Here is a 57,671-nt window from a genome sequence, read left to right on the forward strand (position 1 = left end):
AGGTGAAACAACTGTACGAAGGAATGCTCGCACTTGGCATGATGACACAAACAGAATACGACTTGGAGACAAGCAGTGTGATCGAGATGTATGAGACGAGAGGGCCTTCCTTCCAGCGGGATGAGGCGATTCGTAATGCGAGCCTGTCAGCGATGCAGCTCATGCTGATTGCGAAGGATATGGGATGGGATACCTGTCCGATGATCGGTTACGATGATGAGCAGCTGGTATCACTGCTAGATATCCCGGAGGACCTTATTCCCGTTATGATGATTACGCTCGGCAAAGCGGATGAGGAGAAAATAAGACCGCGGGGATATAGAAAGCCTGTGGATGAATTTGTGAGTATCTATTAGGTCTTATAGGTGGATATCTCCTATTAAAGGTTATCAACATGTAAAAGGTCTGACCACTGCATTGTACAGGGTCAGACCTTTGTCGTTGTCGTTAAAAATTCATATAAATAAATTCCGTGGATTCTCCAGAGAAGAAAATGATCCCCAGCACGACGGCGATAATTACAAGTGCACCCGCAATGGATATCAATCCATAAGCTGCGATTCGAGCTGCGCGGGGAATGAGATCCAAGATATTGGGCTCTGTCCGCACTTTACTGCGCTGTAATTCCATATGGCAACAGCCTTTCGTATAAGATTTCCCCGAAGATTCGACTTCCTTCATCTACCATGTGGGAAGAGTCGTGATAGAACTCATGTGGTATCAGGTTACTTCCTCCCGCATTGAATTCAATGAAGGGATAGCCGCGGGATTCAATGAGCTCCTGGTAGGCCCCCATAACCGTAAAATAGTCTGTCCAATTCAGCATGTTGTGCCGTGTAATCAGATCCTTGTCTAGTGGAGCCGTATAGAAGACAGCCTGCTTGCCATGCTTGTCCAGCAAATCGAGGGTCTTGTTCATTAGGGTCAGTCCGAAGCTGCTCTCTGCATGAAATGGCTTGCTCCATGTATATAGATTGGTAAAATGATTGACGATGCCCGCCTGCTGCTCTGCCGTAAGCTGCTCATAAGGTGTATACGGTGGTGTGTAAGGTGTTACGATGCCTTGTCTTTCATTCCGTTCCGCAGCTACCTCCCTGCGCAGCTTCTCAAGTGAAGTACGTGTAGATAGCAGGCGATAAGTTAAAACATCGCGGTCATGATACAGCGGCCAATGGCTTAATATTTCGGTTGTCATGAAATCGTGGACGGCGTTAGGTACGGACTCCTCGTTCTTGACAGGAGAATGACGCAGCCACGATTTCGGAATATTCTGATCCAGCTTGCTGAGCAATGAAGGGTATACCGTTACTTCTGGATCATTATCTGTCAGTGGAAGTATGCCGTAATTGATCTCATAGATTACATAATCCAGCTCATCGATGACAGAGGCGAGGATGGCATACGTTTCGGCCAGCCGAGCCCCCGTTAATCCGAGGTTCAGCACACGCTTGTCGTTCAGGTGAACCTGCATCACGCCGGAGGTCGTGTTACTGCTGTCTCTTACGGTGGTTCCGTACACGGTGGAAGCTCCGAACAGTCCGACCCATGGCTTATGGTCATCCGGCTGCGCCTGTAGATGCTCAATCCACAGCGGTGTATATACAATAGAATCATAAGCAGGCACCCTTAGCTCTTTTTCAGCGTAGGTTACGATCGCTTGCTCTGATTCTTCCACAGCATTGCCGGCCCATAAGGTTATGGCGCATAAACCAAGGACAGCGAGAGCCAGCATCGCCAGGGCCAGTTTTTTGATAGGAAGCTTGTTTAACATGATCTTACATCCTCACTCTCAGGAGCCAAGACCGAATAGTCTTAGCATTAAATCCATTCCATCCGATACGGGCAGCACGAAGAACACCCGGCTCAGGGTAACGCCAAAAAAAGTAATTCCAATGGCAAGCAGTGTCGTTCCGGGTTTAAGCCAGACCGGTACGGGCCTCATAAGGGGCTTAATTTCCTTAATAAAGAATCGATGAATACAGAGCATGATGCCATGAAACATCCCCCATACTACAAAGTGCCAGGCTGCTCCATGCCACATTCCGGACACGGTCATCGTGCACATCAGGTTTACATAAATCCGTGCTTTGGATACACGGCTTCCCCCGAGTGGAAAATAGACGTAACGAGTAAGCCAGGAGCCCAGCGAGATATGCCAGCGGTTCCAGAACTCGGCAATGCTGCGGGCCAGATAGGGATTGCGGAAATTCTCTGGTATAACGATGCCGAATAAACGTGCCGTCCCGATTGCAATATCAGAGTAGCCCGAGAAATCAAAATAGATAACAAAGGTGTAAGCGATCAGCGATACCCATAATGTCCATGTGTCCGCGCCGCTTATTCCTTCCGGCGAATAAACAGGCTGAGCAAGAATGTCAAGGGAGGCGGCGAGCACCAGCTTTTTGAATAATCCAATCCCGATACGCAGGACGCCGATTCGAACATTCTTCCATTGAAAAGCGGCGGTCAGCTGAGGGTAGAACTGCTGAAACTGCTTGATTGGACCAGCCACCATCGTCGGGAAGAAGAAGAGAAATGCCAGGAAGCCTACAGGCTTATGCTGCGGCAGATTTCCACGTTTCTTCTCAATGACATAATGAATCAGCTCAAAGGTAAAATAAGAAATCCCAAGAGGCAGTATGAGATCATCTACGGTAGGCAGCGAAGGTTCATTTATAAATCCAAATAAGCTGTTCACCATGCTGCCAAGCCGGCTGCCGTACTTAAAATACCCGAGTATAATGACGATTAGAAGAATGGCCGCAGGATAGATCCAGCGTTTACCATGTTTAATCGATCTATGAATCAACAGGAAGGCGATGATCGCCTCTGCGAGCAGCAGTAGGACAAAGGAGCCTGCATAATAGGAATAAAATGAAATCCCTGCCGCAATGAGAATAAGCGGTCTAATCCGATGAGGGCTGATATAGTACAGGACAACTGCTGCGAGTACGAATAGCCAATATAGCCAGTCTGTGTACATCATGTTTTTCTGTTTCCACCATTTCTGATTGAGCAAGCTCAAATTGATCATGAATTCGTTTATAAGTTTACTTGATAAAAATTCAAATTTAAGGCAGGAAGTACCAAATATAAATTTTACCCCAAAGAGGGATCAGGTGCCAACCTCATTATATGGAATAACAGGATGGTTAGAAGAAAAAACACCAGATAAAGGACGGTTTTCTGCAGAAAAAAAGCCCGCAGCGTGACTGCAAGCTTGGTAAAGCAAAAAACCTCCACCCTAAAACGGGGAGAGGCTTGCCGATGTTATATGTAGTCATAGCCGGATAGAGATCTGTCAGACATCAATAGAAATGCGGCTTCTTTTTGCGGCGAAACAGGACCGATACTCCAGCTACGATGAGAATCAGGGCAATGAAGGGCTGGACAACAGAGAATTGATTCAGCATGGAGCCAAGTGAGAATGCAATGAAGAAGATGAAGGACAAGGCGGTCAGAATGTTGATAGGGATCAGCAAATATTTATTTCGGCCGCCAAACCAATACAGCTCAAACAGCCCGGCTGCCACTGCAAGAATAAAGCCTGGCCACATCGTGATCCAGCTGTCGGTTACTATAGCAATTTGGCAGGTCAGTCCTGCGACGAGCAAGATCCCTCCAGGTACAAGCAGCCCGATGCCTCTTCCGATCAGCGAGAAATATAGCCAGTGAAAAAAGATGCCCAGCGGGATGATGAAAAAGGACGGCCAGAAATAGGCGAAGATGGAGCCGGTTCCGAGATGATTACCTGAGTTCAGCAGCAGGAACACACCGACGATAATGAGCAGGGGGGCAAACAAACTTGCTTTGTTTTTAATACTCAAGGCGAGACACTCCTTCCCTCTAAATTTTATCTAACCAGAATCTTATCATACTTGTTATAAGCTGTAATCGGTCTTGAGAAAGTGAATCATACTGGACCTGAGTCTAGTATAATCTGGCATGAGAAGAAGAGAGGGTGCTCCTCTTTATTTGTATTAAAAAAAGCAAGCTGCCGAGGGCAGCCTGCTTCCTTATTTATTCGCTTCACTCCGGCTGAAGCTGAGGTGCTGGTTTAACAAACTTCGTTAGCAAGAACCGTGAGATCGGTCCCACAATCAGCAGCTGTGCAGGGAGTGCAACGATAATATTTAGTCCGACTGTTTTGAGGTAGGCTGTGAAAATAGAACCTTCGATTCCTACCATCATGGATTTCAGAATCATGCCATAGACAGACATGATGAGCACCATCATCGGGACCATACACACGGCAATGGACAGAATGATGTTCATGGGCTTCGATTTATCATAAGGCAGAGATAATGCCAATTTACGCGCCTTGGGTTCCACGACAGACTCTGCGAGAAACGCGACAATAAAGGTTATGACAAATTGAATGGCAAACGTCTGGATATGAAATGTGGAGAATCCGACTAAAGCTGTGTTATACAGTGACATGATCAGGACCATTCCAAAACACATAAACAGTCCAAAGATCATTCCTTCTTTTTTATTACTAGGCAATTCCATACATCCTTCCTTTTTTAGAACAACATAAAGGTTATGATATATGATACGCAGCTTGCTTCATAAGTGACAATTTTGTGTCTTTTTTTAGAAGGATTAGTGCTAGCTCAGCTGATGGGAGGGAATTAGGCTTAAGTAGACATAGGAATAGACTTGAGAGTATGCTGATGTGTGTTTTAAACTGCAAACCCATATTAATACATGTGTATATATCCAAACCAGTAGTTAAAAGGAGGCTTGTATATGAGATCACAAACTGCTGCGCATATTAAATTTCCATCGGGATTCTGGTCCGGACTTAAATCGTTAGGAATTGCTCCTCTGGATGTAGCTCGCAGAGCAGGACTGCCGCTTACGGTCATCACTGAGCCAAAAGTCACCACTAGCGAGTACTTTGCAATATGGCAGGCTTATTCAGATCTAGCAGGGGATACTGCCGAAAGTATCATTGGACTTGCCCAAGCCTTCGAAACCGCACAATATCCGCCGTCTGTGCTGGCGACATACCATGCCCGCAATTATCGAGATGCTCTATATCGCATGGCAAGGTACAAACAAATGTGTCCTCCTGAGGGCTTGCGTATTACCGAGGCAGGCGAGGACTGCATTGTCGAGCTGCAGTGGCAGCATACGGACGCGCCTGGTCCATCGGTATTGGTTGGCATTACGCTAGCCTACCTTCTGGAGCTGGGGCGCCGGGGAACAGGGCGTGAATTGACAGCACGCTGCGTTGAATTTGTACAGCCCATGGGTAATGTGCAGACATTGGAAGCTTATTTCGGATGTCCTGTCCGGGTAGGTAGAGACAGAAACCGGATTACGCTGTGGCAACGGGACTTGGATCTTCCTTTTACATCATATAACGAAGAGCTGCTCGATATCCTGACCCCGGTGATGGATCGAACGCTGGATGAGGAACTGCTGCACCGCCGCTCCCTTACTGACACCGTAAAGTGGATGATGAAACGGAGCCTTATGGGAGGCAGGCCCGACATGCAGACGGTGGCGAAGGAGCTCCATATGAGCGACCGAACACTTCAGCGGAGGCTTACTGACGAAGGTACGAGTTATAAGGTGCTATTAACGCAAACGAGACATGAGCAGGCAATCGAATATTTGGCCGATCCCTCGCTCGAGATCAAAGAAGTGGCGTTCTTGGTTGGATACGAGGACCAGAATTCATTTTATCGCGCTTTCCGTCAATGGGAAGGGGACACCCCTTCTCATTGGCGCTCCGAATATTTAAATGGCGGGAAGAAGATATTTATTGGCGTGTAATGCAAGAAGCTTGACGCCATGAGCTAGATGCATGACTAACTTCATAAGGTAATATAATCCCTATCGCATAGATGGATTTGCGAGTCTATGTCACCACAATTTTAGGGGAAATGCATTATGGATATGGGATTACACAACAAGACGGCTTTGATCACGGGTTCAACGAAAGGTATAGGGAAGGCCATTGCTATTGAACTTGCTAGAGAAGGCGTGAATGTACTTATTAATGGAAGAAATTACGAAGAGGTAGAACTAACCGTTAACGAAATTCGGTCGCAATTTCCAACGACTTCTCCTCAAAATGCGGCTGCCGATATGGTAGATATGAAACAAAGAGAGACTCTGTTTGAGAAATATCCACATGTGGATATTTTGGTTAACAATATGGGGATCTATGAAATTATGCAATATGAGGACGTGGATGACGCAACTTGGGAAAAATATTTCCGTACAAATGTACTTGCAGCCAACGGCCTGTCTAAATTTTATTTACCTCAAATGCTGAAAAATAATTTTGGACGCATGATCTTTATTGCGAGTGAGGAGGCCGTGATGCCTTCAGGTCAGATGCCGCAGTATTGCATGACCAAATCGATGCTGCTGTCCTTATCGAAAAGTCTGTCCAAATTAACGATAGGCACTGAAGTAACAGTCAATACGATTATGCCGGGACCAACACTCTCCGAAAATGTGCAGCAGATCATCGAGGGGATTTATGCTGACGATAAGATGTCTTTTTCGGAAAAGGAGAGACAATTTATGGCGTCAAATCTGCCCCAATCGGAGATTCAGCGATTTATCAGACCGCTGGAAATTGGCAGACTAGCTGCATTTATATGCAGTCCTTATGCCTCTGCATTTAAAGGCTCGCCGATCCGTATGGATGGGGGTATGGTGCCGACTATTTATTAATGTAATGCCCACGATCATCGATTTCAGTGAATGAAACGACCTAACATTAAAGGAATAATAAAGCAGGGGGCAGCCACGGACTCTATCTTTCGTCCATGGCTGCCTACTGCTTGAATTTTGGAGTTAATCCGTATGAAGAGGTCTGGTGTTCAGATAGATGCTGAGGTCTGGACTTGAGCCCTCTGTAATGACATCGGCCAATACTCTGGATAAGACGGCATTATATAGTATGGCTGTGTCCCCATAGCCCATTACCATATAAGAGTGCGGATACGCTTCATACCGGCCAATCATGGGAAGACCGTCATGCGTTTTGCTCAAGAAGCCGCCAAGCCAATATTCAGGCTCTGCCGGGATATCTGGAAACAGCTTGTGGAAGGCTTCCATCAATTTGTCCCGGCTCCGCATGATTTTGGTATCTCTGGCCTCAGGGATGGTGGTATCTTTGTCCATTCCACCAATGATGACGCGATTGTCCGGTGTTGTCCGCATATAGACATAAGGACGTGCGGTTTCCCAGATTAATGTGCGCTTATACCAGCTGGAGAGGTCAGGAACTGGCTTGGTGATTACAGCGTAGGAGCTGATCATATCGGCATTCTTCTCCGATTGGAAATCACGGTTCTCATTCCCTGCAGCGATAATGACATGCTGGGCCTTGATCTGGTGCCGGCGAGGAGCAGCCGTATAAAAGACAGCTTCCTTCATATCCTTTCTTCTTCCTGTAATTTCTGTTTCACCGTAAATGGAGCCGCCGAGAGACTTCACCCTCTCCAATAATCCATACACGAATTTGAGCGGGTTCAGCTCTGCCTCGTTGTAGCTGTACAGGGCAGCCGGTTTATCGAAAGGATACACAGCTCTGATCTGCTCCCTATTCCACAACTCGACTGGAAGTCCAAGCCTGCTCAGGAAGTCATACTCCTTATGAATGGAAGGAATGTCTTCTGTAGAGGAAGCGTAATACAGGCTGTCTCTGCGAACAAACTGTGCATGAATCGGCAGCTTCATACAAATGTCTTCAAGCTCATTCAGCGCCTCCCAGCACAGGTGTACATGCCGCGAGATGATGTGTTCACCATAGTGGTTGGCCAGTGTCACGAAGCTCTTCTCACCTGATAGCTGGATAACAGCGGTATTGGCACTTGTGCTGCCTTCTCCGATCCTGCGTTTGTCTACGACAGCAACCTTTAACCCCCGCTCAGCAAGATGATAGGCACACAGAGATCCTGATATTCCCGCCCCGATCACTAGAACGTCACACTGAATGTCCTCTGCTAAAGACGGATAAACAGGAGGATTGCGGACCGTGGTTGGCCAGTATAATTTGCCGCTCTGCAGATCCATGATGCATGTCTCCCTTTGATGTTGACTAATGATATATTGGACTGTAAAAAGCACTGACTTAGTTGGCGGCTAACGGTCTGTTCTGCAGATAGATATCGAGGTCAGGGCTTGATCCTGTAACGATTTGGTCAGAGACAATTTTGGCTAAGACCCCATTGTATACGGTCCCGTTATCTCCATAGGCCATAATGACATAACTGTGTGGATAACCTTCGTATTGACCGATGATGGGCAGCCCATCATGCGTGCCTCCGTAGAACGCTCCGAGAAAATATTCAGGTTCTGCATTAATGTCAGGGAACAGCTTGTTAAATTCCTGAATCAGCTTGTCTTTGCTTGCCATGATTTTGGAGTCCCTTGTTGCCGCATAGGTCGTGTCTTTATCCATACCTCCGATAATAATCCGATTGTCCGCAGTTGTACGCATATATACATAGGGACGCGCGGTTTCCCAGATCAAGGAACGTTTATACCAGCTGGTGAAATCGTCAATCGGCTTGGTTATGACAGCATATGAGCTGGTCAGAGTGGCATTTTTCTCCGTCTTGAAATCCTTATCCTCATATCCGGCAGCGATAATGACGTGCCTTGCACGAATTTTGCGGCGTTCCTTGGTATAGAAGACAGCGTAATCCTGCTCAAAACGTTTGCCTACAATTTCTGTCTCTTCATAGATGCGTCCTCCCTGAGATTTGACGTTCTCCAGAAGCCCGTAAACGAACTTTAAAGGGTTCATCTCGGCATCATTATGATAATAGAGCGCAGCGTCCTTTTGAAAAGGGTAGAGTCCAGAAATATGCTTCTCATTCCACAGATCAACTTGAAACCCGTACTTTTGAAGGAGGGCATGTTCTTCCGCTAAGGCAGGGACATCCTCCTTGAAGCTTGCATAATACAGACTGTCTCGTCTTATAAACTCTGAATCGAATGGCAGCTGAGCGCACACCCGCTCAATATCGTTAATGGACGCCTCACACAGCTTGAGATGGCGTGCGGCGATCTCTTCACCGAAGGAGTTGCTCAGTGATACGAAGCTCTTCACGCCTGCATACTGTATCAGTGCCGTATTGGTGCTGGTACTGCCTGCACCTGCTTTTCTTTTATCAACCACGACCACAGATAGATCGTGTCCAGCTAGAATATTGGCACACTGTGCGCCTGAGCTGCCTGCACCAATAATAAGTACATCACAGGATATATCCTCTTCCAGCCTGGAATAAGAAGGAGGGCGAACAACAGTTGTAGGCCAATATAATTTACCGCTTTGCAAATCCATACCTAATCTCTCCCTTGCTATCATGAATTGATTCATGAAGTGGATTCATATAGTATGGATTTTTTGCCGGGCCTCAATGCAAGTTAATTGAAGCTTACGGCTGTTCGATTTGAATATCTCCGGAAGTGGTGCGCACTTTAATCAGCTCTGTTCCGGTTCTTGGTGATTCGGGAGCATGGATGCTTCCAGATACGGCCTGAACATCATAGAATCCGGCAAAATCAGGTGCTGCTATAACCTCCACATCGCCGGATACAGCCCGGATATCTAAGTTGCCGATCACCGATTGACTGACTTCCACATTCCCGGACTGTACTTCAATGCTGGCATCTCCGTGCAGATCGTCAATTTCAATATCCCCGGAAGTGGACTTGACCTCCAGCTGACCCTGTATTGCCGCCGCCTCTATACTACCGGACTGGAGCTTTACTGCAATTTGACTTGAACTGAAGTCCTCAAGCTCAATATCTCCAGAGATCATCTCGAAGCTTGCACTGTCCTTGGCCATGACATTCTTCATATCCAGATTGCCTGACGAGAGACTTACGGCCAGCTGACTGGCTTGAACATCTTCGAGCTTGAAATCGCCTGAGGTTGAAGAAATAGCAACATGCCTTGCCTTAACTCCGGTAATATCGTTACTGCTTGATATATTGTCAACAATAAGCTCATCTAGCGTTTTGTCGGAGGGCATCCGAACCTCGATATGATTGTCTGAGAAATCCAGATTAAAGGATAGGAATTGAAAGGAATCCTCCGCTGTCGTATCCACTGTAAGCGTGCTGCCCTCCGGCGCGGTCTGTTCAATTCGATCTATGGCATCTTGATGCCATTTGCCTGTGAACAATACGGTAATTTGATCCTCCTCAGTCGGTACAAACTTAATATTCGTACTGCTATCGGTCCGCATTACAAGTGAATGGATGCCTGCTTCCGGAAATGCGAGCTCTTTCTCGTATGCAATCCGGTCATCTCCAAATTCAAAACCGAATATGGACATGCCGACAACGCCGACAGCAATGCAGGCTATGCCAAATCTCAACCAGTTCTTCATTATTGGTTCCTTCCTTTCACCACTTTGACATTCCAGCTTACATAACTCCGTGTGAGCATTCCGAGCTTCTTGGCGGCCCACAGCGAGAAAATGCCGAGCAGGATACCTATGCCAAGCATGGCGATACTAACGGACGCTTCAGCCCAGATCACACGCTTCTCCTGGAACATAAAGTCGGCCAGGGCAAGGAATGGAGCCAGAACGCCAGCGGCTGATGTTACGGCAATAGCCAGCCACACGGACCATATGGTTGCAAAGATCGGCAGGGCAAAGATAAGATTCAGAAAGAACATGCCGATGGCAGAGAAAAAGCTGCCGAAAGCGCGGTGGCTTGATCTCGATTCTGTCATATAAGGCATACTCGCTGTGAATGGCACATCTGCATTGTTAGATGTACCATAGGCGTTATTGTAATTGAACCTAGGTGAAGCGGCCTCCCGTGCTGGGGGAGCATACCGATCACCGAGGGCTTCCAGCGCCAGCTCTCTTGGATGACCCAGCTCTCTAGAAATATCTTCTTCCGTCTTGCCTTCAGCCAAGCCCATTTCAAAATGCTGCTCGTAATCACTTAACAGCTCCATCCGTTCACCTTTGTCAAGCAGTCTAAGCTCGCGTTCCAGAGCCGTCATAAACATACGTCTGTTCATTCGCTATATCCTTCCTTCAGTAGATTGGTAACACTGGACACAAATACATTCCATTCAAGCTCCAAATTCAGCATATAGGCAAGTCCAGAATCCGTTAAACTATAATACTTACGCGGAGGCCCCTCGTTAGATTCACGCAGATAGGTAGTACAGTATCCATCTGCGACTAATCGGCGAAGCAGGGGATACAAGGCGCCTTCTGCAATCTCAATATGCCTGGATACGGCTTGAGCCAGCTCATATCCATAACGGTCTTTACGGTGAATCAGTACAAGAACGCACAGCTCTAATGCGCCTTTTTTAAATTGGATATTCACATTCAACCAGATTCGGGTCTCCTTTCTGTGGCCATCATTTTAAAAATAATTACTAAATTTAGATTAGTACTGTTTATTATATAGTAGTGAACAGGTAAATATTAACACTCAGTACTGAATAATGCAAGGTAGTGAAATTTATGAAGCGGCTCATCCGTTTGAAACTCTCCCCTACGGGTAAGGAAAGCAGAGAAGGAGAGGATCGTACATGAATCACAACCATCAAGAGGCGAAGGAGCCCAGCTCACATAAACAGGAGCATTCCCAGAAGAAGCATGCTAAGAAAAGAAGGATAGGTCTCCATTTCTATCGTAGAAGATCACCCCGATCTAGAAAAAGACTTCAGATTCGCAATCGTTATGAAATCGCGCATATGATTAGCGAAATTGCCACATCACTCTTGTTTCTTGCCGGCAGCTTCTGCTTGTTCTATCCGGAAGTTAAGCTGATCGGTACCTGTCTATTTATACTGGGAAGTATTCAAATGCTGGTCCGGGCATTAATTCGAATGTCATATATGCTTAAACTTAAAAAATGGGACTACATTGATGAAAATAGAGATCAGGAGCAGAACCACATCATGCACTAAAACTTCCGTCGAAGGTGGGATCATGTGTGGCACAAAAGAAAGACCGCCTGCAGCTGACTGGACAAGCAGCTGCAGGCGGTCTATTTACTTTCGGTTGATTACTACTGGGCTTGCTTACGCGGCGGCTTCGAGCGCAGATACAAGTCGAGGTGAGGACTGCTGCCCTTCGTTATCATGTCGGTGACAATGCGGGACAGGGTCATATTGTATACCGTCCCATTGTCTCCATAAGCCATGATGTGATAGCAGTTCGGGTACTCATCACTTCGGCCAATCATCGGAAGACCGTCAAGCGTTCCGGCAAAGAAGGCACCAAGCACGTAATCCGGTTCGGTCTTGATTTCAGGAAACATCTCGGACAGATTCTTCATCAGTTGATCTCGTCCGGACTCAATGTGCGCATCCCTGCTCACGGATCGATGCGTCTCCTGGTCCATGCCGCCGACAATAATTCGATCATCCGGTGTTGTTCTCATATACATGTATGGACGAGCCGTTTCCCATAGAAGCGTTCGCTTGTACCAGCTGCTTAGATCAGCAACAGGCTTCGTAATGACAACGTACGAGCTGGTAATTGTGGCATTGGCGTTAGGCGTCAGCTCCATCTGCTCGTAACCGGCTGCCATGATGACATACTTGGTGCGAATCTGGTGTCCGCTCTTGGTATAGAAGACGGCCTCATCTGAACTGAACTTCTTGCCGGTAATTTCGGTTCCTCCGTAAACTTTGCCGCCCATCCCTCTGACTTCTTCAAACAAACCGTAAATATATTTCAGCGGATTCATTTCCGCATCGTTTCTGTAATACAAGGCGCCGGATTTACGGAAGGGGTATTTCGCTGCAATCTGGTTCTCATCCCATAAGTACACATCGAATCCGTGCTTTTTCAGTAGAGCATGCTCCTGCTTAAGTGCAGGTACATCAGCTTCCGATGAGGCGTAGTACAGGCTGTCTCTGCGAACGAAATCAGCTGCATCCGGCAGCTGACTGCAGGCTTGCTCAATGTCGTCAATGGCTTGTCTGCAGAGCTTCAGATGAGCCGAAGCCTTCTCTTCACCAAAATCTGCTGCCAGCTCTGTAAGCATCTTGTCACCGGCATACTGAATGAGTGCCGTATTGGTGCTTGAGCTTCCGCCTCCAATCGTTCGTTTATCAACCACGACGACATGAAGGCCTTGCCTCGCAAGCTGATACGCACTCTGGGCGCCTGAACTGCCCCCGCCGATAATGAGCGCATCGCACTGAATATCTTCGGTGAGCGGGGGATAGATGGGAGGACTGCTCACTGTAGCAGGCCAATAGAGTTTGCCAGTTTGTAAATCCATATGAAATGCCTCCTAATCATAAGCTGAAAAAGTTCATGCTATCTATCGATATTATGAACTTAAGCTTTTTTCACTTAAGTTCATGCTATCTATCGATATTATGAACTTAAGCTTTTTTCACTTAAGTTCATGCTATCTATTGATATTATGAACTTAAGCTTTTTTCACTTAAGTTCATGCTATCTATCGATATTATGAACTTAAGCCTTTTCACTTAAGTTCATGCTATCTATCTACCATGATTTCGCTTATTAGAAACAAGGCAATCCAGAAATTTTAAACAAGCCGCTAGGCTTGATGTGCATCAAGCTTAGGTAAAGGCTCTACTGCAGGTCCTTCAAGGACGGAACCGTCATAAGTAAACCGCGAGCCATGGCAAGGGCAGTCCCACGAGCATTCGCCCGAGTTCCATTCCACCTCACAGCCCAGATGGGTACAGGTCGTATCGACAAGATGCAGTGTTCCGGATTCGTCCTTATAGGCTCCCGCGCGCTTGCCGTCATGTCGTACAACAGCACCTTCACCAGGCTGAATATCCTCAATCTTCTTGTGAACGAGACCCAGCTTGCCCGAGATGAGATGCTTGGCTACATCCAGATTATCCTTTAATGCATTCTTGATCGAAGGATCTGCCTTGAACCGGCCGGGATCAACCAATTCTGTATAAGGATTGTGGCGGCCGACGATGAGATCCGTCAGAAGTCTGCCGGCAACGGTGCTCGTCGTCATCCCCCATTTCCGGAAGCCGGTGGCAACCAGCACCCTTTCGTAAGCTCCGCCAATTGGCCCGATGAACGGCATCTTGTCAATGGTGACTAGATCCTGTGCAGACCACCGGAAATGGACCTTCTTCACACCAAAATGCTGTCCGGCAAACCGAACCAGCTCCTCAAAATGCTGGTGCGTGCTGATTCCCTGACCCGTCTTATGATTCTCTCCGCCAATAACGAGGAGCTTCTTGCCATTGTACAGTGCAGAGCGGACAGAGCGCTCCGGCTTGTCGTAGCTTACATACATGCCGCCCTCAAACTCCGTTTCCGGCTCCACAGCAATGGCGTAGGAGCGCTCTGCATGCATACGGGCAAAGTACATACGTGGATCATGGAACGGAAAATGACTTGCCACGACCACATGCTCGCTTGTAATGTGATGGCCGCCTCTTTCCAGCATGACGGTCACCTTGTTATCCTCCTCTTTGAGGTCAGCAGCCGTCGTTTTTTCATAGATCTTAACGCCGAGGTGGATCAGCTCTTCAACCAGCTTCTTGAGATAAGAGAGTGGATGGAACTGTGCCTGATTCGGCACACTGATCCCCGCTACAGCCGGTACCGGAATCGGCAGCTTATCATGCCACACACCGGGAATAGCCAGCTGCTGATAGGCATCGAATTCGTCCTTCAGCTTCTTTAGATCATTCTCCGATTGAATATAGACATACGCATCCTCTTCCGTCAGCTGACAGTCGATTTCTTTTTCGGTAATGACACTTCGAATAAAACGCAGTGCTTCCTCGTTAGCCTCATAATACAGTCTGGCCTGTTCATGGCCGAAGTGTTGAATGAGCTCGTGATAGATCAGGCTGTGCTGGGAAGTAATCTTCGCGGTCGTATGACCTGTCGTTCCATCCAGGATTGAGCCTGCCTCAATAAGGACAACTTTATAGCCTTCCTTGGCGAGAAGATATGCGGTAGTAATCCCCGTCATACCGGCACCAATAACTGTTACTTCTGTGTTCAGGTTCTCAGACAATCGTTCAAATGAAGGCAGAGAGACGGTTCCACGCCATAACGATTCCCGGCTCTTCGGCAGCTCTGCTGCAGTAAATTCCTGATTCATGTCATTCATATATTCAAATCCTCCTATTCAAGTACGGGCCTAATATGTTCCGATTTCTCAATTATTACCACCCGGCACCTGATAGAAACGCGCGTTAGCCAGAAACATTGCGCTTGGAAGCAAATTTAGGTGACCTCTAGGTATTCTCGAAGGAGCCATTCCATCGCTTTTTGCGTTTTTGTCTATTGCATTTGCGAAATGGTCAGTTCCGTTGAACAAAATAAACACTCCATTTGATGATTTGTACATATCGCGCTCTAGCTTTCATCCATTAATCTGTCACTACAGCAATTCAATTCAATCAAAGTGGGGGTTGGGTACATGAAACGTTGGTTTGCTTCTACGCTTGTGATGGCGCTGATGTCATCCTTATTGATCGGCTGTACTGGAAATGGAGGAAGTGCGGAGGAACCCAATGAAGGAGATCAAGAAGCTCCGGTGGTCACGGAAGAGACGACATATCCAATCGAAACCGATGTGACGTTATCCTATTGGGGCGAGCTTCCAGGGAACCTCATAGGAGTCAAGGCTACACACGATGAAGTTCCTTTTTTTCAGGAGTGGCAAAAGGCAACCGGAGTTCCGCTGTCCTATACCGCGCCTCCATCCGGACAGGCTCAAGAGGCACTCAATGTCATGCTTGCCTCCGGGGATCTGCCAGACATGATTGAGTATAATTTCCTCGGATTTCCGGGGGGTCCAGAGAAGGCGATCAAAGACGGTTACATTATTGAGCTGAATGAGCTTATTGACAAGTACGCACCCAATTTGAAGAAGTACCTCTCGGAGCATCCGGAGATTGACAAGATGGTGAAGACGGATAGCGGCAGTTATTATGCTTTTCCGTTCATTAGAGAGGACGAGTACCTGCGTGTATTCCAAGGGCCCATCATACGTAAGGATTGGCTCGATGAGCTGGGCCTTCCCATTCCAGAGACGATTGACGAATGGACAACGACGCTGCGTGCTTTCAAAGAAGAGAAGGGGGCCGCTGCTCCATTCTCCGTCGTCAGTAAACCGAGATTCTTTAATGATTCAGGAAATGGTGCATTTCTAGGTGCATTTGGTGTCACGCGAGGCTTCTATCAGGTGGATGGACAGGTGAAATTTGGACCGGCGGAGCCGGGATTCAAGGAGTACCTTCGCTTATTCAACAGCTGGTATACGGAGGGATTGATCGACAAGAACGTCGCTACGACAGATTTGAAAGCGATTGACAGCAATATGGCCTCCGGTGAGACGGGAGCCACGGTCGGTAATACAGGCGGAGGCATCGGGAAGTGGCAGCCGCTCGTTGAAGCGAATGATCCGGACGCTGTGCTTGCTGCTGCCCCCTATCCCGTCCTAAACAAGGGCGAGGTGCCGATGTTTGGACAGCGAAATCAGGCATATTCGTCGGAAGGAACGGTTGCTGTTACTTCAACGTCTGAGAATCCAGAGCTGGCTGTGAAGATGCTCGACTATGGATACAGTGAAGAGGGGCATATGTTCTTCAATTTCGGCAAGGAAGGTGTCAGCTACAATCTGACGGAAGACGGATACCCGCAGTTTACGGAATTGCTGCTCAAGAACCCGGACAATCTGGCACCGGCTCAAGCCATCTCCATGTACGCACGAAGCAGCTACAACGGGCCTTTTGTCCAGGATAGACGCTATATAGAGCAGTATCTTGCACTTGAGACACAGCGTGAAGCGATAGAAATCTGGAGTAAAACAGATGCAGAGAAGTACAGTCTGCCGCCGATTACGCCGAACCCGGAGGAGAGCTCCGAGTACGCCACAATTATGAATGATATCAATACACTTGTGGACGAGATGACGATCAAGATCATTCTCGGAACCGACCCTGTAGATGAGTTCGAGAGCTATGTAGCGAAGATGAAGCAGCTGAACCTGGATCGGGCGATCGAGATTCAAATGGCCGCACTGGAGCGCTACAACAACCGTTAACCAAATAGATCAATAAACTCTCAAAAAGAATGAGGTGACTAAACCGCCCCATGAACCATTCCCGATCTTTCAAAAGCCGGTTTATCCGGGATTTCATGTTGAATAAATACCTTTATCTCATGATGCTTCCGGTCGTCGCGTACTATCTCATTTTTCATTACACGCCGATGTACGGTGCAGTCATTGCTTTCAAAGACTATACACCCATTAAAGGCATTCTCGGCAGCGATTGGGTCGGTCTGAAGCATTTTATTGATTTTTTTGACAGCTACTATTTTTGGCGGATTCTAAAGAACACGCTGCTGATCAGCCTGTACTCCTTGTTGTTTGAATTTCCGATGCCCATATTGCTTGCTCTGCTCATAAATGAGGTTCGTCAGCGGCGGTTCAAGCGGGTCGTACAGACAATTACGTACATGCCTTATTTTATTTCACTGGTCGTGATCTGCGGAATTATTACGGATTTTACAAATGCGGATGGTCTGATCAATCGATTATTCATGTGGCTTGGCTATGATGGGCAGGCCATGCTCCAGAAGCCCGAGCTGTTCAGGCCGATCTACATTCTGTCCGAAATATGGCAGCGGATCGGCTGGGAATCCATCATCTACATTGCGGCACTTACAAGCATTGACCAAGAGCAGTATGAAGCTGCACGCATTGACGGAGCGAACCGTTTGAAGCAGATGTTCTACATTACCCTGCCCGGCCTTCTGCCTACGATCACGATTATGCTCATCCTCCGGATGGGAAATCTTCTAAATGTCGGCTTCGAAAAAATTATCCTGCTATACAATCCGGTGACCTATGAGACAGCCGATGTCATCTCCTCCTTCGTCTATCGGAAGGGGCTTCTGGAATTCGGATGGAGCTACAGCTCAGCAGTGGGCTTGTTCAACTCCGTCATCAATCTGATTCTGCTAGTGACAGCCAACTACATCAGCCGAAGAGTCAGTAATAACAGCCTATGGTGAGGTGAAGCGATATGAAAAAGGAAACTGGCTGGTTTGACCGGATCTTTGATCTCATCAATTATACATTCCTGCTGCTGCTGGTTACGGCAACACTGTATCCCTTGCTCTATGTACTATTTGCTTCCTTCAGCGATGCGGCGAAGCTGCTTCAGAATGACGGAATTCTGTGGCGGCCGCTAGGCTTTAATCTGGATGCTTATCGAAGTGTGCTTGCTAACCCGGGGATTGGGCTCGGGTTTCGGAATACACTGTTCATCGTCGTAGTGGGGGTTAGCGTGAATTTGCTGATGACCTCGCTGGGGGCGTATGTGCTGTCACGCAAAAATGTGATGTGGAACAAAGTGTTTATGTTCCTGATCGTGTTTACGATGTTTTTCAGCGGCGGGCTGATTCCCCTCTATCTTGTGGTCAAGGGCGTCGGACTGCTCGATTCGCTCTGGTCTACCATTATTCCTTTCAGCATCAGCACGTTTAACTTAATCATTATGCGTACGGCATTTATGGGCATACCGGACAGTCTTGAGGAATCGGCCAAAATTGATGGTGCCAACCACTTTACCATTTTGTTCCGTATTATCATTCCGCTGTCCATGCCGGTCATTGCCGTTATGATTCTGTATTATGCCGTAGACAAGTGGAACGGCTGGTTCTACGCATCGGTGTTCATTAAGAGCCGGGAGCTGTTCCCGCTCCAGCTGGTGCTGAGGGAGATCCTGATTGCCAACTCCACAGACAGCATGTCCACCGGCGCCTCAGCCGGAGACCGTTTTCAGATTGGGGAAACGATTAAATATGCCACAATTATCGTCGCAACAGTACCGATTCTGTGCGTGTACCCGTTTGTGCAGCGCTTTTTCGTCAAAGGCGTCATGGTAGGTTCGCTTAAAGGCTAGTATAAAATTCAGCGGATGGAGGGATTGTTCATGGTGCAATTGCAAACAGCTGCAAATCAGGCGGTATGGGAACAAATCTGTAGAAAGGTCGATGCGGTGCTTCCCAGGATGGCTGGCAAATGTCCTCATGTGGCGAAGAGTGACGGCATCTACGATGATACGAGACTGGATTGGTGGACGTCCGGCTTCTGGCCGGGTATTCTGTGGATTATGCATGATATGACGGGTGAGCAGCGGTACAAGGATGCCGCCTGGAGCTGGGATGAACGAATAGAGCAGCTGTTCCTGACGGAAAACCGTTATGATCATGATGTGGGCTTTCAGTTTCTACCGACAGCGGTCATCAAGCACAAGATTACAGGCGACAAGGATGGAGCAAGGCGGGGGTTGTTTGCAGCCAATTTCCTCGCTGGAAGGTTCAATCTGAAGGGGAATTTTATTAGAGCTTGGAAAGCGGATAAGACAGGATGGTCGATCGTCGATACTGCCATGAACCTCTCTCTGTTGTTCTGGGCTGCGAAGGAGAGCGGCGATCCAAGATTCATGCATGTGGCCAGAGCACATGCGGATACGGTCGTGAGACAATTTATCCGGGAGGACGGCTCTACTTATCACATCGTCCGGTTTGACCCGGAGACAGGAGAGCGGGCAGATGCAATCGGCGGCCAAGGGGCAGCTCCGGAGTCGGCCTGGAGCCGGGGAGCAGCATGGGCGCTGTACGGGATGACGAATGCGTATACTCATACAGGTGATGAGACGTATCTTCGCGCTGCACAGCGTGTCGCCCATTTCTTCATCGCTCATCTGCCGGAGGATGGGGTTCCTTACTGGGACTTCAGAGCGGATGAAGAGGAAGGTGGTATTCCGAGGGACAGTTCGGCAGGGGCCTGTGCGGCTTCGGGTCTCATCGATCTGGCGGGACATCTTGGAGACACCCAGGGGAGAGGATATCGTGCAGCTGCTGAACATATCCTCGGTTCTCTATATCAATCTTACGGAACATGGGACAACACCACTCATGAAGGAATGCTTCTGCAGGGGACGGGAAACCGTCCTGCGGATGAGAATGTCAACGTGTCGCTCATCTATGGAGATTACTTCTTCGTTGAGGCGACCGCCAAGCTGAATGGCTGGAAGCATCGGATATTCTAGCATTACTGGATATACAGCACAATATAGCGCAACACCCGAATGACAGTATTGCTGCTGCCCTTCGGGCTGTTTGCGTTCTTTTTTCATCATGACTCCAAGGGATTGTACGTTTTGCTCATGATATTGTACTTATTGTATATTCCGTCCCTGCCCTTGTTTCGTTATAATGTAATCCACAGTCAGTGGAACTTCACAAAAAAACGAATAATAGGGTGATGGACTATTGAGGAACATTCAACATTTGTGGCAAAAGCGTGAGAGCATCATTGTCACCTGGCTTGTTTCTTACACGGCAGTCCTTTTTATACCGATCATCATTAGTCTTGTCATTTACTTTCAGGCAAGCGATACACTGAAGGGCGAGATTGACCGGGCGAATGATTCGCTTCTGAAGCAAGTCAGATATACGATCGATAACCAGATTGATCTGATGAAGCGTCTGAGTATGGAGATGACCTGGAATTCGAACCTGCAGACACTGATGTACTCCAATATTTCTCCTGAGGAATCTTCCTATACTTCCTATCAATTAGTTCAGCAGTTCAAGCTGTACAAGACATCTTATGCCTCAATCGACGAGTTCTATATTGTCCGGGACAGCGATCATTCTGTCCTCCGTTCCGGGAATGTCCGGGATATGGAAACGGCGTTTAGAACGCTGCATGATACAGGGACTCTCACCTATGAGCAATGGAAAGATACCGTTCAGCTTCCCGGCCCAAACCGGTTCACGGTACTGCCCCATTTAAATAATACGGAGCTGCCGTCATCCATTGCCTACATAACACATCTGCCTAAGGGCTTGAATGGGAGAGATACCGGAAGCGTGGTCGTTATGGCCGATATGACCCGGTTTCAGAAGCCGCTGGAGAGCATTGCCGGCTTCAATGAAGGTCTGCTGCTCATTCTGAATGACAATAATGAGGTGCTTATGTCCACCCGTCCGGATGCACCGGAGCTTGCTCCATTCCTGAAGGGGCAGCGGGTAGAGCTATCCGCAACAGCAGAGGGGGAATCAGAAATATTCTACATTCCATCGGCCGTATCGGACCTAAAATATGCGCTCATCATCCCAAGCCGGATCTATTGGGAAAAAGCCGAGTATGTCCGCAGCTTCACGTATATCAGCATCGCGGTGAGCATCATCAGTGCGATACTCATCACCTGGTTTTTTATGAGAAGGAATTATTCGCCGATTCAGCAGCTGGTGCGTGCATTGACAGATCATACTGGAACGATGGAGCTCCAGGAGGGCAATGAGCTGCGTTTTATTCAGGAGGCAGTCTTGCAAACGAGAACGAAGCATGATGAGATCAGCATGCAGCTGCACAAGCATGAACAGGTGCTCAGGTCCAACTTGATCAATCGTCTGTTGAAGGGCAGACCCGATACACTTGTCCCGTATGAGGATGCCTTTCGTTCCTTTCACATGCCGCTGCAATCGCAGGATTTTGCTGTTATTTTGTTTGATGTAGAAAATGAAGAGAATTTGTATGAGAAGCTGCCGGGTATTGATATCAACGAACGAAGAAAGCTCATCCAGCTGATTGTTTCCAATGTGGTAGAGGAGCTGGTGCATACGCATCAGCATGTTGGATACGTAGCCGAGGTAGATGATATGATGGTGTGCCTCGTAAATTTGAAAGCGGATTCTTGTGAGGCGGCGGCTGATCTCCATGCCATTGCGTCAGAAGCGAAGCAGTTCCTTCATCGGTATGAGATGGAAATAACCGTCTCCATCAGTGGGAAGCACAGCTCATGGATTGGAATAGCTACAGCCTATCAAGAGGCTGTGGATGCGATGGAATATAAGATGGTCCTTGGCAAGAGCGGAATCATTCAGCATGAGAATATCCGGGTAGAAGGTGCCCTGGAAGATCAATACGGCTACTATTATCCGCTTCAGGTCGAGCAGCAGCTGATTAATCTGATCAAAGCCGGGGAATTAGATCAGGCAACCGATTATATGAGAGAAATAACGGACCGCAACTTTAACAAGCCGGTCATGTCCTTAACGATTGCCCGGTGTCTGATGTATAACCTTGCAGCTACCATGATGAAGGCGATTAACGAGGTGGATCAGAGCATCGTGGAGCGCAATCCACGCTTCATTGAACACATTACCGATTGTGATACCCTTCAGGAAATGCGTGAAGCGCTGGAGTCATTGTTAAAGGAGGTTTGCTCTTATGCTGCAGCCAAGCGAGCACACGGCATTACGCAGGAGAGAGAAGACAGCCTGGTGCGTTTAACGGCACAGGTTACGAGCTACATCGAAGAGAATTACCAGGATATGAATTTGAATGTTAATTCAATTGGAGAGCATTTTGAGCTCAAGGGGAGCTATCTGTCCAAGCTGTTTAGAACACATACAGGAGAAGGCCTGCTTGACTGCATTCACAAATATCGGATCGAGCAGGCCAAGCAGATGATGACTGCCAAGCAGGATTCAATCAATGAAATCTCCAAGCATGTAGGATATAACGATGCCGCAACATTTATCAGGGTGTTCAAAAAATATGAAGGGATTACACCTGGCAAATATAAAGAGCTCTATTAGAAAGGAGGCCTATGAATGGGATGCCGGCTCCTACGATATCAGAGAGGGTGGATCGCTGCTCTGGCTGTTTTAACCATGCTCATGCTGTCGGCTTGTATGAATAAAGGGGGAAACGAATCTTCTCTATTGAGTGTGGCCGAATTTCAGCATACGGATTCGGATGATGTACTGGAAGACGAGGCCGATCTAACTTATTGGGCAGGTCTAAGCAATAACGCGGCAAGTATCAAATCCAATCTGGAGGATATTCCTTTCTTTCAAGAGTGGAAGCGGAGAACAGGGGTGAATCTTACATTTATTAATCCGCCCCTCAATCAAGGTAAAGAGGCGTTTAATGTGATGATCACATCCGGCAATTTGCCGGATATGATCGAGTATGAATGGATGAATTATCCCGGAGGACCAGAGAAGGCGATTCATGACGGCATTATCCTCCCATTAAATGAGCTCATCGAGGAGCATGGACCCCATTTCAAACAGTTTCTAGAAGACCACCCTGAAATCGATCGTCAAATCAAGACGGCAGATGGAAGCTATTACGTCTTTCCGTTCATTCAGGCAGAGGATAAGCTGCGTACCTATCAGGGTCCTATTATAAGAAAGGATTGGCTGGATGAGCTTAAGCTGCCTGTCCCGAAGACCATTGAGGAGTGGCATACCGTACTAACCGCCTTCAAAGAGCAAAAAGGAGTACCTGCTCCGCTTACGATTCTTGGTAATTCAAACCCTTTATCCGGAATTGAGGGCGGGGGCTTCGTGGGAGCCTACGGAATAAGAAAAGGCTTCTATATGGAGGACGGAGTCGTCAAATTCGGTCCGATGGAGCCGGAATACAAGGAGTTCCTGGCTTTGTTTCGATCGTGGTACGCAGAAGGTCTCATTGACCAGCATTTTGCAACAACCGATACCGAAACCCAGGATATGAACATGACGATGGAGAGGAGCGGAGCAGCGATATGGAATGCAGGAGCGGGCATTGGGACATGGCTTCCGAAGATCAGAGAAGTGAATCCTTCCGCAGAACTCATCGCCGCTCCTTACCCCGTCCTACATGAAGGGATGCGCCCCAAGTTCGGGCAGCTGGCTCCTGAGGTGGGCATCAGCGGCGGTGTAGCACTTTCAGGGAGCATTCAGAATGCGGAGGCTGCGATCCGAATGCTGGATTACGGATATGGAGAAGAAGGACATCTGCTGTTTAATTTTGGAATTGAAGGCTTGAGCTATGAGATGATCGATGGATATCCGACATACACGGATCTCATCCTGAACAATAAGGATAAGCTCTCTCCGTCACAGGCGCTCGCGATGTACACCCGTGCCAGCTATTTTGGCCCGTTCGTGCAGGACATTCGTTATTTGGAGCAGTATTACACATTGCCTGAACAGAAGGAGGCGATTCAGATCTGGGCGGATACGGATGCTTCACTTCACCTTCTGCCTGCACTTCCAAAGTCGGAGATAGAGAATGCGGAATTGTCCGCCATTATGCAGGAGGTCAACAAGCATGTCGACGAAGTGTCTCTCAAGATGATTATGGGCATTGAGCCTCTCTCCGAGTTTGAGAGCTATATACAGCAGCTGAAATCCATGAATATGGAGCAGGCCATTGCTATTCAGCAGCAAGCGCTTGACCGGTACAATAGCAAAGTCCGTATGCCTTAATGAAGAGGCTGTCCCCAAAGTACATTTTGGAACAACTTCAATAACTAAATAGGATAGTAATTTTAAGAACCAAGGAGCTAAGGGATATGTTCTCGCTTAGCTTCTTGGTTTTTGGCGTCTACCGCTGCTTTCTTGAGCAGACGAGAGGAGGGGAGCGGATGGAAAAACGGGAACTAAAGGGCATGCACTTCCATCGCCGTTACGTGTAATGCAAATTTTTGTATGACGCGAATTAACCGGGCAGAAAGGTGATCTAGAAATAGACGGGGCATCATACGGTTGAGGACATTGGAATTTGTTTGGGGCAGGCAAGCAATCAAAAAGGCCATAGGGGATAAAAAAAGGAATAAATCGTAAATCGTTATGTTAGTTCTGATGCGTTGAAAAAAGCAATTAGGATAACAGGTGATGCTATTCCATCTACGAAGGGTACGTTATCAATATGAAATAAGACGCATGGGGTAACAAATATGGAGAACTTGTTGTTTATCCATAGAATGAACATTTAACGAAACGAAGACAACTCCTAACATATGGTATATTGGTTATGCTTAGGGCAGTAAGTATTTGGTTACGTTCTGGCAGAAAAGTGTCATATTAAAAGGAGAACTTATGAAAAATTTTATTATATTTGGAGCAAGTAAAGGATTGGGTGAGGCATTCGTCAAAGGATTGCCAGAAAAAGGTGATCGTGTTTGGGTGGTTTCTAGAACGCACCCTAACAGTTTATATCTTGAAGATGGTGTCCAGAAATATTGGATTGAGGCGGATTTAGCCGATTCTGATGCAAGCAATCGGATTGCGAATACATTAAATGACGTTAGGATAGACGTATTAATATATAATGTAGGGATATGGGAGAGCAAAGGTTTCAGAGATGACTATGATTTTGAGAAAGATGATCCAGCGGAGATCGTCAACATCATTAATATAAATGTTACTTCCGCTATTACCTGCATACAGAAGCTTTTACCGAATCTTAAAAAGTCAGATAACGCAAAAATTTTCTTAATTGGTTCTACAGCAGGTTTGGAACATAATGATTTCACGCAGGTTTCATTTGCAGCTTCTAAGTTCGGTTTGCGTGGTATTGGAAATTCGATAAGGGAGCATGTAAAGAAGTATGGGATTGGTGTGACTTGTATAAATCCTGGTGAAATTGCAACCCAAATTCCATTGGAAGATGGAGTTGAGAAAGTCTTGTCAGCACATGGCGGCACACAGATTCCTCTTCAAGATATGGTTTCTTTAGTTAAATGCGTAATGAACCTTTCCAAAGCCTCTTGTGTAAAAGAAATAAACATTCCAGCAATGTTGGATACAAATGCGTAGTCGATTTGATTGAGCACGAGAGTGCAATAAAAGCGAGCTTCTTAGAAGAGGGTGTCCCAAAAGTCATCATAGATGACTGAGGGGCACCCTCTTTCATTTTGTCAAACAAAAAGAAACCACTCTTTGGTAAAATGGAAGTGCGACCAACCATAAACCAAAAGGAGACGGTTTCTTTGTACATTCAATATAGCATGGATCAACTCTGTTTACCAATGGATTTGGAAGAAGACATTCCCGCAAATCACCTCGTTCGTGTAGTGAACGCTGCTGTTAATCAGCTTGACGACACTATCTTTGACGCAGCTTATCCTGGAGGCGGACGAGACAGCTACCATCCTAAAATGCTGACGAAAATCATCATTTACGCCTACACACAGCGCATTTACTCCTCTCGCCAGATCGCCAAAGCTGTCCGTGAAAACATTATGTTCATGTGGATCGCGGGTCGTCAGCGCCCGGATTTCCGTACCATTAACCGGTTTCGATCAGAACGAATGAAAAGCGTATTGGAAACGGTGTTTACCGCCGTTCTTCAGTTTCTGGCTGAGGAGAATTACATACAGCTCGAGCATTACTTTGTAGACGGTACTAAGATCGAAGCGAACGCCAATCGATATACGTTTGTTTGGGGAAAGGCTGTGGTGAAGCATAAAGCCAAGCTTCAGGAGAAAGTCCAGACGCTGTTTGCGTCCATTGAGGAGGCTGAGAAGCAAGAAGAAGGAGTTCGCGAAGGCCGGGATCTTCTTGAGCTGGGCGAGTCCTCAGACATCACTAGTGAAAAGTTGGAGCATGCCGTCAAGCAATTGGAAGAGCGACTGCAGGAGAAACCAAAAGACAAGCCGCTAAAGAAGGCGGTACGCACGCTCCGCAAGGATTTACTTCCTCGACTTCAAAAGTACGAAACCCAAGAAGCGATTTTAGGTACGAGAAACAGCTATAGTAAAACGGACCATGACGCCACATTTATGCGAATGAAAGAAGACCACATGCGAAACGGTCAGCTTAAGCCGGGATACAACGTGCAAATCGGTACCGAAAGTCAGTTTATTGTCGGTTACAGTCTGCACCAACGTCCGACCGATACGCGTTGTCTAATCCCTCATCTTGAAAAAGTAAAAACACAGTTAGGAATGCTTCCGGGAACCGTCATCGCTGATGCGGGCTATGGCGGTGAAGAAAACTATGACTACCTGGAACAAAATGAAGTCGAAGCTATTGTCAAATACAGTACGTATCATCGCGAAAAGAGCAAGGTATGGCAAAAAGATATCAGCAAGATCGACAACTGGACCTACCACAGCGAACAAGATACATGGATATGCACGGTGGGCAAATGCTCCACCTTCGGAGAGTGAGTAAGGAGAAAACAGAAAGTGGGTATGAAATCGAATACCGACATTACCGTAGCGTCAGTTGTGGGAATTGTCCGCTCAAGCCGCAGTGTACAAAATCCCAAGGTGATCGCGAGATCAAGGTTAGCATGAAGTATTTGCGGCTGAAGAGCCAGGCGAGACAAAAGCTCCGCAGTGAAGAAGGTTATGCCCTGGCCGTAAGGCGCATGATCGAGCCGGAACCTGTTTTTGGCGATATAAAGAGTAACCGAAGCTTCAAAAGATTCCTGCTTCGAGGCTTAGCAAAAGTAAGTCTTGAGGTCGGGTGGCTTTCGCTTGCTCACAATCTGCTTAAGAAAGCAGCCATAGACGCCAAAAAACAAGGAGCTAAGCGAAAATAGACCGCTTAGCTCCTTGTTTATTACGAATATCATCCTATTTTGTTGGTGAGGGTGTTCCAAAGTTTACTTTTGGGACATACCCCCTCTTTTTGTTAACCAAATGGTGACTCGTGATGTTACTTTTTGCTTTTTATTGGACGATATATTATTCATTGGTGCGTATGACAAATGAAAGAGGGAGTTTCATGGAATACACTGAACATTCGGTTGACCAATTGCTGGTTCTATTCTCATATCTGATCGCTGTAGTCTCATCCTACAACGTATTAACTTTGGCGGGAGCCCTTAGCACTTCGAAGGGGGCAAACCGAGCCTGGCTTGTGTACGGAGCCGTTGTCTTGGGACTGGGTGTGTGGTCTATGCATTTTGTCGGCACGATGGCCGGTTCTACTCACCTGACCGTTACGTATGATTTAACACTTATTTTGGCTTCTGTTGTGGTCGGGATCGGAGCTTCCTTTGTCACCTTGTACCTTGTAGCATATGGATCATTGACCAGAACGCGATTATATCTGGGAGCGAGCATCATTGCAGCAGGGATCTCCTCTATGCATTACTTGGGGATGGAGGCCATGGCTGTAGACCACTATTACAACTGGATTTTTGTTGTCTTATCTGTTCTCGTTGCTTTTCTGGCATCGGTTGCTGCATTGTGGTTCTCGTTTTATTTTGTCAAGAATACAAAGTACTCGAAGAGCTGGTACTTGAAAAAACTCGGTGGTGCACTCTTCATGGGGGCTGCAATTTCCGGGATGCACTATATCGGCATGCTGGGAACCGAGTACGATATGAATCATATTCATTTGAACCGGTCCGGGGTTCAGCTGGATCAAACATGGCTTGGTTATCTTATTGCCGGCGGAGCCTTACTTACACTGGGTCTCTCTATGATCGGGCTATATGTGTCACGAAGATTTTCTAATCAGGAGAAGGAGAGGCGAGAGCAGGAACGATGGTATAAGTCCCTATATGATAACAATCAGGATGGGGTAATCTCGGTCAATTTGAGTCATTACATCATCGGATTTAATCCTGCTGTCGAGCGAATCACGGGGGTAAGAGAAGAAGAGCTGAAGAACCGGCATATTGAAGAGATTCTTCCGATTTTTGACCCAAGTGAGCGGGAGAGAGTCCGGGAAATGTATAAGAAATCTGTAGCAGGAGAGAAGCTCAGCTATGAATCGGTCATCTATAACCGGGCGGGCACCCGTGTTGATCTTAACATGGTGCATGTACCCATCATTATTGAGGGGAAGGTTACAGGCCATTACATTATCGTCAGGGATGTTACCTTTGAGAAGCAAGTGAAGGAAAGAAATCAATTTTTAGCTTTTCACGATGATCTGACCGGATTGCCTAATCGACGATTGATTAATAATGTGCTTGCGGATCTCATTGACAGGGAGAATAGTGAGACACAGCCGTTTGTGCTCATGGTGATGGATCTGGATCGGTTTAAGATTATCAATGATTCACTGGGGCACTTGTACGGGGATCTCCTTCTGAAGGAGATGAGCAAGAGGATTGTCCATCATACCATGGACAAGAGTGTGGTGGTAGGACGCATCGGCGGAGACGAGTTCTCCATATTATTGCTCGACTATAACGAGGAGTCAGATGCTTCGGAGCTGGCTGAACGGTTAATGGCGGTAATCAGTGAGCCTTATGATATGAAGGGGAATAACTATTACGTCTCTACCAGCATCGGAATTACGGTGTTTCCCAGCCATGGGAAGGACGCGATCCAGCTTATGAAGAATGCCGATACGGCGATGTACGAGGTGAAGAAGAATGGCAAGAACGGCTACCAATTCTTCTCCTGTGAGCTGAACGCCCAGGTGGAGCAGCGGGTCGAGCTGGAAGCTGACTTGCGCAGAGCATTGGAGCGCGGCGAGTTCTTACTGCATTATCAGCCTCAAATAAGGGCTGATGACGAATCCATTATCGGGGTTGAAGCCTTGGTAAGGTGGAATCATCCGACAAAGGGCATACTGCCTCCCGGCATGTTCGTACCTGTGGCAGAGGATACCGGATTAATCATGGAGCTGGAGTCAAGGGTATTGTACGAAGCATGCCGCCAAATGCAGTCATGGCATGAATCAGGGGCGCCGCTGATTTCAGTAGCCGTCAACCTGTCATCTCATCAGTTCTATCATTCGAGCCTGACACAGCAAATCAAGGATGTTATTGAGCAGACTGGGCTTGAGGCCAAGTACTTGGAGCTCGAAATTACCGAAAGTCTGATGATGAATCCGGAGGTGTCCAGCACCGTGCTCAAGGAGCTGGCGAATCTGGGCATCAGAATAAGTCTGGATGACTTTGGAACCGGATACAGCTCGCTAAGCTACTTAAAAAAACTGCCCATCAACAAGCTCAAGATCGATCGTTCCTTTATTCAGGATATTGCTCACAATGATAGTGATAAAGCGATTGTTGCCAGCATCATTGACATGGCGCATCATTTGAATTTGAATGTCATTGCGGAAGGGATTGAAACGAAGGATCAGCTGGAGATTCTCAGCCAGCATAATTGCAGAGAGGTTCAAGGCTATTACTTCAGCCGTCCTCTGCCTGCAAGTGAGCTGGAAAGAGTGTACCTTCATCCGTGATCATTCAATTCGGATTTCTCAATCCGAATTTTGCATAGATCCTTATCCTTATAAATGGTGTTAAAGGAAATTTTGAAAATTTTTGTAACCTCTTCCCCTGTTCGTACGTTTAAAATTAAGCATAAACAAGAGGCCTGATCTGCAAGGCAAGAGAAGACTCAAGATGGGGGAAAGATGACAACATGCATGTACCGGTAATTTATGAGCACTGGTCTGAGTCGGATAAGAAAGTGATTGAACCGCTCACTCAGCTTCATGTGTCTCAAGAAGAGCTGTTTGTCCGCAAGCTGGTGAATGCAACGATCATTCGCGGCGAGTTGTATGAGCATACGGCTAACGAATCTGAAGATGGACATCGACATTTCATCTACGCGAAGAAATTCAATCCGGACGAATACAGTTATGGCAAAGCACTGTATGAAGCCGCATTCGATGCTTATCAAGTATCGTCAGGCAGTATCGCTTGTGAATATGTATTGTGGAAGGGGCGTTCCTTCCAGTCGTTCGAGCTGAATATCCCTCTGTCCTCGACAATGGATATTGCACGGCTCCTGCTGGATCATTATCTAGTTCACCGTGATGAAACCTATGAGAGTGTGTACACCGTATTTGACACCGATCGGTCCAAGGTTGTGCTGTATTTGAAGCGAGGTGAATTCTAAGATGAACGGACAGACAGAAGACATTAGGCTTAGAACGAATAAGCCCGATGCAGCTCAGAAGCCCAAAGCCCCTAAGAAAATTAACGCGCAGAAGATGGTGACCTTCTCTCTTCTCCTCACCCTTCCTGTAGCGCTGGCAGGCTGCGGTAATCAATCGGATGACTGCTACGATTATAATAATGATGGATATTGTGATGATAACAGCGGGTCGAGCGGCGGCGGAGCTTATTACTATGGAGGCAGCAGCGGATCAAGCTCATCTTCAGGCAAATCCTCTGCTACCTATAAATCAAGTTCGAGTTCCAGCTCCAAGGGCTTTGGCAGCGGCGGATTTTTCAGCTCTGGGGGATAGATCACATGAATCGAATTTTGCCATTTGATAAGCCGCATGATGAAATTTTTGCAGGGGAAAGAGCTGAACAGATTCCCTACCATCGGATGTACGGCAAACAGTATTGTCTCCCTGCTGCAGTACGTTATTCAGAAAAAGAAATCGAGCAGCTGATGTATGCCTCGGAGATGATCGACAGCATCTATCTGAGCACACTGCGTTTTGCCCAGCGATATTTGCCGGATGCCTTTCTTTCGCAGCAGCTGGGTGTTCCTGCAAGCCTTATTCCTGCAGCGCGAATGGAGGTCCCGGGACACGGGGTATCCAGGCAGGATTTTATTCTGGAGCCTGGCGGGCGGATCAAGTGTATAGAGAATAATACGGATACTCCAACTGGAATTCCTGAAGCCTCCTATCTGGCACGGGAGCTGATCGAGTGTCATACTTCCGGTCTGCAGGCCACTTCGGTGAAGATGAGGCTGCATATTGCTCAGGCTTTTCGCCTGCTGCTTGAGTATTATGAATCGATTGGACTTGGCGGCCGCGTTGTATTCACCTGCTATGAATGGCATGTGGAGGATCGGCGCAACACCGAGTACCTGATGGAGATCGTTCAAGAAATGGGGTATGAAGCCTGCTATGTTCCCCTATCTGAACTGGAAATCGTCCGAGGTGAGGGGCTGTATTCCAAGGGTGAGCGCATATCGGTGCTATATCGGCTGTATCCATTAGAGTATCTGGTCAATGACGAAGGTGAGGATACAGAGGACAGAATTGGAGAATGGATGCTTGAGCTGGTAAAAGAGGGGAAGCTAGGTCTTATTAATCCGGCTCAAAGCATACTCACCCAGAGCAAAGGCTTCATGGCTCTAATCTGGTCACTATATGAACGGCACGAAGAGGCAAGCGAACTGCTGGGTGAACCGCTGTATACGGATGAGCAGCTAGAGGCCATACAGCAGTATCTGCTGCCAACCTATTACAGTCCCGCACTGTTTATTCAACAAGGTCAGGCTTATGTTGCCAAAGGATATTGGGGAAGAGAGGGCAAGGGGACTTCCCTGTTTGATGAGGCAGGCCAATTGACGGAGGCGGAATGGGGACAGAGCGAGGAAGACAGCCGTGAGGACATTCAGAACTATTACGGGAATCAGCCGCTTATCTATCAGCTGCGCTGTCAGATGGAGGATGTGCAGGTACATACGGAAGAGGGCCCTTTTTCCGGATATTTATTGACTGGAGTTTATGTTATTGGCGGCCAGTATTCAGGGCTGCTTCCACGCGTAGGCGGCAGAATTACAGGGGATATGGCTTATTATTGTCCGGCTGCATTTCCTATATATTTGAAGGAGGAACAATAGAAAATGGAGAATTTCGGAGTTGATTTGCTGAATGTGGCCATCGGGATTGTCCTGATCCTGGTTATCCTATTCGTCGGATATACCCTGTTCAGCAAGGTTACCCGGTTTGACGACGGGAAGGAAATTAGAGGCGGGAATGAAGCGGCCGGGGTATACATGGGCAGCAAGCTGCTGGGTCTGTGTATTATTGTGGCTATGGTCTCCTTCAGCTCGCATTCATGGGTAGATATGCTTGTCTGGTCTGTAGTGGGTATTGCTGTACTTATTCTTGTATATCTTATATTTGATTTTATAACGCCGAAGTTCAAAGTGTGTGAAGAGATTGAGAAAGGCAATATGGCAGTGGCTCAATTGCTTCGCTCCATTATTATCGGAGTATCGCTGGTCATAGGAACGTTTTTGTTATAAAAGATGCATAATCCGTTATCCGGTACGCTTGGAGTACCGGATTTTTTGTTATTTATTTATGCTTATAGGAATTGTCGCGTTCCTTTTCATTTTAAGGCCGAAGGTTTATATTAAAAAGGAAACAAATACATATTTTTCAAGGGAGGAATGGCACGCATGAAGTACCGGAGATTAGGTGGCAGCGGTGTGAAGGTCAGCGAGATCAGTCTTGGAAGCTGGCTCACGTATGGAGGATACGTTGAGCAGGAGAATGCGGTTCGTTCCATTGAAACTGCATATGATGCGGGGATCAACTTCTTTGATACAGCCAATGTATATGAACGCGGAGCAGCAGAAGAGCTGCTGGGCAAGACACTGAAGAATTACGCAAGGGAATCCTATGTGCTGGCTACCAAGGTATTCGGCAAGATGGGCGAGGGTCCGAATGATCAAGGCCTTTCACGGAAGCACATTATGGAGCAGTGCGAAGCAAGCCTTAGAAGGCTCGGCACCGATTATGTAGATATCTATTATTGCCACCGGTTCCATCCCGAAACGCCACTGCTTGAGACACTGAGAGCGCTGGACGATCTGGTTCGTCAAGGCAAAGTGCTGTATGTCGGAGTCAGCCAGTGGACAGCAGCTCAGATGGAGGCCGCGCTGGGTCTTGCAGACCGGTATTTGCTTGATCGGATCGTCGTGAACCAGCCGATCTATAATATGTTTGAGCGGTATATTGAGGATGAGATTATTCCGCTTGGCGAGCAGAAGGGGATCGGACAAGTCGTCTATTCTCCGCTGGCACAAGGGCTGCTGACAGGTAAATATAACGATACAGGCAGCATTCCAGAGGACAGCCGTGCTGCAAGGCTTGGATGGGATGACAAGAAAATGAGCCCTGAGCGAATTGAGAAGGTTCGGCAGTTAATTGACATTACCGGCGAGCTGGATATTAAGGTGGGTCAGCTGGCCCTTGCCTGGATTCTGCGTCAGCCGAATGTATCCAGTGCACTCGTGGGTGCAAGCCGTCCGGAGCAGGTCAAAGAAAATATCGGGGCCTCTGGAATCGAATTAGAGGCGGAAGTACTGGAACGGATTGAAGGAATTCTCTCCGGATCGTAAATAAGAGGTTAGTATAAATCAATAAATAAACACAGCGAATATAAGCACAAGCTTCCTGAATATGCAGGAAGCTTTTTTGTCGTTTTATAAATCCATACATAAAGTAAATACTGGATGGTAAGAATCAGTATATACGTTTTTTGGAAGTGAGGGGAGCAGCTTGAAACGTCATCGTCGCAGTGAATACTTAAAAAAGCTCAAGCCAAAATCGTCCAGTGACCAACCTGCACAAGATACGAGCGAGGACCCAGTCCAAAATACGGAGCAAAGTACCGCTCAGTATATAAATAGCGATTACAGCCAAGATCAAGCTCCTGAGTCATCGGATCAGCAGCAGCCGGAAGTGGCTTCTGCAGGAAGTGAATATGCCTCAAACGGCAGTGACCAATCAGACAAGAATTCTGACAGCTCTAATAGCGAGGCTTCTTCTGGATCACCCGTGTCTCAATCTTCACAAGCACCTCAGGCTAAGCTTGATGAGCTCAGCGGGAATCTTCAGCAGATGCTGGATGGTATTCTAATCCAAAATGGGAACAGTAGTGATATTACAATTAGAAAGCTGGAAATAGGAACGAGCCCCAGTATTTCTATTGCTATCGTATACATCAGCAGTTTGGTAAAGGAAGACACAATTAACGACTTTATTATTCGTTCCTTGCTGAATTCTGAATTCAAGCTGGATAAAATCACAGACGGTAAAGACAGCAAGAGCATTCTGAAGGAAGGACTGACGAAGAAAGTATTCAGTCTGGGTACCGTAGAGTACTGCAAAGACTGGGAAGATATGATGGACAAGCTGCTGCTCGGGAACACGCTCGTATTGACCGAGGACAGCACAGATGTGCTTCATATCGTTACAGCCGGCGGAGAATTCCGGGCGATTACAGAATCGCAGACGGAGTCTGTCGTCCGTGGACCCAAGGAAGGGTTCGTTGAAACACTGTCCATTAATGTCTCCCTTCTGCGGAGAAGAATTCATAGTCCGGATTTGCGAGTGACGTATCAAACGATCGGCTATAAGTCCAACACACGTGTGGCCGTTCTTTATATGGACGGGATTGCAGATGAAGATGTCGTGGCCGAGGTCTTTCGGAGACTGGATGAAATTCAAATTGACGGGGTCTTTGACTCGACCAATATAGAAGAGCTTATTCAGGATAAGGCAATAACCCCGTTCCCGACCGTATACAGCACAGAGCGGCCCGACACGACCGCAGTCCGTTTGCTTGAAGGAAGGGTCGTCCTTGTTGTGGATGGGAGCCCATTTGTCCTGATCGTACCTACCGTGTTTATACATTTTTTTCATAGTGCAGCAGATTATTCGGATCGGAACGATATTGCGACACTGCTTCGTCTGCTCAGAATCATCAGCTTTATCATTTTGCTGCTGGGACCGTCCTTATATATCGCCATGACGACCTTCCATTATCAGCTGATTCCAAGTGCACTGTTGTACAGTCTTATAGCACAGCGAGAAGCGATTCCCTTCCCCTCCTTCGTGGAGGCGATTATTCTGGAGACGATATTCGAGCTTCTGAGAGAAGCGGGGGTTCGAATGCCGCGCGTGGTAGGTCAGGCAGCAAATATCGTCGGCGGTCTTGTACTGGGACAAGCGGCAGTAGAAGCCGGTATTGTGAGTCCCCTGCTCACGATTGTTATCGCCATTACTGGCATCGCGAGCTTTGCGATTCCAACCTATACCATGGCGATCGCAGGACGTATATTTCGGTTCGGGTTTATCGTACTTGCTGCGACGTTTGGCTTGTACGGCATCATGCTGGGGCTGATCGCGCTGCTCGCTCACATGAATAGTCTGAGATCCTTTGGTGTTCCGTACATGACCCCGTTCAGTCCCTTCGTATTGAAGCAGCAGAAGGACGCGGTTCTCAGACTTCCCGTTTCCTTGATGAAGCAGAGACCAGGCAGCCGGAGCGGTGAGTATAACGTCGTAACCGAGGATGGGCCTGTTACCGCGGATAAAACGGATGATAAGAATGAAAGTGCAAGACAAAACAAACAGAAAGGATCTTGATATGAAGCGGAAGCTGCTGCTTATCACTGTACTAACCTTGGTGTCCATGATCCTCACGAGCTGCTGGGATGCCGTAGAGCTGAAGGATCGCTTGATTCTTTCCGGCTTTGCAATGGACCGTGGCAATGCTAAGGGAGTATACGAATTCTCATTCCAGGGTGTTGTATCCAATGAGGTATCGGGTAGCCGGAAAATTGGTTCCACACCCTCATTTGTATTCTCGGATCAGGGAAGAACCTTACAGGAAGTCGTCAGCAAAATGTCTCAGAAGATTCCGAGGCGATCGTCAGGTTCTCATGCGGAAGTCGTGATTATCAGTGAAGATCTGGCCAGGGATGTAGGCATAGGTCGATTTATAGATCTCATCGAGCGAGATCCCGAGACGAGAATTACCATGCAGATTCTTATTGCTAGAGGCTCAAAGGCCAAAGACGTGCTCGCCATTACAAGTCCAGTAAGCCCAATTACAGCCAACAATATAGCGGAAAAGGTCAGATTCGCCTCCAAGCAATATTCGCATAACTTCTCGTCAGAGGTGGATGAAACGATCCGGGGGATGATTGTTCCGGGTGGCGGCCCCACAATCAGTGGTGTGGTGGTTAAAGGAGACAAAAGCGCGGGCACAGAAAGAAAAAATACCGAAAGCTCTTATGTGTCTGCTTACACGAAATTGGATGGCATGGCCATGTTCAAGGGAGACAAGCTGGTAGGGTGGATGGAAGGTGATGAGCCGCTGGGTCTTGCGATTATCAAGAACAGAACGAAGAAGTCAATGGCCAATCTGTCCTGTCATATCGATCCCGCGGAAGTTGTCGGAATTGAAGCCTATTTCTATAAGTCCAGTATTAAAGCATCGGTCATCGATGGGGTACCTCATTTTCATATTGATGTGAAGCAGGAAGGTACGATTAATGAGGTGACTTGTCCGCTGAAGCTGGATGAAGGGGAGGTCATTGAGATCTATGAGAAAACCTGGAGTGAGAAGACCAAGGAGATTGTCATGTCAGCTGTAACCGCAGCACAGAAGGCGGGTACGGATGTGCTTGGTTTTGGCTATGTGCTGGAGAAGAACCGCTCTCCTGAATATAAGCAATGGGAAGAAAGTGATGACTGGTCTGAGAAATTTTCGCAAAGTGAAGTGGAAGTCGACGTACAGTCCGTCATTATGAACACATTGACACGTACCAATCCATATAGCAGCGGAGGGGAGGATTAGAGATGAATAGAAACCAGATCAGTACGGGGCAAATGATTTCCTTGATGCTTATGTTTGAAATAGGTGTTGCTGCGGTCATCAATCTAGGCTTTTCGGCAGGCAGGGACGCATGGATGGCCTCGCTGATCGGTATGATCTTTGGGGCTGTATTGTTCTGGTTCTATACCTCTATATCCAGACATTTCCCTACACTTCCCCTGACAGCGATCAGCCGGAAATTACTTGGTAAATATGCGGGTGCTGCGGTGGGTTTAATGTATGTGATCTATTTTATGTACATTGGCTCCCGTAATTTGCGGGAAGGCTCCAATCTCATAAACATCGTTTTGCTGAATAATACACCCCTTGTCGTCATTACTACACTCATGGTTTGTTGTGTGGCATATGTGACCTATTTAGGCTTTGAGGTATTGGCTCGCACAGCTGTATTATTAATGGTTTTTATTTTCTCTGTTGTTTTGATTATTAATGTCTTGCTGTTTGCTTCGGGTTCAGTCCATGTTGATTATATCCTCCCCATACTTGCTGATGGGATCGGGCCCCTATGGGAGGCAATTACGACAGATACCCTTATCGTTCCTTTCGGCGAAATGATCCTCTTCTTGATGCTGCTGCCGTATATGCGAAGACCTGAGAAAGGCGGTTATATCGGCGTAATTTCTATTATCATCGGAGGTTTGCTCATCACTCAGACGATGTTTTTAAATGTAGCTTCATTGGGGCTCAATATCGCGAAGGGATCACCATTTCCCGTTCTATCCACCATTAGTACCATTCAGATCTCTGACTTTATCCAGCGGGTAGACATTCTGGTCGTGATGACGATGATTATTACTAATTTCTACAGAGTCGCATTGTATTTCACAGCTGTGCTGATCGGTGCATCAGATATTTTCAATATCCCTTACCGTAAACTGGTCATTCCTGTGGCCTTTATCTTTCTAATATGGTCCTATAGTATGGCGAGAAATTATATTTTTCAAATTGAGTTCGGTGTTCTCGCCTTCTATTATGTTCATCCTTTATTTCTGTTCTTTTTTCCCAGCCTGCTGCTTGTAGCCGCTTGGATTCATAAGCGAAGACAGAGGAGGAGCACCACCATCGCGTAAAGGCTTGTTAATAAGTGTGAATAGTTTAAACAGGCCTTTTCCAATCGGCTTGCCGGTAAAGTATAGAAAGACGACAGACCCTACGAGCATCAGCGTGTTTATTTCCGCCGGGCGGAGAATGTAATTATCAAAGTTAAAGGCAGAGTCAATCGAGCCGTGGCCGAAGAAAAAATCAGTAGCCATATCAAACGCTATGGTAAGCACGGATAAGACAATAAAAGCGCCTGCAGCCTTGAGCATGTATATGCCTCCCTATATAAATTTTTGGTAAAGCAATCTGGGAAAAAGACAAAAGCTATCGTTTGCCGGGTGGTTTTCACCCTATTTTTAGTCCATGCATTGGAATTTATACAGGGATTGACTGCCTATGACTTTAGATTTATACTTAATCTAAAAATAAGTTCTTTTCATATAGAAGGAGATCTGATGATCTTATGGCTAAAACATTAAATTTAACGACTCAGCGTCAAGCTGTTTATGATGTCGTCCGCAAATCACATAATCACCCTACAGCAGCAGAAGTGATGACCATGCTGTCCCAGGAAGGATATAATCTAGCATATGGTACGGTATACAATTCCCTTCGGTATCTGGTGGAGAAAGAGTTGATACAAGAGCTTAAGCTGGGTGAAACCGCCAGCAGATACGATGCCAGAACAGATGACCATCAACATATTATTTGTGAAGTGTGCGGTAAGGTTGACGAAGTGATGACAGATGTACCTGAGAGCTGGACGGAATTGGTAGCACAAGAGACAGGGTATGAAATTGATCATGCACATGTTGTATTTGGAGGTGTATGTCCGGAATGCAAAAGCAAGCAGAAATAGCGAACATTAATCAGTATCCTTATGCTTCGATTCGTATCTCACAGGACAAGGCCGTTCAAATGTTTAATCGAGCCGAGGAGCCTGTGGTGCCGTTCTGTGCAGTAACGAAGCGTATACTGCTCGTAAGTCCCCTGCTGAATCAAGTTCATGATCTGGTGAAGCTGCTGACGGACCGCTGTTTTGACGTGATGATGTTCCACCGGCTTGAGCCAGACTTGTACGGAAGCATTCCCCATGATCTTCTGATCTATGATGTGACGTCATATGATGAGATGGATGCACTGGATCTGCAGCTGAAGCTGAAGAATTCGACCGCCGGGCAGACCTTGTTCTTGGTTAGTGAGAACTTCATTCGAGGGGCAGCTCCGGAGCTGCTTCAGGAAGAGCTGCTTGTATGGCCTGGACGTCCTCATGAGGCACTGTATCATGTTCAGCGGATTATTAGCCGAGGTACATCTGGAAATAACCAAGCAGTGAATCCGAACAGAAGTGATTGCCTGGTCTTCAAGGACCTCAGAGTAGACACAGAACGCATGCTTGTGTATAAGCAGGACAATCAGATTCATCTGACCAAGACCGAATATGATTTGCTGCTTATTCTCATGAACGCGAAGGGTTCTGTCATTTCCCGCGAGGAAATGCTATCAAGAGTATGGGAGACGGACTTTACCGGAGGCAGCAATGTTGTGGATGTCCATATCAAGAGTCTGCGCAAGAAGCTTGGGGATCAAGCGGCGGCACCTAAATATATCATTACTGTAAGAGGAGTCGGCTACCGGCTTGCGGACTAGAAGGAAGTCTTTAAATGACAGTTCATTTGACTGCATTTAAAGACTTCTTTTTATTTTGGGGAATTCATGAAATTTCCATAATCTTCACAGTTCTTCATCTGATGTAAATAAGGTTCATGTGACGCTCTCAAAAGTTCATTTGTTCCTCATGCAAGCTGATCGGATGCCATGCTACAATCTATACATAAATTTAGATCAGATCTAAATACACATATAAATAGACAAAGATTAGAGAGGTGCAGCAAAATGACAAACCAACGTTTAACGACGAGCTGGGGTGCTCCAGTGGGAGACAACCAAAATTCAATGACTGCAGGCCATCGCGGACCAACTTTGATTCAGGATGTACATTTGCTTGAAAAATTGGCTCATTTCAACCGTGAGCGCATTCCTGAGCGTGTCGTGCATGCCAAGGGCGGCGGCGCATTCGGTACATTTAAAGTGACGAATGATATGTCAGAGTATACAAAAGCAAAATTGTTCAACGGCGTAGGCAAAGAAACAGAGATGTTCATTCGTTTCTCCACTGTAGCCGGTGAGCTTGGTGCAGCTGATACTCAGCGCGATCCGCGCGGATTTGCTGTCAAATTTTATACAGAAGAAGGGAACTACGATCTTGTTGGTAACAACACGCCTGTATTCTTCATCCGTGATGCGATCAAGTTCCCGGATTTCATTCATACACAAAAGAGAGATCCGCGTACACACTTGAAAAATCCGAACTCGGTTTGGGATTTCTGGTCGCTATCTCCTGAAGCTTTGCATCAAGTCACAATTCTGATGTCTGACCGTGGTATCCCTGCAACCTGGAGACATATGCATGGATTCGGAAGCCATACCTTCAAATGGGTGAATGCTGAAGGTCAAGCGGTATGGGTTAAATATCACTTCAAAACGAACCAAGGAATCAAAAACCTGGATAACGCTACAGCAGAGCAAATTGCAGGCGTGAATCCTGATTATCATACAGAAGATTTGTTCAACGCCATTGAGAATGGGGACTTCCCTTCTTGGACACTGTATGTTCAAATCATGCCGATTGAAGATGCGAATACGTATCGCTATGATGCGTTTGATGTGACCAAAGTTTGGTCTCAAAAAGACTATCCACTGATTGAAGTAGGAACGATGACGCTGAACCGCAATCCAGAGAATTATTTTGCTGAAGTAGAGCAGGCAACCTTCACTCCGGGTTCATTTGTACCTGGTATCGAAGCGTCCCCTGACAAATTGCTTCAAGGACGTCTGTTTGCTTACGGTGACGCACACCGCTACCGTGTTGGTGCGAACCATAACCAGCTGCCGGTGAACAGCCCAAAATGTCCGGTTCATCATCATCAGCGAGACGGCTTCATGGCGACAGGCGATAACGGCGGCCGTTCCATGTACTACGAGCCAAACAGCTTCGGCGGGCCATTCGAGGATCCGAGCGCGAAGCAAACTCCGTTTGAAGTAACAGGCGAAGCAGCACAAGTATCCTATGATAGTAATGATCATTACTCTCAGGCAGGAGATCTCTATCGTCTGTTAAGCGAGGATGAGCGTGCTCGCTTGGTCGCAAATATTGTAGGTTCGATGATGCCGGTAGAATCTGATGAGATCAAACGCCGTCAAATCGAGCATTTCTACAAAGCCGATTCAGAATACGGAACACGTATCGCTGAGGGTCTGGGTCTGTCGGTTGAATTGAAAGTAACAGAAGAAGTTTAATCCAAATATATTTGAATCAATCTCCTATCTATGTGCTAATGGTAGAATGAGATTGATTCCTTGCTAATCATAGCCATGCGGAATTCAATTCCTGCATGGCTATTATTGTTTATCTTCTATGGTTGACAACAGAACATATGACATTACAATGAGTAGTGTGGAAGGGGTGCGCCATGAAGATAAGTCACTTTAAAGTTGGAGAGCAGGGACTGAACCGATTTTTTGGACCGCTGGAAGCAAGGATTATGGAAGTATTGTGGAGTCAGGGACCGCTTAGCATCAAGGAAGTACAAATGAAGCTGGGTGAGGATAAGGTGATGAACTTCAATACGGTGATGACTGTCATGAACCGGCTTGTCGATAAAGGTGTGCTTCTGAAGGAAATGCAGGGAAGAACATCGATATATACTCCTGCCGAGAGCAGAGAAGAGTTCATGAACACAAAGTCCAAGGAGCTTACACAGGAGCTCATGGATCAGTTTGGTTCTATTGCTGTAGCTCATATGCTGGATGCCGTCGAGGAGGCTGACCCGGATCTTATCTCACGGCTGGAGCAAAAGATTGAACAATGGAAGAAGGAGATACAGTGATGTGGTCCTCTCGTTCCCTCGCGTTGTTCTCTGTCGGCATGGGGATCATGGCTGCTATTTTCACACAGATGGGGCTGTACAGTGTCCATATGATCTGGAATGTTCCGATTACATTTAATTTGTTGACCTGGTGTACACACTGGATGAAAGAGCTTGGGCTATGGTCGCTTATTCACTTGTTGAATGTATTGGTATTAAGCACGTTCTTACTCATGCTGCTCTATATCATCAAGCATGCGGTCAGAACAATGAATGTGCATAAGTACATACGGTGGCTTAAGGATGATAATGCGTCCAAGAAGCTGGCTTCACGGTATAAGCATCTTCACCTGGAGCAGCAGCTGATCGTCATATCGGCTGCCGAGCCTGTTGCGCTTGCTTTTGGCATGTTTCGCAGAAGAATTGTGTTATCTACCGGGCTTATGGATATGCTCGATGAGCATGAATTAAACGCAGTACTCTATCATGAGTACTATCATCTGCGTCATTATGACCCGCTCAAGACTTTTTTGCTAACACTCAGTGTATCCATCCTTGGATATGTACCTATACTAAAAAACATATTAGCCAATTATAAGATGGTCAGAGAGATTCTGGCCGATAATTATGCGATCAAGCAGTCAGGCTCTGCCTTGGGAATCGGAGGTGCACTAATCAAGCTGATTAAATCAGGTGCAGCTCGCCGGAATCACCGGATGTTTACTGGAGCCGTTGTTTCACCATTCGCCGCGGATGTCTCCATTAATGACCGAATCTCCAGAATTTTGGAGCCTGACAAGGAGCTGCTGCTTCCTTATTCCAAATGGAATATCGCCATATCTTTTATCGTCATGACGGCCTTATTCTTATTATTTAATTACGCACATTATTAAAATAGCAATTAGAAGGAGGAAGTAAATCAAATGTATAATAACAACAATTATAGTCAGATCCGCAGCATGGAGATTGGTTTGTTGATCACCCGGCTCGTGCTGGGACTCATCTTCATGGCACATGGAGTTGTCAAATTTCAAGGAATGGAAGGGACGGAGAGCTACTTTGTGAGCCTTGGCCTTCCTGGTTTTATGGCAACTTTGGTCGCTCTGGCTGAATTTTTCGGCGGGCTGCTTCTGATCATCGGTCTGTTTACGAGATGGATCAGCGTTATTTTTGTCATCCTTCTGGTTGTAGCGATCTTTACCGCGAAGGCGGGTGCTCCGTTTGTAGGTGGGTATGAGCTCGATATCGCTCTAATTGGGATGGCGTTAACACTCGCGGTAGCAGGCAGCAGATATTTGGCAGTGGACAGCCTGTTTAGAAGACGAAGCCGCAGATAAGCAAAACTTGATATAAAGAAATGAGAGGCTCTGCATTGGCAGAGTCTTTTTTATTAGGATTTTGTATCGTTCCATTTTGGGATGATGCAAAATCCTTTTTTGCATAATTTGGTGCCAATGGTTGCATGCTATCTTTCAGAAAATGGATGGAAGTTAACCTTCGCCGGAACAAGAGAGGTGAGCAGTCATGAGCAGTGAGAAGGAAGAGTTGAAGCAAGGCTCCGAGGATCAGACACCTGACAACCAAGGGCTTGAGAAAAAGCAAGAGTCTGATGAACAACAGACGGAGGCGTCATCCGGAGAACAAGAGGGGAATCAGCAGTCGAATAAGCAAGATTCAAAAGAATCAGGAGATTCAGACGCAGACGATCAGGAGGACTCGAAGCCATCGGGGGATACCTCATCAAATGAGGATAAAGCGGTTCCCGAGCTTCCACAGTTGAAATTACCGATTGTAAAGGATTTGAAGTCGAACCTTGAGGTCCTTCAAGAGGTGTTCAAGGATTGCTCTGACTTCGTGTTCCGCGAGATTAAGCATGAAGGGTACCCGGACGTATGCCTGTCCTACTTGGAAGGCATCGTCATCTCTCTTGAAGTGCAGGATCATATCATATTACCTCTCGTAAGAGGCGTTGATCTAGCAAATGTTCAGGGAGCATCAGAGGATATTGAGCTTGAGAAGGTTCCGATCTCGCTGTCTCATGTGAAGAAGGCCAAGACCTGGCGTGAAGCTGCAGATGGTGTAACCGATGGCTGTGTACTTGTGCTGGTTGAAGACAATGACGAAGCACTGCTCTTCGATCTTAAGGGCGGGCTTCGACGTTCTGTGCAAGAGCCTCAGACAGAGGGGGTTGTCAGGGGACCGCGCGAAGGATTTACCGAAATGATTCGAGCGAACACAGGGCTGATCCGCTTCAAGCTGAAGACGCCGATGCTCAAGATGGAGAATTTCACGCTCGGGACAGAAACGAAGACAAGTGTTGTGCTTGCTTATATCAAAGGGATCGCCTGTGAGGAGCTGATCGATGATGTGCGGCAGCGCATTAAGAAGATCAATATCGATGGAGTGCTCGAATCCGGCTATATCGAGGAATTGATTGAGGATCATCCCTACTCTCCGTTCCCTCAGCTCCATTACACGGAAAGACCGGATACCGTGGTTGCCAACCTGCTGGAAGGACGATTTTGCATTTTGGTGGATGGAACTCCCTTCGCCTTGCTTGGTCCTGTAACGATGTGGCAGATGCTTCAGGCGAGTGAGGATTATTATGAACGATTCTTTATCAGTAACTTCTTACGGTGGATCCGTTTGTTCTTTATGATGGTGGCATTATTTCTTCCTGCCTTATATATTGCGATAACTACCTTTCATCAGGACATGCTGCCGACCACGCTCATCATCAGTATAGCAGCTGCCCGTGAAGCCATTCCTTTTCCGGCCCTGGTCGAAGCAATGCTGATGGAAATTTCATTCGAAGCCTTGCGGGAGGCAGGTGTTCGCTTGCCTAAAGCAGTCGGTCAGGCGGTAAGTATTCTCGGGGCGCTTGTTATCGGACAGGCGGCTGTGACCGCGGGTATCGTGTCGGCTCCGATGGTTATCATCGTATCCATGACAGGGATCGCTTCCTTCACCATTCCAAGGTTTAACTTTGCCATTACGCTTCGGCTGCTGCGGTTTCCGATCATGATCCTCGCTGGAACCTTGGGTCTGTTCGGGATTGTCATTGGTACAGTCCTGATCTCAGCACATCTGACACAGCTCACTTCATTTGGACAGCCCTATCTGCTTGGTGTGAGTCCGTACCGTAAAGGCGAATCGAAAGACATCATCATGCGGGTGCCTTGGTGGAAGATGATATTCAAGCCATCATCAACCCCCAATCATGAGCGTAAGCGGATGGACAAAGGAATGAACGGGTCTCCTAACTCGGATGAAGGGTGGTAATTGATCTGATGAACAGAGTATCCAAAACCGTAACAATCCTGCTGCTGTGCCTCCTGCTGACAGGCTGCTGGGATCGCAGAGAGATTAACGATATTGCTTTTGTAGTCGGCACTGCGCTTGATAAAGAGGAGGATAAGTATAGAGTTACCCTTCAAATTACCATTCCTGGTATGCTCGCAGGATCAAATGGCGGGGGTGGAGGTGGAGATAAGAACCCTTGGTTTCTAAAGTCAAGTGTCGGTGAAACCGTAAGAGGAGTCACCTTAAAAGAACAAACGAGCACATCCCGTAAGCTGTATTTCTCCCACCGCAGGGCTCTGCTCGTGGGAGAGGCGATGGCCCGTGAGGGCATCGCAGAAGCGCTTGATTCCATCGGACGGCTTCCGGAGAACCGGCTGTCTGCTCTGCCTGTCGTAACCGAAGGTCATGCCTATGAAGTACTTAACGGAGAACCAACCATTGAGCAATATCCCGGTGAAGTGGTTCGTGAGCTTGTCTTCTCGTATCTCAGCAAGCCATGGACGCTCAAGACTGTAGTCAATCTGATGCTTGAAGACGGGATCGATCCGATTATGCCGCTAGTGGAAACGGTAGATAGTGTGCCCGAGAAGATCGACAAGCCTCATAAAAATATCGGGGTTGGTGGACTTGCTGTATTCCGCGGCGATAAATTGACCGGAATTATTAAGAAGCAGGATACACATGGCATTCTTGTGGCAATGGATCAAGCAAGAACACTGGAGCTCCCGATTACAGTTCCCCGTGGAGAAGGGAAGATTTTTTTCTTAATCAGATCAAATCATACGAAGATCAAGCCGATTGTGAACGGAGAAGATGTTCGGTTTCATATGTACACGGGTGGCAGGATGTCCATTACGACGAACGAGTCCAACTTCGATACCAATAATGAGAACAATATTATAGAGCTTGAACAGAAGATGAATGAATACATGAAAGCAAAGATCACTCAGGATCTCAAGCTGCTTCAGAAATATAATTCGGATGCACTTGGCTTCGGTAGAATTATTAAGACAGAAAAGCCGCAGCTGTGGTCAAAATTACGAGAACGCTGGTACGAAATATATCCGAATATCACTTTCGAGGTAGAAGCCGATTATCGGCTTGAGAATAATGGAGCGGCTACAAGTCCATTCGCAGTGGAAGAGGAGGATATTGCGGAATGAATCTCATGGCCTTGTCGGCAGTAGTTGTGTTTAGTCTGATTATCGTGCTGAAGGATCACAAAAATTTAAAAAACTACAAGCCGATTAATCGCATCTTATCTTACGTGATTATAGGACTCGGCATCGGGATATGGATCTACACACTATCACCGATTCCTGTAATCCATCCGACATATCTAATCTCGCAGTGGATGTATCCCTACATTCCTGTTCCGTCTGAGTAAGAAGAAAGGCAGGTGCATAATTATATGAGTGGAACAACCAAACAGGTTAAGAAACATGATGCTAGACCATTGACAGAGCGGCAGCTTGTTCTCATGATTATCATGGTTACGCTGCCCATGACCTTGGTTCATTCTCCGTCCGATATTGTGCAATTTGGCCAGCAGCATGCCTACTTGTGCATTATTCTGGTGTATCTTGTACTCCTGATCTGCATCTGGCTGCTGTCCCGAACACAGCGCCGCTTCGGCAGCCAGAATTTGTTCCAGGCGATGATTGGTCGCCGGCCTTTTGTCGGAAGAGTGATTGTTGGGATGTATGTCCTGTACTATTTTTATATTCTGGCAAGAGATGCAAGGCTGCTGACGGAGTATGTGGATACCACGTTACTCCCGCTTACTCCCGTCATGATCATTCTGCTGTGTATCTTTGTCATGTCGGGATTCATTATTCGGGGAGGCATGAAATCAGTCGTCAGCATGACTGAGATTTTTATGCCGATTCTGATTCTCACCATTTTTATGATCCCGCTGTTTGTATCCGGCGCGCTGGACTTTCACTACTTAAAGCCGTTTTTCCCTGTGGATCTGATCGGTGTCGGGAATGGAACATGGTACTTCTTCTCCTACGCAGGAGAAATTATTATATTGCCGTTCATTTTCGGAAAAGAGACCTTCAAGCTGAAATCCGCTGTCAAAGGCTTATCCTTCGCTTTTTTTCTTCTCGTTATCGATATCATTATGATGATTCTGATCATTGGGCTGCCGATTATTCCAAGAATATCCTATCCGTCCCATGAGCTTGTCCGCCAAGTGCAGATTAGTGACTTTCTGGACCGGTTCGATATGTTTCTGGCCGCTGCGATTCTCCCTATACATATGACGAAGGTTGCATTTAACACTTATGTGGTGTGCTACGGTATGGGCTGTTTAGACAAAAACATATCCGGACGCATGATGCAGGGGCCGATCATATTGCTCGGATATGTGTGTGCCTTCTGGTTCTTCAAGGATTCTATTCAGCTATTCAAGTTCGATCGGGAATGGTCAGCAATCGTGCTCTTATTCACGTTAGTTATGCCGGTGCTGATCTACCTGATCTTCAGGCCGTCCAAGAAAAATAAGACGGATGGGGCGACTCAGAACAAGCAGTCTGCACAGAACGAGGAATCCCAGAACGGGCCATCTTCTCAAGAGGGAGAATCTACCGAAACGGAGAAATCCACTCAAAAAGCGCAGTCTGCTCAAGCGGAGAAATCCACTCAAAAAGCGCAGTCTGCTCAGAATGAGTCTTCTCAGCATCGGAGCCCCACCAAAAAAAGTGGAACCTCTCAGAATGGGAACGCAGGCTCGGCAGAAGGTTCCTGACGCAGTAACGAATCCATATAGAAATTGGGGGATTACTTTCTTCTGGGCCAAGCTCCTTATATACTAGATACAAGATCTCGTATAGTGAAGGGGAGTAAGGCACATGGCTCAGAATTTGCTAGGTAAAAAAGTAGCGCTGGCAGGTCCTCGAAAGTCAGAGGAAATGTCCATGATTATTGAGAAGCTGGGCGGAACCCCGGTACTGCGGCCGGCGCAAGGCACTGTTTTTCTCGATGACGAACATCTAGAGAGCAGTATAGAGGCTTGGGTGAAGCATCCGCCCGATTGGACTCTGCTGACGACGGGGATGGGGCTTGATGCGATCTTTAGTAAGGCAGAACAGATGGGCGTAGAGGATACTCTTACTGCGGCGCTGTCGCAGTCCCAAATCGCTGCAAGAGGATACAAGACCGTGAATGCGCTGCGCAAAAGAGGACTAAAGCCGGTAGTAAGAGATGATGATGGAAGCACTTCAGGCCTTATTCGTGAGCTTGGAGCTTATTCGCTTGAAGGCAGCAGGGTCCTTGTTCAGCTGCATGGCGAATCCGCGCCGCGCCTTATGGCATGGCTCTCCGATCAAGGTGTACAGGAGATTACGCAGGTCTTGCCTTACCGGCACGTGCCGCCTGAGGAGAGTGAACTTGCTCTATTGTTGTCCGACATCCTGAATCAGCAGATTGACGCGATCACCTTTACCAGTGCACCACAAATCCGTTTTCTGGTGGAATATGCTGAACAGCACGGGAAGCTTGAACAGATGAAGCAGCGGCTTGAACAAGACATCGTGGCAGCGGCTGTAGGCAAGGTGACAGCGCAAGCGATGATCGAAGAAGGGGTTGAACCCAAGGTCGTTCCTGCCGAGGAGCGTATGGGCAGTATGATGGTCGCGCTTGGCAAGTATTTTGCAGAGCAGAAGACAGTATAAGGAAGCAGGCTTTGTCACATGCTATTCCTTAAGACACCTTACCTGATGCATGACGAGGTGAGGTGTTTTCTCTGTGTTTTCGTTTAAAGATTCCGTGTTTGTGTTTAGAAAAGAGTAAGAATTAGAATTAATTTCTCCTATTTAATTAGAAAAATTGTACATATGTTGGCGGATGACCTGATCTATTCGATATAGGCACTGTCCGATTTATTGATATCTCTTGGGAGGTGCAACCCTTGTTATTTGACATCATCGTTATCCTCGTGCTGCTTGTGGTCAATGCCTTTTTTGCCGCATCTGAAATGGCACTGATCTCCATTAATGATAATCGCATTCGGGTTCTGTCCCTGGAAGGAAATAAGCGGGCTCAGAAGCTGGAGAAATTAGTTGAGGAGCCGACAGGCTTCTTGTCCACGATCCAGATCGGGATTACACTGGCGGGATTCCTGAACAGTGCCTTTGCGGCCGATAAATTCGCGTCCTTGCTGGTCAATTACTTGATCTCGATCGGAGTGGACGTTGCTCCTTCTGTTCTGTCTTCGATCTCGGTCATTGTCATTACGCTTATTCTGTCTTACTTCACGCTCGTATTCGGTGAGCTTGTGCCGAAACGTATTGCGATGAAAAAGGCGGAGGCGATCGCCCTTGCCGTCGTTGGGCCGCTCAGCTTGCTGTCAAAGATCGTAGCCCCATTCGTCAAGCTGCTCACTGCATCCACGAATGTAACGGTGCGCTTGTTCGGTATCGATCCGAATTCGGAGGAGGAGGAAGCCTCTGAGGAAGAAATTCGGATGCTGGTGGATACGGGTCTTGAACGAGGTACCATTCAGCAAAGTGAGAAAATGATCATTCACAATATTTTTGATTTTGATAATAAAACGGTATCCGATATGATGACACATCGCACAGACATGGTCTCCATCTCCGTGGATACGCCTTTTGATGATGTGCTGGAAATGGTTCAGTCTGAGCAGTATACACGGTTCCCGGTGTTCGAAGAACGAATTGATAATGTCATCGGAATCCTGCATGTGAAGGATCTGATTATGCAGTTTAATAAGAACAATACGAATCCAAGACAGCTGAAGGATATCATTCGGCCCGCTTACTTCGTCTCAGAAACCAAAAAGGGTGATGATCTGCTTGAAGAGCTTCAGCAGAATCATGTGCATATGGCCATCGTAGTTGATGAATACGGAGGAACTGCCGGTATTATCACAATTGAGGACCTCATCGAAGAAATTGTAGGCTTGATATACGATGAATATGATGAGGATGAATCCATTTACGAAGCGATAGATGAGGTAACCTACTCGTTTAACGGAACAGCTCGTCTGGATGAAGTGGCTGATATTGTGAGAGCCAGCCTGCCTGAGGATGAGTATGAGACCCTTAGCGGCTTCATGATTGGGACACTCGGACGGATTCCGACCAAGCAGGAGCGTCCGGAATTTGATTATCGCGGATTTCGTTATAAGGTCGAGGAAGTGGGCAAGCAGCGCATCCGCAAAATTCTTGTCAAGAAGCTTCCCGATGGTGATGTGGAGAATGAACTCGTAGAAGCTTGAAGGGTGAATTCATAGTGATTAGAGGAATAAAGGCTTGCTTCGCGAACTTAGATACGAACCGGCTCAGGCAGTAAGCCCGGCCTGGTTCGTATTTTTATGTGATTATTCAGTGACAGCCGGCTTGATTCTAGGAGATAGAATGTGTGGATTTAGCTCATCGATTGAGGCTATACTAGGCTCTATGAGCTAAACGGCTAAGAAAGAGCAAGGAGGAAAGAAGGATGGAACGAAAGAAAGCATTGCTGTTAGGAGATTACACACATCCGATGTATCATCCATTGCAAGGTGTGGATGAGGAGATCAGCCATATTTTGCAGGATGTGATGACGGTTCAGTGCAGCGAGAATCGAAACTTGCTGCTTGCTGAGCACTTATCCGGCTACGATCTGCTCATTTCCTATGTGGATGATTGGAAGGGAGCCATTGCACCCCAGCAAACAGCGGGTCTGCTCAGCTATGTAAGCGGAGGCGGAGCGCTGCTGGTGCTGCATAATGGGATCTCGATGCACAATCGGTATGAGATCGCTCAGCTGCTCGGGGGAAGATTTACAGGACACCCGGCACCACGGAAGCTTGAATTTAAAGTGGCCGCGGAGGGTCACGCCATCGTTGAGGGGGTAAATCATTTTACAATGGAGGAAGAACCGTACCGATTCGAATTCGATTCATTTTCGGAGAAGACGGTCTTGCTGGAATATACAGATGGTGAAGGCACGTGGCCTTGTGCCTGGGCCCACTCTTACGGAATGGGGAGAGTCGTATACCTTATGCCGGGACATGATGTTCCTTCCTTCTCCGCGGAGCCCTTCCGCAAGCTGATCGTTCAGTCTGCAATGTGGGCGACGCGTACAAAGATGAGAGTATAAGACGGCAAAAGCAGATATAATAGAATTAATTTCATAATAAATTGATTCAATAAAGGAAAATAAAGGAGGCCATCGTAATCATGAGCGACTTGTTCAAGAAGGCAGTATCCCTTGGCGTAGGATTTACTCTTTACAGTAAGGAAAAGATTGAAGGTGCTGTAAATGAGCTTGTTAAACGCGGAGAGCTTGCTCCGTCTCAATCCAAGGCAGTTATTGATAAGCTGATGGAACGTGGAGCCGAGGAATCGGCCGGGATCAAGAAGGCGATTACGGATCAGGTGGAGAAGGTGCTTGTAGACCTTGGTGTGCCGACAAGAGCAGATGTGGCGAGATTGGAGAAGCGTATCGCTGAGCTTGAAGCTCAGGCTGCACAGCAGAAGCCCGCAGCAGATCCGGAATTGCCGAATAAGCCTCTGCCGGAAACGCCGGTGCTTGATGAAACAACGCCTGATATGCAGCCTCCTACCAAAGAGATTGAATAATGGCTGTTCGTGTACAAAATGCAGGACGGTACAGAGATATTGCCATGGCGCTGATGCGTCATGGCTTCGGCTATATGGTGGAGGAAATGGGCTTCTTTCAAGCGTTATCACTGCCTAGACGGTGGATTATGCGGGAGGGTATTCCCGAATCCAAATCGCTGGGTGAACGAATACGGCATGTGCTGGAGGATCTGGGTCCTACCTTTGTGAAGCTGGGCCAGCTTGCAAGTACCCGCTCGGATCTGCTTCCTGCGGGTATCGTACAAGAGCTGACCAAATTACAGGATCAGGTTCCTGCCTTCTCGTCTGAAACGGCAAAGGGCATTCTGGAGCAGGAGCTGGGAGTACCGCTCGAGCAGGTGCTCAGCCATTTTGATGATACGCCACTGGCAGCGGCCAGCATAGGACAAGTCCATATTGGCAAGCTGGTGACGGGAGAGAAGGTAGCCATCAAGATACAGAGACCGGGCATTGCTCCGATTATTAGACGAGACCTTGATATACTCAGAGACTTTGTGGCACTTGCTGAGCGCAGGTGGGAGTGGGTGATTAGGTATCAGCTTCGGGAGATGGTGGAAGAATTCGCGGATTCTCTGCTCGCCGAGCTTGATTACAGCCATGAAGGAAGAAATACAGAGAAAGTTGGGCAACAATTTATCGATCATCCGCAAATACATATCCCGAAAATATATTGGGACTACACGAGTGCCAAGGTGCTGACGATGGAATACATGGATGGAATTATGCTGAATCAGCGCGAGGTGCTGCTTAACCGGGGGTATGAGCTGAAAGGGATCGCCCAGAAGCTGGTTGACTCCATGCTGAACCAGATCTTTATTGAGGGCTTCTTCCATGCTGATCCCCATCCCGGAAATCTCATGGTTATGAAGGATGAGACGCTGGCCTATCTCGATTTTGGCATGGTGGGGCGTCTGCATGGGGATATGAAGGAGCACCTGGCATCGCTGATTATCGCATTGATGCGTAAGAACACAGACAGCATGGTTCGAGCTATTGATAAGCTTGGCATGATTCCTGAAGGAATCAATATGAGCGTACTGCACGGTGATCTAGACCGGCTGCGGGATGAATACTATGACATTCCATTCTCCAGAATCAGCATAGGCAAGGCACTGAGCGATCTGTTTGGTGTGGCGCAGCGTCATCAAATCACACTTCCCCCGGACATTATCCTGCTGGGCAAGGCACTGGTCACTTTGGAAGGGGTTATTGAGCACCTGGACCCGAGCATCAGCATTATTGATATGGCCGAGCCCTTCGGTCGCAAGCTGGTACGTGAGAAGTTCAATACAAGACGCCTTCGCGGCAAAGTGTTCAGCGGTGTGAGCGACCTTGTGGAATCCATCATTGAGTTGCCAGGGCAAGCCCGGCTTCTGACCTCGATTATTAGCAAAGGGAAATTAAAACTCGAGGTGAGCGTCCCAGAGGTTGAGCAGGTGATGAAGAAGCTTGATCAGATCAGCAATCGGCTGTCCTTCAGTATTGTACTGCTTGCGTTCAGTATATTGATGGTTGGGCTTATCGTCGGGGCTGCCTTAAGTGAACAGAAGTGGAATATTCCAATTGTTGAGATTGGGCTTGCGGTAGCGGCTCTTATGGTGGTGTGGTTCATTATCCATATTATTCGCTCAGGTAGATTTTAAAGTAAGGGTGGGGTTGTCACAAATGAACGGAATCCATGAGATTGTGCAGAGACAAAAAGACTATTACAGCAGCGGTGCGACGCGCAGACTGGAGTTCAGGCTGGAGCAGCTAAGACTGCTGAGAGAAGGTATCGTACGGCGCAAGCCCGAGATTCTGGAGGCCGTTAGAATCGATCTGAACAAGAGTGAGCAGGAAGCGATCATGACCGAATATGGCATATTGCTGGAGGAGATCGATTTTATTAAGAAAAGGCTGAAGGGATGGATGAAACGGAAGAGAGTAAAGACAAGCCTGAAGACGCACATTGGAAGCAAGGGATATATTGTGGCCGAGCCATACGGCACAGCTCTCATTATCGCTCCGTGGAATTATCCCTTCCAATTGGCCTTGTCTCCGCTGCTAGGAGCTATTGCTGCCGGTAACACAGCGGTCATCAAGCCGTCAGAGCTGACACCGCATGTTTCCGCTGTGCTCAACTCCTTGATCGGAGAGCTGTATGACCCCGCTTATATCACAGTGGTTGAAGGCGCGGTGGAGACCAGTCAGGAGCTGCTGCGTCAGCCTTTTGACAAGATCTTCTTCACCGGCAGTGTCGCGGTGGGCAAGGTCGTCATGAAGGCTGCAGCCGAGCAGCTGATTCCACTTACGCTGGAGCTGGGCGGTAAGAGCCCCTGCATCATTCATCAGGACGCTCATGTAAAGCTCGCGGCCAAGCGGGTTGCCTTTGGCAAGGTCACGAATGCGGGTCAGACCTGTATAGCTCCCGATTATCTGCTTGTGCATGAGGGTGTCAGGGATGCCTTTGTAGAGGAGTATGCTAAGGCGATCAAGTCTTTTTACGGCAAAGAACCGGTGGAGCATCCGGATTACGGAAGAATCGTATCTCCCAAGCATTTTGAGCGGCTGCAAGCATTTCTGCAGACAGGCTCTATTGTGCTGGGCGGCGAAGTGCGCGAGGAATCCCTGAAGATTGCACCTACCATCCTGGAGGAGATCAGCTGGGAGGACCCGGTCATGCAGGAGGAGATCTTCGGACCGATTCTTCCTATGATGACCTATCAGCATCTCGATGAGGTGGTGCATATGGTCAATGCGCGCCCTAAACCGCTCGCCTTGTATCTATTTACAGAGAATAAAATGGTGCAGGAGCGCATTATTGAACAAATTTCTTTTGGTGGAGGCTGTATTAATGATACACTGATGCATGTTGCCACACCGCATCTTCCTTTTGGCGGAGTCGGAGAGAGCGGGATGGGCAGCTATCATGGAGAATCGAGCTTTGCTGCTTTTTCTCACATGAAGAGTGTGCTTAAGCAGACCAATAAATTTGACATCAAGATGAAATATCCGTCAAAAAACAATTTGAAAATCATACGCAAAGTGATGAAATAAGTCTTTTTAGCGAATGGATATTATGAGGTGACTATTTTGAGTTTTGAACAATTAGGTATTAAGCCGGAATGGAGCGAGGTTCTGCGTCAGCAGGGAATTGCTACCCCAACACCGGTTCAGGAGAAGTCCATTCCGCTTGCCCTTGCGGGTTCGGATGTGATTGCAGAGGCACAGACAGGAACAGGCAAGACGTTTGCATTTATGCTGCCTATTCTGCAGCGTATCCATGCGGAGGATCGATCCCCACAGGCTCTAATCATTGCACCGACCCGAGAGCTTGCGCTGCAGATTACGACCGAAGCGAAGAAGCTGACGGAAGCGAACGAAGCCATCCGAGTGCTTGCTGTATATGGCGGTCAGGACGTGGAGAAGCAGCTGCATAAGCTGAAGGGCGGAGCCCAAATTATTATCGGTACGCCAGGAAGACTCATTGATCATCTGGGCAGAGGAACGCTTGCGCTGGACAAAGTGAAGATTCTCGTTCTAGATGAGGCCGATCAAATGCTCCACATGGGATTCTTGAACGAGGTGGAGACGCTCATCAAGGCATTGCCCTACAAGCGTCAAACGATGCTCTTCTCTGCAACCATGCCGACGGGCATCCGCAGACTGGGCCGCACCTACATGAAGGAGCCGATTGATGTTAAAGTCAAATCCGACTCTGTGATTCCTATTAAGCAGATTCGTCAGCTGGTCGTAGAATGTACGGACCGTACGAAGCAGGAAGCGCTCATTGGTGCGATTGAGCAGTATCGTCCATACCTGGGCATCATCTTCTGCCGTACCAAGCGCCGTGCGTCTGCGCTGAATTCAGCGCTTCAGGACTTGGGATATGCGAGCGATGAGCTTCATGGCGATCTATCCCAAGCGAAGCGCGAGACGGTGATGAAGGCGTTCCGAAATGCCAAGCTGCAACTGCTTGTCGCTACGGATGTCGCTGCTAGAGGGCTGGATGTGGAAGGCGTAACTCATGTGTTTAACTATGACATTCCACATGACCCGGAGAGCTACATTCACCGGATCGGCAGAACAGGGCGAGCAGGCGGCAAGGGACTAGCGCTTACCTTTGCCGCACCGAAGGACAAGCCGGAGCTCGCACGTATTGAGCAGGGCACAGATCAGCGTCTGGACCGCATTGGCTGGCAGAGCGGCTATGCCGGCGAGCCGGGCTCGCTCCAGAAGTTCAGCGGCGGAGGAAGCACAATCGATACACGCAAAGTGCGTTCGGATGCGAAGCGTGACGGTGGCCGCTCCGGCGGACAGGGCAGCGCACGTAAGTCAAGAGACGATAGCGGAGATCGCGCTCGCAAGGGCACAGGCGGGCGTTCAGGCGAACGCCAGGACAATGCGCGCGGATCACGCAGTGATGGCGGATCCGGCGGTCGTGGAGGTCAAAAGCGAGCGGATAAGGATCGCCCATGGCGTGCAGACAGCAAGCCGAGCTCTGGCCGAGGCAGTGGCAGCAGAGATGGACGAGGTGGTCCGTCCTCATCGGGACGTTCCGGCAAGCAGACGGGAGGCCGTCCAGGTCCGAGCTCTAGCCAAGGAGGCTCTGCTGCAGGGCGTGACAGCCGCAGGGGCGGAGGACGCAGAGGCAGGTAACGCTTTGTTAAATGAAATAACCATTTAATGTGACACACCTTCTAATTCCAGGCTTAAGATGAACTCTTTAGCTTACACTAGAAGGTGTGTTTTTTGTGTGAGCATCGATCACAGTACTTGACAAATGATAATGATTATCAGTATCTTTAAATAGAGTTTTAATTTAAACGCTTATTTTCATTGATCACTCATCTGATCTTCATACGAAATACATTTCATTTACATACATCCAAGATTTACGTTTCTGATTGACAACCATTCTAAGGAGATGATCGCTCATGTTTCGTTTAGAAACGACCGGACTGTCTATAGCCTATGAGGATAGACTTATTGTTGAGGATTTGAATATCCAAATACCACAAGGGAAAATCACAGCCCTTGTTGGAGCTAATGGATCGGGGAAATCGACAATTCTCAAAACGATGGCACGTTTAATGCAGCCGAAGGCGGGTCAAGTATTATTGGACGGCAAATCCATCCATAAGCAGTCAACGCGTGAAGTGGCAAAGCAGCTGGCTATTTTGCCGCAGAATCCTACAGCTCCGGAAGGTCTGACGGTAACTGAGCTTGTATCCTATGGTCGTTTTCCATATCAGAAGGGCTTCGGTTCACTCAAGGAAGAAGACAAGAAGATGGTCGAGTGGGCCATTGAAGCGACAGGCTTGAATGAATTTCATGATCGTCCCATTGACCAGCTGTCCGGTGGTCAGCGCCAGCGTGCATGGATTGCGATGGCACTTGCTCAGGATACCGACATCTTGTTCCTGGATGAGCCGACAACCTTCCTTGACATGGCGCATCAGCTAGAGGTGCTTCAGCTGCTGGAGGAGCTCAATATCAGCTCACAGCGTACAATTGTCATGGTTGTGCATGATCTTAACCATGCTACACGCTATGCCCATCATATGATTGCAATCAAACAGGGTAAGGCAGCGGCGATCGGATCTCCGCAGGAGGTCATGACGTCAGATGTCATGCGTGAAGTGTTCGGGATAGAGGCCGATATTATTACTGATCCGCGTACAGGCGTTCCGCTCTGTCT

The 57,671-nt window shown here is 47.5% G+C and carries 51 protein-coding genes and 1 pseudogene (2 of these 52 cut by a window edge); 39 read left to right on the forward strand and 13 right to left on the reverse strand.

Going from position 1 to position 57,671, the window contains the following annotated elements; genetic code table 11:
• Positions 1 to 356: the 3' portion of a nitroreductase family protein gene (locus tag BK126_RS20480; RefSeq protein WP_076314404.1), read on the forward strand. The gene continues 262 nt to the left of window position 1, outside the view; 356 of the gene's 618 nt are visible here — the last part of the coding sequence; the start codon falls outside the window, past its left edge; its stop codon occupies positions 354 to 356.
• Positions 357 to 447: 91 nt separating this feature from the next.
• Here BK126_RS20480 and BK126_RS20485 read toward each other — a convergent pair whose 3' ends face one another.
• From BK126_RS20485 to BK126_RS20505, 5 genes are all read right to left on the reverse strand, one after another.
• A complete protein-coding gene (locus BK126_RS20485) occupies positions 448 to 630 on the reverse strand; it encodes a hypothetical protein (protein WP_076314405.1) in 183 nt (60 codons plus the stop codon).
• Positions 611 to 1,771, reverse strand: a complete 1,161-nt coding sequence (locus tag BK126_RS20490) for a hypothetical protein (RefSeq protein WP_076314406.1) — start codon at positions 1,769 to 1,771, stop codon at positions 611 to 613. The genes BK126_RS20485 and BK126_RS20490 overlap by 20 nt, the downstream gene beginning before the upstream one ends.
• Positions 1,772 to 1,789: 18 nt before the next feature.
• On the reverse strand, positions 1,790 to 2,986 hold the full coding sequence (locus BK126_RS20495) for an MBOAT family O-acyltransferase (protein WP_076314407.1): 1,197 nt from the start codon (positions 2,984 to 2,986) through the stop codon (positions 1,790 to 1,792).
• Between the two features lie 322 nt (positions 2,987 to 3,308).
• On the reverse strand, positions 3,309 to 3,827 hold the full coding sequence (locus BK126_RS20500; protein ID WP_177178720.1) for a hypothetical protein: 519 nt from the start codon (positions 3,825 to 3,827) through the stop codon (positions 3,309 to 3,311).
• A gap of 202 nt (positions 3,828 to 4,029) precedes the next feature.
• A complete protein-coding gene (locus BK126_RS20505; RefSeq protein WP_256702959.1) occupies positions 4,030 to 4,512 on the reverse strand; it encodes a DUF2798 domain-containing protein in 483 nt (160 codons plus the stop codon).
• 240 nt (positions 4,513 to 4,752) lie between these two features.
• Between BK126_RS20505 and BK126_RS20510 the strand changes: the two genes are divergently transcribed.
• Positions 4,753 to 5,787 carry a helix-turn-helix domain-containing protein gene (locus tag BK126_RS20510; RefSeq protein WP_076314408.1) on the forward strand — a complete coding sequence of 345 codons (1,035 nt, stop codon included), beginning with the start codon at positions 4,753 to 4,755 and terminating at the stop codon, positions 5,785 to 5,787.
• A gap of 117 nt (positions 5,788 to 5,904) precedes the next feature.
• A complete protein-coding gene (locus BK126_RS20515; RefSeq protein ID WP_076314409.1) occupies positions 5,905 to 6,699 on the forward strand; it encodes an SDR family NAD(P)-dependent oxidoreductase in 795 nt (264 codons plus the stop codon).
• 123 nt (positions 6,700 to 6,822) lie between these two features.
• Here BK126_RS20515 and BK126_RS20520 read toward each other — a convergent pair whose 3' ends face one another.
• The 5 genes from BK126_RS20520 to BK126_RS20540 form a co-directional block, all read right to left on the reverse strand.
• On the reverse strand, positions 6,823 to 8,046 hold the full coding sequence (locus tag BK126_RS20520) for an NAD(P)/FAD-dependent oxidoreductase (RefSeq protein WP_076314410.1): 1,224 nt from the start codon (positions 8,044 to 8,046) through the stop codon (positions 6,823 to 6,825).
• 58 nt (positions 8,047 to 8,104) lie between these two features.
• On the reverse strand, positions 8,105 to 9,322 hold the full coding sequence (locus BK126_RS20525; protein ID WP_076314411.1) for an NAD(P)/FAD-dependent oxidoreductase: 1,218 nt from the start codon (positions 9,320 to 9,322) through the stop codon (positions 8,105 to 8,107).
• 94 nt (positions 9,323 to 9,416) lie between these two features.
• Complete coding sequence (locus BK126_RS20530; protein WP_076314412.1) at positions 9,417 to 10,376, reverse strand: DUF4097 family beta strand repeat-containing protein; 960 nt, start codon at positions 10,374 to 10,376, stop codon at positions 9,417 to 9,419.
• Positions 10,376 to 11,023 carry a DUF1700 domain-containing protein gene (locus BK126_RS20535; protein ID WP_076314413.1) on the reverse strand — a complete coding sequence of 216 codons (648 nt, stop codon included), beginning with the start codon at positions 11,021 to 11,023 and terminating at the stop codon, positions 10,376 to 10,378. Before BK126_RS20535 ends, BK126_RS20530 begins: the two co-directional genes overlap by 1 nt.
• Positions 11,020 to 11,346 (reverse strand): PadR family transcriptional regulator, encoded by a 327-nt coding sequence (locus BK126_RS20540; RefSeq protein ID WP_047911339.1) that lies wholly within the window; start codon positions 11,344 to 11,346, stop codon positions 11,020 to 11,022. The genes BK126_RS20535 and BK126_RS20540 overlap by 4 nt, the downstream gene beginning before the upstream one ends.
• A gap of 202 nt (positions 11,347 to 11,548) precedes the next feature.
• Between BK126_RS20540 and BK126_RS20545 the strand changes: the two genes are divergently transcribed.
• A complete protein-coding gene (locus BK126_RS20545) occupies positions 11,549 to 11,929 on the forward strand; it encodes a YrhK family protein (protein WP_083656012.1) in 381 nt (126 codons plus the stop codon).
• Between the two features lie 101 nt (positions 11,930 to 12,030).
• On the opposite strand, the gene BK126_RS20550 is transcribed toward BK126_RS20545, so the two are convergent.
• Complete coding sequence (locus tag BK126_RS20550; protein WP_076314414.1) at positions 12,031 to 13,254, reverse strand: NAD(P)/FAD-dependent oxidoreductase; 1,224 nt, start codon at positions 13,252 to 13,254, stop codon at positions 12,031 to 12,033.
• Between the two features lie 288 nt (positions 13,255 to 13,542).
• Positions 13,543 to 15,099, reverse strand: coding sequence for an FAD-dependent oxidoreductase (locus BK126_RS20555; protein WP_076314415.1), 1,557 nt, complete (start codon positions 15,097 to 15,099; stop codon positions 13,543 to 13,545).
• A gap of 312 nt (positions 15,100 to 15,411) precedes the next feature.
• Between BK126_RS20555 and BK126_RS20560 the strand changes: the two genes are divergently transcribed.
• The 17 genes and pseudogenes from BK126_RS20560 (at position 15,412) to BK126_RS20640 (ending at position 38,174) form a co-directional block, all read left to right on the forward strand.
• Complete coding sequence (locus BK126_RS20560) at positions 15,412 to 17,040, forward strand: extracellular solute-binding protein (RefSeq protein WP_076314416.1); 1,629 nt, start codon at positions 15,412 to 15,414, stop codon at positions 17,038 to 17,040.
• A gap of 50 nt (positions 17,041 to 17,090) precedes the next feature.
• Positions 17,091 to 18,014, forward strand: coding sequence for an ABC transporter permease (locus BK126_RS20565; protein WP_076314417.1), 924 nt, complete (start codon positions 17,091 to 17,093; stop codon positions 18,012 to 18,014).
• Positions 18,015 to 18,025: 11 nt separating this feature from the next.
• Complete coding sequence (locus BK126_RS20570; protein ID WP_076314418.1) at positions 18,026 to 18,907, forward strand: carbohydrate ABC transporter permease; 882 nt, start codon at positions 18,026 to 18,028, stop codon at positions 18,905 to 18,907.
• A 30-nt stretch (positions 18,908 to 18,937) separates the two neighbouring features.
• Positions 18,938 to 20,059 carry a glycoside hydrolase family 88 protein gene (locus BK126_RS20575; RefSeq protein ID WP_179085580.1) on the forward strand — a complete coding sequence of 374 codons (1,122 nt, stop codon included), beginning with the start codon at positions 18,938 to 18,940 and terminating at the stop codon, positions 20,057 to 20,059.
• 223 nt (positions 20,060 to 20,282) lie between these two features.
• Entirely contained in the window at positions 20,283 to 22,619 is a 2,337-nt protein-coding gene (locus BK126_RS20580; RefSeq protein ID WP_076314420.1) for a helix-turn-helix domain-containing protein, read from the forward strand.
• Positions 22,620 to 22,634: 15 nt separating this feature from the next.
• On the forward strand, positions 22,635 to 24,281 hold the full coding sequence (locus tag BK126_RS20585) for an extracellular solute-binding protein (protein ID WP_076314421.1): 1,647 nt from the start codon (positions 22,635 to 22,637) through the stop codon (positions 24,279 to 24,281).
• 612 nt (positions 24,282 to 24,893) lie between these two features.
• On the forward strand, positions 24,894 to 25,613 hold the full coding sequence (locus BK126_RS20590) for an SDR family NAD(P)-dependent oxidoreductase (RefSeq protein WP_076314422.1): 720 nt from the start codon (positions 24,894 to 24,896) through the stop codon (positions 25,611 to 25,613).
• A gap of 173 nt (positions 25,614 to 25,786) precedes the next feature.
• Positions 25,787 to 27,345 (forward strand): annotated as a pseudogene (locus tag BK126_RS20595) (IS1182 family transposase).
• 185 nt (positions 27,346 to 27,530) lie between these two features.
• Positions 27,531 to 29,954, forward strand: a complete 2,424-nt coding sequence (locus BK126_RS20600) for an EAL domain-containing protein (protein ID WP_076314423.1) — start codon at positions 27,531 to 27,533, stop codon at positions 29,952 to 29,954.
• A gap of 182 nt (positions 29,955 to 30,136) precedes the next feature.
• Positions 30,137 to 30,616 carry a hypothetical protein gene (locus BK126_RS20605; RefSeq protein WP_076314424.1) on the forward strand — a complete coding sequence of 160 codons (480 nt, stop codon included), beginning with the start codon at positions 30,137 to 30,139 and terminating at the stop codon, positions 30,614 to 30,616.
• Between the two features lies 1 nt (position 30,617).
• On the forward strand, positions 30,618 to 30,968 hold the full coding sequence (locus BK126_RS20610) for a hypothetical protein (RefSeq protein ID WP_256209725.1): 351 nt from the start codon (positions 30,618 to 30,620) through the stop codon (positions 30,966 to 30,968).
• Positions 30,969 to 30,973: 5 nt separating this feature from the next.
• Complete coding sequence (locus BK126_RS20615) at positions 30,974 to 32,308, forward strand: glutathionylspermidine synthase family protein (RefSeq protein ID WP_076314425.1); 1,335 nt, start codon at positions 30,974 to 30,976, stop codon at positions 32,306 to 32,308.
• A 3-nt stretch (positions 32,309 to 32,311) separates the two neighbouring features.
• Positions 32,312 to 32,716 (forward strand): DUF350 domain-containing protein, encoded by a 405-nt coding sequence (locus BK126_RS20620; RefSeq protein WP_076314426.1) that lies wholly within the window; start codon positions 32,312 to 32,314, stop codon positions 32,714 to 32,716.
• Positions 32,717 to 32,872: 156 nt separating this feature from the next.
• Positions 32,873 to 33,817 (forward strand): aldo/keto reductase family protein, encoded by a 945-nt coding sequence (locus BK126_RS20625; RefSeq protein WP_076314427.1) that lies wholly within the window; start codon positions 32,873 to 32,875, stop codon positions 33,815 to 33,817.
• 160 nt (positions 33,818 to 33,977) lie between these two features.
• A complete protein-coding gene (locus BK126_RS20630) occupies positions 33,978 to 35,849 on the forward strand; it encodes a spore germination protein (RefSeq protein WP_076314428.1) in 1,872 nt (623 codons plus the stop codon).
• Positions 35,812 to 37,065 carry a Ger(x)C family spore germination protein gene (locus tag BK126_RS20635; protein WP_076314429.1) on the forward strand — a complete coding sequence of 418 codons (1,254 nt, stop codon included), beginning with the start codon at positions 35,812 to 35,814 and terminating at the stop codon, positions 37,063 to 37,065. Before BK126_RS20630 ends, BK126_RS20635 begins: the two co-directional genes overlap by 38 nt.
• A 2-nt stretch (positions 37,066 to 37,067) precedes the next feature.
• Positions 37,068 to 38,174, forward strand: coding sequence for a GerAB/ArcD/ProY family transporter (locus tag BK126_RS20640; RefSeq protein WP_076314430.1), 1,107 nt, complete (start codon positions 37,068 to 37,070; stop codon positions 38,172 to 38,174).
• On the opposite strand, the gene BK126_RS29185 is transcribed toward BK126_RS20640, so the two are convergent.
• Entirely contained in the window at positions 38,088 to 38,414 is a 327-nt protein-coding gene (locus tag BK126_RS29185; RefSeq protein ID WP_090724741.1) for a hypothetical protein, read from the reverse strand. The two genes, BK126_RS20640 and BK126_RS29185, sit on opposite strands and share 87 nt — an antisense overlap.
• A gap of 194 nt (positions 38,415 to 38,608) precedes the next feature.
• Between BK126_RS29185 and BK126_RS20645 the strand changes: the two genes are divergently transcribed.
• The 18 genes from BK126_RS20645 to BK126_RS20730 form a co-directional block, all read left to right on the forward strand.
• Complete coding sequence (locus BK126_RS20645; RefSeq protein WP_047912458.1) at positions 38,609 to 39,004, forward strand: Fur family transcriptional regulator; 396 nt, start codon at positions 38,609 to 38,611, stop codon at positions 39,002 to 39,004.
• Entirely contained in the window at positions 38,983 to 39,795 is an 813-nt protein-coding gene (locus BK126_RS20650; protein ID WP_076314431.1) for a response regulator transcription factor, read from the forward strand. Before BK126_RS20645 ends, BK126_RS20650 begins: the two co-directional genes overlap by 22 nt.
• Positions 39,796 to 40,041: 246 nt before the next feature.
• On the forward strand, positions 40,042 to 41,505 hold the full coding sequence (locus tag BK126_RS20655) for a catalase (RefSeq protein ID WP_076314432.1): 1,464 nt from the start codon (positions 40,042 to 40,044) through the stop codon (positions 41,503 to 41,505).
• 173 nt (positions 41,506 to 41,678) lie between these two features.
• The gene (locus BK126_RS20660) at positions 41,679 to 42,095 is read left to right on the forward strand and encodes a BlaI/MecI/CopY family transcriptional regulator (RefSeq protein ID WP_076314433.1); all 417 of its coding nucleotides are present in this window, start codon (positions 41,679 to 41,681) and stop codon (positions 42,093 to 42,095) included.
• Positions 42,095 to 42,967 carry a M56 family metallopeptidase gene (locus BK126_RS20665; RefSeq protein ID WP_076314434.1) on the forward strand — a complete coding sequence of 291 codons (873 nt, stop codon included), beginning with the start codon at positions 42,095 to 42,097 and terminating at the stop codon, positions 42,965 to 42,967. Before BK126_RS20660 ends, BK126_RS20665 begins: the two co-directional genes overlap by 1 nt.
• Before the next feature lie 30 nt (positions 42,968 to 42,997).
• On the forward strand, positions 42,998 to 43,411 hold the full coding sequence (locus BK126_RS20670; RefSeq protein ID WP_076314435.1) for a DoxX family protein: 414 nt from the start codon (positions 42,998 to 43,000) through the stop codon (positions 43,409 to 43,411).
• Between the two features lie 187 nt (positions 43,412 to 43,598).
• A complete protein-coding gene (locus BK126_RS20675) occupies positions 43,599 to 45,356 on the forward strand; it encodes a spore germination protein (RefSeq protein ID WP_083656022.1) in 1,758 nt (585 codons plus the stop codon).
• Between the two features lie 8 nt (positions 45,357 to 45,364).
• The gene (locus tag BK126_RS20680; protein WP_076314436.1) at positions 45,365 to 46,540 is read left to right on the forward strand and encodes a Ger(x)C family spore germination protein; all 1,176 of its coding nucleotides are present in this window, start codon (positions 45,365 to 45,367) and stop codon (positions 46,538 to 46,540) included.
• Complete coding sequence (locus tag BK126_RS20685) at positions 46,537 to 46,764, forward strand: hypothetical protein (RefSeq protein WP_076314437.1); 228 nt, start codon at positions 46,537 to 46,539, stop codon at positions 46,762 to 46,764. Before BK126_RS20680 ends, BK126_RS20685 begins: the two co-directional genes overlap by 4 nt.
• Before the next feature lie 24 nt (positions 46,765 to 46,788).
• Positions 46,789 to 48,129: a GerAB/ArcD/ProY family transporter gene (locus BK126_RS20690; protein ID WP_076314438.1), complete on the forward strand. Its 1,341-nt coding sequence runs from the start codon at positions 46,789 to 46,791 to the stop codon at positions 48,127 to 48,129.
• Between the two features lie 103 nt (positions 48,130 to 48,232).
• Positions 48,233 to 49,054 (forward strand): uroporphyrinogen-III synthase, encoded by an 822-nt coding sequence (locus BK126_RS20695; RefSeq protein ID WP_076314439.1) that lies wholly within the window; start codon positions 48,233 to 48,235, stop codon positions 49,052 to 49,054.
• Positions 49,055 to 49,290: 236 nt separating this feature from the next.
• Positions 49,291 to 50,622, forward strand: coding sequence for a hemolysin family protein (locus BK126_RS20700; RefSeq protein WP_083656024.1), 1,332 nt, complete (start codon positions 49,291 to 49,293; stop codon positions 50,620 to 50,622).
• Positions 50,623 to 50,843: 221 nt separating this feature from the next.
• On the forward strand, positions 50,844 to 51,488 hold the full coding sequence (locus BK126_RS20705; RefSeq protein ID WP_076314441.1) for a ThuA domain-containing protein: 645 nt from the start codon (positions 50,844 to 50,846) through the stop codon (positions 51,486 to 51,488).
• 80 nt (positions 51,489 to 51,568) lie between these two features.
• Positions 51,569 to 51,970, forward strand: a complete 402-nt coding sequence (locus BK126_RS20710) for a phasin family protein (protein WP_076314442.1) — start codon at positions 51,569 to 51,571, stop codon at positions 51,968 to 51,970.
• Positions 51,970 to 53,634 carry an ABC1 kinase family protein gene (locus tag BK126_RS20715; RefSeq protein ID WP_076314443.1) on the forward strand — a complete coding sequence of 555 codons (1,665 nt, stop codon included), beginning with the start codon at positions 51,970 to 51,972 and terminating at the stop codon, positions 53,632 to 53,634. Before BK126_RS20710 ends, BK126_RS20715 begins: the two co-directional genes overlap by 1 nt.
• A gap of 22 nt (positions 53,635 to 53,656) precedes the next feature.
• Positions 53,657 to 55,027 (forward strand): aldehyde dehydrogenase, encoded by a 1,371-nt coding sequence (locus BK126_RS20720; protein ID WP_076314444.1) that lies wholly within the window; start codon positions 53,657 to 53,659, stop codon positions 55,025 to 55,027.
• 33 nt (positions 55,028 to 55,060) lie between these two features.
• A complete protein-coding gene (locus tag BK126_RS20725) occupies positions 55,061 to 56,629 on the forward strand; it encodes a DEAD/DEAH box helicase (protein WP_076314605.1) in 1,569 nt (522 codons plus the stop codon).
• Positions 56,630 to 56,907: 278 nt separating this feature from the next.
• Positions 56,908 to 57,671, forward strand: the 5' portion of a protein-coding gene (locus BK126_RS20730; protein ID WP_076314445.1) for an ABC transporter ATP-binding protein. Its footprint extends 91 nt past the window's final position; the window shows 764 of its 855 coding nt (coding positions 1-764); it begins with the start codon at positions 56,908 to 56,910; its stop codon lies off the right edge, out of view.

It is taken from the genome of Paenibacillus sp. FSL H7-0326 (assembly GCF_001955535.1).
GTDB classification, from domain to species: Bacteria; Bacillota; Bacilli; order Paenibacillales; family Paenibacillaceae; genus Paenibacillus; species Paenibacillus shunpengii.

Bases quoted from the DNA above. Each gene is read 5' to 3' on its own strand.
- BK126_RS20485 (WP_076314405.1), bottom strand. From the start codon at position 630: ATGGAATTACAGCGCAGTAAAGTGCGGACAGAGCCCAATATCTTGGAT.
- BK126_RS20490 (WP_076314406.1), bottom strand. From the start codon at position 1,771: ATGTTAAACAAGCTTCCTATCAAAAAACTGGCCCTGGCGATGCTGGCT.
- BK126_RS20495 (WP_076314407.1), bottom strand. From the start codon at position 2,986: ATGATGTACACAGACTGGCTATATTGGCTATTCGTACTCGCAGCAGTT.
- BK126_RS20505 (WP_256702959.1), bottom strand. From the start codon at position 4,512: ATGGAATTGCCTAGTAATAAAAAAGAAGGAATGATCTTTGGACTGTTT.
- BK126_RS20510 (WP_076314408.1), top strand. From the start codon at position 4,753: ATGAGATCACAAACTGCTGCGCATATTAAATTTCCATCGGGATTCTGG.
- BK126_RS20515 (WP_076314409.1), top strand. From the start codon at position 5,905: ATGGATATGGGATTACACAACAAGACGGCTTTGATCACGGGTTCAACG.
- BK126_RS20520 (WP_076314410.1), bottom strand. From the start codon at position 8,046: ATGGATCTGCAGAGCGGCAAATTATACTGGCCAACCACGGTCCGCAAT.
- BK126_RS20525 (WP_076314411.1), bottom strand. From the start codon at position 9,322: ATGGATTTGCAAAGCGGTAAATTATATTGGCCTACAACTGTTGTTCGC.
- BK126_RS20530 (WP_076314412.1), bottom strand. From the start codon at position 10,376: ATGAAGAACTGGTTGAGATTTGGCATAGCCTGCATTGCTGTCGGCGTT.
- BK126_RS20535 (WP_076314413.1), bottom strand. From the start codon at position 11,023: ATGAACAGACGTATGTTTATGACGGCTCTGGAACGCGAGCTTAGACTG.
- BK126_RS20545 (WP_083656012.1), top strand. From the start codon at position 11,549: ATGAATCACAACCATCAAGAGGCGAAGGAGCCCAGCTCACATAAACAG.
- BK126_RS20550 (WP_076314414.1), bottom strand. From the start codon at position 13,254: ATGGATTTACAAACTGGCAAACTCTATTGGCCTGCTACAGTGAGCAGT.
- BK126_RS20555 (WP_076314415.1), bottom strand. From the start codon at position 15,099: ATGAATGACATGAATCAGGAATTTACTGCAGCAGAGCTGCCGAAGAGC.
- BK126_RS20560 (WP_076314416.1), top strand. From the start codon at position 15,412: ATGAAACGTTGGTTTGCTTCTACGCTTGTGATGGCGCTGATGTCATCC.
- BK126_RS20565 (WP_076314417.1), top strand. From the start codon at position 17,091: ATGAACCATTCCCGATCTTTCAAAAGCCGGTTTATCCGGGATTTCATG.
- BK126_RS20570 (WP_076314418.1), top strand. From the start codon at position 18,026: ATGAAAAAGGAAACTGGCTGGTTTGACCGGATCTTTGATCTCATCAAT.
- BK126_RS20575 (WP_179085580.1), top strand. From the start codon at position 18,938: ATGGTGCAATTGCAAACAGCTGCAAATCAGGCGGTATGGGAACAAATC.
- BK126_RS20585 (WP_076314421.1), top strand. From the start codon at position 22,635: ATGGGATGCCGGCTCCTACGATATCAGAGAGGGTGGATCGCTGCTCTG.
- BK126_RS20590 (WP_076314422.1), top strand. From the start codon at position 24,894: ATGAAAAATTTTATTATATTTGGAGCAAGTAAAGGATTGGGTGAGGCA.
- BK126_RS20600 (WP_076314423.1), top strand. From the start codon at position 27,531: ATGGAATACACTGAACATTCGGTTGACCAATTGCTGGTTCTATTCTCA.
- BK126_RS20605 (WP_076314424.1), top strand. From the start codon at position 30,137: ATGCATGTACCGGTAATTTATGAGCACTGGTCTGAGTCGGATAAGAAA.
- BK126_RS20610 (WP_256209725.1), top strand. From the start codon at position 30,618: ATGAACGGACAGACAGAAGACATTAGGCTTAGAACGAATAAGCCCGAT.
- BK126_RS20615 (WP_076314425.1), top strand. From the start codon at position 30,974: ATGAATCGAATTTTGCCATTTGATAAGCCGCATGATGAAATTTTTGCA.
- BK126_RS20620 (WP_076314426.1), top strand. From the start codon at position 32,312: ATGGAGAATTTCGGAGTTGATTTGCTGAATGTGGCCATCGGGATTGTC.
- BK126_RS20625 (WP_076314427.1), top strand. From the start codon at position 32,873: ATGAAGTACCGGAGATTAGGTGGCAGCGGTGTGAAGGTCAGCGAGATC.
- BK126_RS20635 (WP_076314429.1), top strand. From the start codon at position 35,812: ATGAAAGTGCAAGACAAAACAAACAGAAAGGATCTTGATATGAAGCGG.
- BK126_RS20640 (WP_076314430.1), top strand. From the start codon at position 37,068: ATGAATAGAAACCAGATCAGTACGGGGCAAATGATTTCCTTGATGCTT.
- BK126_RS29185 (WP_090724741.1), bottom strand. From the start codon at position 38,414: ATGCTCAAGGCTGCAGGCGCTTTTATTGTCTTATCCGTGCTTACCATA.
- BK126_RS20645 (WP_047912458.1), top strand. From the start codon at position 38,609: ATGGCTAAAACATTAAATTTAACGACTCAGCGTCAAGCTGTTTATGAT.
- BK126_RS20650 (WP_076314431.1), top strand. From the start codon at position 38,983: ATGCAAAAGCAAGCAGAAATAGCGAACATTAATCAGTATCCTTATGCT.
- BK126_RS20655 (WP_076314432.1), top strand. From the start codon at position 40,042: ATGACAAACCAACGTTTAACGACGAGCTGGGGTGCTCCAGTGGGAGAC.
- BK126_RS20660 (WP_076314433.1), top strand. From the start codon at position 41,679: ATGAAGATAAGTCACTTTAAAGTTGGAGAGCAGGGACTGAACCGATTT.
- BK126_RS20665 (WP_076314434.1), top strand. From the start codon at position 42,095: ATGTGGTCCTCTCGTTCCCTCGCGTTGTTCTCTGTCGGCATGGGGATC.
- BK126_RS20670 (WP_076314435.1), top strand. From the start codon at position 42,998: ATGTATAATAACAACAATTATAGTCAGATCCGCAGCATGGAGATTGGT.
- BK126_RS20675 (WP_083656022.1), top strand. From the start codon at position 43,599: ATGAGCAGTGAGAAGGAAGAGTTGAAGCAAGGCTCCGAGGATCAGACA.
- BK126_RS20680 (WP_076314436.1), top strand. From the start codon at position 45,365: ATGAACAGAGTATCCAAAACCGTAACAATCCTGCTGCTGTGCCTCCTG.
- BK126_RS20685 (WP_076314437.1), top strand. From the start codon at position 46,537: ATGAATCTCATGGCCTTGTCGGCAGTAGTTGTGTTTAGTCTGATTATC.
- BK126_RS20690 (WP_076314438.1), top strand. From the start codon at position 46,789: ATGAGTGGAACAACCAAACAGGTTAAGAAACATGATGCTAGACCATTG.
- BK126_RS20695 (WP_076314439.1), top strand. From the start codon at position 48,233: ATGGCTCAGAATTTGCTAGGTAAAAAAGTAGCGCTGGCAGGTCCTCGA.
- BK126_RS20705 (WP_076314441.1), top strand. From the start codon at position 50,844: ATGGAACGAAAGAAAGCATTGCTGTTAGGAGATTACACACATCCGATG.
- BK126_RS20710 (WP_076314442.1), top strand. From the start codon at position 51,569: ATGAGCGACTTGTTCAAGAAGGCAGTATCCCTTGGCGTAGGATTTACT.
- BK126_RS20715 (WP_076314443.1), top strand. From the start codon at position 51,970: ATGGCTGTTCGTGTACAAAATGCAGGACGGTACAGAGATATTGCCATG.
- BK126_RS20720 (WP_076314444.1), top strand. From the start codon at position 53,657: ATGAACGGAATCCATGAGATTGTGCAGAGACAAAAAGACTATTACAGC.